The organism is Nonomuraea diastatica, assembly GCF_004349015.1.
Lineage (GTDB): Bacteria > Actinomycetota > Actinomycetes > Streptosporangiales > Streptosporangiaceae > Nonomuraea > Nonomuraea diastatica.
This window is the reverse complement of record NZ_SMKP01000015.1, coordinates 1-54,751: the sequence shown is the minus strand read 5'-3', so window position 1 is coordinate 54,751 and position 54,751 is coordinate 1. Positions and strand designations below refer to the sequence as shown.

General features: G+C 69.8%; 59 protein-coding genes and 1 pseudogene (1 of these 60 cut by a window edge). 38 read left to right on the top strand and 22 right to left on the bottom strand.

The features are described 5' to 3' along the window. Positions 1-757 carry the 5' portion of an ABC transporter substrate-binding protein gene (locus E1294_RS07710; RefSeq protein WP_132506215.1) on the bottom strand. The gene continues 731 nt to the left of window position 1, outside the view, so only the first 757 of its 1,488 coding nucleotides appear in the window; the start codon lies at positions 755-757; the stop codon falls past the left edge of the window. Positions 758-992: 235 nt separating this feature from the next. Between E1294_RS07710 and E1294_RS07705 the strand changes: the two genes are divergently transcribed. Continuing rightward, positions 993-2,009 carry a LacI family DNA-binding transcriptional regulator gene (locus E1294_RS07705; protein ID WP_165977148.1) on the top strand — a complete coding sequence of 339 codons (1,017 nt, stop codon included), beginning with the start codon at positions 993-995 and terminating at the stop codon, positions 2,007-2,009. A gap of 129 nt (positions 2,010-2,138) precedes the next feature. Next, positions 2,139-2,744 carry a cysteine hydrolase family protein gene (locus tag E1294_RS07700; protein WP_132506211.1) on the top strand — a complete coding sequence of 202 codons (606 nt, stop codon included), beginning with the start codon at positions 2,139-2,141 and terminating at the stop codon, positions 2,742-2,744. 18 nt (positions 2,745-2,762) lie between these two features. On the opposite strand, the gene E1294_RS07695 is transcribed toward E1294_RS07700, so the two are convergent. From E1294_RS07695 to E1294_RS07680, 4 genes are all read right to left on the bottom strand, one after another. Then, on the bottom strand, positions 2,763-3,677 hold the full coding sequence (locus E1294_RS07695; RefSeq protein ID WP_132506209.1) for an SDR family NAD(P)-dependent oxidoreductase: 915 nt from the start codon (positions 3,675-3,677) through the stop codon (positions 2,763-2,765). A 27-nt stretch (positions 3,678-3,704) separates the two neighbouring features. Then, positions 3,705-4,850: a PQQ-dependent sugar dehydrogenase gene (locus E1294_RS07690; RefSeq protein ID WP_132506207.1), complete on the bottom strand. Its 1,146-nt coding sequence runs from the start codon at positions 4,848-4,850 to the stop codon at positions 3,705-3,707. 133 nt (positions 4,851-4,983) lie between these two features. Further along, positions 4,984-5,493 (bottom strand): DUF1097 domain-containing protein, encoded by a 510-nt coding sequence (locus tag E1294_RS07685; RefSeq protein WP_132506205.1) that lies wholly within the window; start codon positions 5,491-5,493, stop codon positions 4,984-4,986. 31 nt (positions 5,494-5,524) lie between these two features. Further along, entirely contained in the window at positions 5,525-6,259 is a 735-nt protein-coding gene (locus E1294_RS07680) for an SDR family oxidoreductase (RefSeq protein ID WP_132506203.1), read from the bottom strand. A gap of 118 nt (positions 6,260-6,377) precedes the next feature. Between E1294_RS07680 and E1294_RS07675 the strand changes: the two genes are divergently transcribed. Continuing rightward, positions 6,378-7,076: a TetR/AcrR family transcriptional regulator gene (locus E1294_RS07675; RefSeq protein WP_132506201.1), complete on the top strand. Its 699-nt coding sequence runs from the start codon at positions 6,378-6,380 to the stop codon at positions 7,074-7,076. 60 nt (positions 7,077-7,136) lie between these two features. Here the strand turns inward: E1294_RS07675 and E1294_RS07670 are convergent, their stop codons facing one another. Beyond that, entirely contained in the window at positions 7,137-7,832 is a 696-nt protein-coding gene (locus E1294_RS07670) for an SDR family NAD(P)-dependent oxidoreductase (RefSeq protein WP_132506199.1), read from the bottom strand. A 103-nt stretch (positions 7,833-7,935) separates the two neighbouring features. On the opposite strand from E1294_RS07670, the gene E1294_RS07665 reads away from it, so the two are divergent. Continuing rightward, entirely contained in the window at positions 7,936-8,814 is an 879-nt protein-coding gene (locus E1294_RS07665; protein ID WP_132506197.1) for a helix-turn-helix domain-containing protein, read from the top strand. Between the two features lie 30 nt (positions 8,815-8,844). On the opposite strand, the gene E1294_RS07660 is transcribed toward E1294_RS07665, so the two are convergent. After that, a complete protein-coding gene (locus E1294_RS07660; protein ID WP_132506195.1) occupies positions 8,845-9,456 on the bottom strand; it encodes a TetR/AcrR family transcriptional regulator in 612 nt (203 codons plus the stop codon). A gap of 131 nt (positions 9,457-9,587) precedes the next feature. Here E1294_RS07660 and E1294_RS07655 point away from each other — a divergent pair, with 131 nt between their 5' ends. From E1294_RS07655 to E1294_RS07645, 3 genes are read left to right on the top strand one after another with little or no spacing between them, the layout of a single operon-like run. Continuing rightward, the gene (locus tag E1294_RS07655; RefSeq protein ID WP_132506193.1) at positions 9,588-10,448 is read left to right on the top strand and encodes an SDR family oxidoreductase; all 861 of its coding nucleotides are present in this window, start codon (positions 9,588-9,590) and stop codon (positions 10,446-10,448) included. 55 nt (positions 10,449-10,503) lie between these two features. Continuing rightward, positions 10,504-11,280 carry a MerR family transcriptional regulator gene (locus tag E1294_RS07650; RefSeq protein ID WP_132506191.1) on the top strand — a complete coding sequence of 259 codons (777 nt, stop codon included), beginning with the start codon at positions 10,504-10,506 and terminating at the stop codon, positions 11,278-11,280. Next, positions 11,277-11,798 (top strand): GyrI-like domain-containing protein, encoded by a 522-nt coding sequence (locus tag E1294_RS07645; protein ID WP_132506189.1) that lies wholly within the window; start codon positions 11,277-11,279, stop codon positions 11,796-11,798. The genes E1294_RS07650 and E1294_RS07645 overlap by 4 nt, the downstream gene beginning before the upstream one ends. 391 nt (positions 11,799-12,189) lie before the next feature. On the opposite strand, the gene E1294_RS07640 is transcribed toward E1294_RS07645, so the two are convergent. After that, a complete protein-coding gene (locus E1294_RS07640; protein WP_220447615.1) occupies positions 12,190-12,432 on the bottom strand; it encodes a DJ-1/PfpI family protein in 243 nt (80 codons plus the stop codon). Between the two features lie 228 nt (positions 12,433-12,660). On the opposite strand from E1294_RS07640, the gene E1294_RS52505 reads away from it, so the two are divergent. Next, positions 12,661-13,203, top strand: a complete 543-nt coding sequence (locus tag E1294_RS52505) for an alpha/beta fold hydrolase (RefSeq protein WP_165977147.1) — start codon at positions 12,661-12,663, stop codon at positions 13,201-13,203. Positions 13,204-13,257: 54 nt separating this feature from the next. On the opposite strand, the gene thyX is transcribed toward E1294_RS52505, so the two are convergent. The 3 genes from thyX to E1294_RS07620 form a co-directional block, all read right to left on the bottom strand. Beyond that, the gene (gene thyX / locus E1294_RS07630) at positions 13,258-14,040 is read right to left on the bottom strand and encodes an FAD-dependent thymidylate synthase (RefSeq protein ID WP_132506187.1); all 783 of its coding nucleotides are present in this window, start codon (positions 14,038-14,040) and stop codon (positions 13,258-13,260) included. Between the two features lie 83 nt (positions 14,041-14,123). Continuing rightward, a complete protein-coding gene (locus tag E1294_RS07625; protein WP_132506185.1) occupies positions 14,124-14,438 on the bottom strand; it encodes a DMT family transporter in 315 nt (104 codons plus the stop codon). After that, positions 14,435-15,061, bottom strand: a complete 627-nt coding sequence (locus E1294_RS07620; protein ID WP_132506183.1) for an FMN-dependent NADH-azoreductase — start codon at positions 15,059-15,061, stop codon at positions 14,435-14,437. Before E1294_RS07620 ends, E1294_RS07625 begins: the two co-directional genes overlap by 4 nt. Positions 15,062-15,141: 80 nt before the next feature. Here E1294_RS07620 and E1294_RS07615 point away from each other — a divergent pair, with 80 nt between their 5' ends. From E1294_RS07615 to E1294_RS07605, 3 genes are all read left to right on the top strand, one after another. Further along, on the top strand, positions 15,142-15,696 hold the full coding sequence (locus tag E1294_RS07615; protein WP_132506181.1) for a TetR/AcrR family transcriptional regulator: 555 nt from the start codon (positions 15,142-15,144) through the stop codon (positions 15,694-15,696). A gap of 94 nt (positions 15,697-15,790) precedes the next feature. After that, a complete protein-coding gene (locus E1294_RS07610) occupies positions 15,791-16,975 on the top strand; it encodes a sensor histidine kinase (RefSeq protein WP_132506179.1) in 1,185 nt (394 codons plus the stop codon). Further along, entirely contained in the window at positions 16,972-17,658 is a 687-nt protein-coding gene (locus E1294_RS07605) for a response regulator (protein WP_132506178.1), read from the top strand. Before E1294_RS07610 ends, E1294_RS07605 begins: the two co-directional genes overlap by 4 nt. 21 nt (positions 17,659-17,679) lie before the next feature. On the opposite strand, the gene E1294_RS07600 is transcribed toward E1294_RS07605, so the two are convergent. Then, positions 17,680-18,183, bottom strand: coding sequence for a hypothetical protein (locus E1294_RS07600; protein ID WP_132506177.1), 504 nt, complete (start codon positions 18,181-18,183; stop codon positions 17,680-17,682). A gap of 203 nt (positions 18,184-18,386) precedes the next feature. Between E1294_RS07600 and E1294_RS07595 the strand changes: the two genes are divergently transcribed. The 6 genes from E1294_RS07595 to E1294_RS07570 all read left to right on the top strand — a co-directional run bounded on the left by E1294_RS07595 (position 18,387) and on the right by E1294_RS07570 (position 24,342). Continuing rightward, the gene (locus E1294_RS07595) at positions 18,387-19,082 is read left to right on the top strand and encodes a hypothetical protein (RefSeq protein ID WP_132506176.1); all 696 of its coding nucleotides are present in this window, start codon (positions 18,387-18,389) and stop codon (positions 19,080-19,082) included. Then, complete coding sequence (locus E1294_RS07590) at positions 19,079-19,759, top strand: DUF4166 domain-containing protein (RefSeq protein WP_132506175.1); 681 nt, start codon at positions 19,079-19,081, stop codon at positions 19,757-19,759. Before E1294_RS07595 ends, E1294_RS07590 begins: the two co-directional genes overlap by 4 nt. Beyond that, positions 19,756-20,391, top strand: coding sequence for a TetR family transcriptional regulator (locus E1294_RS07585; RefSeq protein ID WP_132506174.1), 636 nt, complete (start codon positions 19,756-19,758; stop codon positions 20,389-20,391). Before E1294_RS07590 ends, E1294_RS07585 begins: the two co-directional genes overlap by 4 nt. 490 nt (positions 20,392-20,881) lie before the next feature. Continuing rightward, positions 20,882-21,964 (top strand): asparaginase, encoded by a 1,083-nt coding sequence (locus E1294_RS07580; protein WP_132506173.1) that lies wholly within the window; start codon positions 20,882-20,884, stop codon positions 21,962-21,964. A 149-nt stretch (positions 21,965-22,113) separates the two neighbouring features. Next, complete coding sequence (locus E1294_RS07575; RefSeq protein WP_132506172.1) at positions 22,114-22,794, top strand: TetR/AcrR family transcriptional regulator; 681 nt, start codon at positions 22,114-22,116, stop codon at positions 22,792-22,794. 162 nt (positions 22,795-22,956) lie between these two features. After that, entirely contained in the window at positions 22,957-24,342 is a 1,386-nt protein-coding gene (locus tag E1294_RS07570) for a 3-hydroxybutyrate oligomer hydrolase family protein (protein ID WP_132506170.1), read from the top strand. Here E1294_RS07570 and E1294_RS07565 read toward each other — a convergent pair. Further along, positions 24,335-25,243 (bottom strand): LysR family transcriptional regulator, encoded by a 909-nt coding sequence (locus E1294_RS07565; RefSeq protein ID WP_165977146.1) that lies wholly within the window; start codon positions 25,241-25,243, stop codon positions 24,335-24,337. The genes E1294_RS07570 and E1294_RS07565 overlap by 8 nt on opposite strands. A gap of 133 nt (positions 25,244-25,376) precedes the next feature. Here E1294_RS07565 and E1294_RS07560 point away from each other — a divergent pair, with 133 nt between their 5' ends. From E1294_RS07560 to E1294_RS07550, 3 genes are all read left to right on the top strand, one after another. After that, positions 25,377-26,564: a CaiB/BaiF CoA transferase family protein gene (locus E1294_RS07560; RefSeq protein ID WP_132506166.1), complete on the top strand. Its 1,188-nt coding sequence runs from the start codon at positions 25,377-25,379 to the stop codon at positions 26,562-26,564. Between the two features lie 18 nt (positions 26,565-26,582). After that, positions 26,583-27,956, top strand: coding sequence for an SLC13 family permease (locus E1294_RS07555; RefSeq protein ID WP_132506164.1), 1,374 nt, complete (start codon positions 26,583-26,585; stop codon positions 27,954-27,956). A gap of 83 nt (positions 27,957-28,039) precedes the next feature. Next, the gene (locus E1294_RS07550) at positions 28,040-28,684 is read left to right on the top strand and encodes an AraC family transcriptional regulator (protein ID WP_220447610.1); all 645 of its coding nucleotides are present in this window, start codon (positions 28,040-28,042) and stop codon (positions 28,682-28,684) included. 11 nt (positions 28,685-28,695) lie between these two features. On the opposite strand, the gene E1294_RS07545 is transcribed toward E1294_RS07550, so the two are convergent. Next, complete coding sequence (locus E1294_RS07545) at positions 28,696-30,228, bottom strand: pectate lyase family protein (protein ID WP_132506162.1); 1,533 nt, start codon at positions 30,226-30,228, stop codon at positions 28,696-28,698. Positions 30,229-30,624: 396 nt separating this feature from the next. On the opposite strand from E1294_RS07545, the gene E1294_RS07540 reads away from it, so the two are divergent. Then, positions 30,625-31,296, top strand: coding sequence for a GNAT family N-acetyltransferase (locus E1294_RS07540; protein WP_132506279.1), 672 nt, complete (start codon positions 30,625-30,627; stop codon positions 31,294-31,296). 18 nt (positions 31,297-31,314) lie between these two features. Here the strand turns inward: E1294_RS07540 and E1294_RS07535 are convergent, their stop codons facing one another. Beyond that, entirely contained in the window at positions 31,315-31,836 is a 522-nt protein-coding gene (locus E1294_RS07535) for a CGNR zinc finger domain-containing protein (protein ID WP_132506160.1), read from the bottom strand. Positions 31,837-31,919: 83 nt separating this feature from the next. On the opposite strand from E1294_RS07535, the gene E1294_RS07530 reads away from it, so the two are divergent. Continuing rightward, positions 31,920-32,792 carry an alpha/beta fold hydrolase gene (locus E1294_RS07530; RefSeq protein WP_132506158.1) on the top strand — a complete coding sequence of 291 codons (873 nt, stop codon included), beginning with the start codon at positions 31,920-31,922 and terminating at the stop codon, positions 32,790-32,792. A gap of 395 nt (positions 32,793-33,187) precedes the next feature. Here E1294_RS07530 and E1294_RS07525 read toward each other — a convergent pair whose 3' ends face one another. Beyond that, positions 33,188-34,075, bottom strand: a complete 888-nt coding sequence (locus E1294_RS07525) for an NAD(P)-dependent oxidoreductase (protein ID WP_132506156.1) — start codon at positions 34,073-34,075, stop codon at positions 33,188-33,190. A 78-nt stretch (positions 34,076-34,153) separates the two neighbouring features. Between E1294_RS07525 and E1294_RS07520 the strand changes: the two genes are divergently transcribed. The 4 genes from E1294_RS07520 to E1294_RS07500 all read left to right on the top strand — a co-directional run bounded on the left by E1294_RS07520 (position 34,154) and on the right by E1294_RS07500 (position 36,798). Next, the gene (locus tag E1294_RS07520) at positions 34,154-34,477 is read left to right on the top strand and encodes a winged helix-turn-helix transcriptional regulator (RefSeq protein WP_425465195.1); all 324 of its coding nucleotides are present in this window, start codon (positions 34,154-34,156) and stop codon (positions 34,475-34,477) included. Between the two features lie 585 nt (positions 34,478-35,062). Next, entirely contained in the window at positions 35,063-36,034 is a 972-nt protein-coding gene (locus E1294_RS07510) for a LysR family transcriptional regulator (protein ID WP_165977145.1), read from the top strand. A gap of 225 nt (positions 36,035-36,259) precedes the next feature. After that, a complete protein-coding gene (locus E1294_RS07505) occupies positions 36,260-36,460 on the top strand; it encodes a hypothetical protein (RefSeq protein ID WP_132506150.1) in 201 nt (66 codons plus the stop codon). Between the two features lie 41 nt (positions 36,461-36,501). Beyond that, entirely contained in the window at positions 36,502-36,798 is a 297-nt protein-coding gene (locus E1294_RS07500; RefSeq protein ID WP_132506148.1) for a hypothetical protein, read from the top strand. Between the two features lie 264 nt (positions 36,799-37,062). On the opposite strand, the gene E1294_RS52500 is transcribed toward E1294_RS07500, so the two are convergent. Then, positions 37,063-37,236 (bottom strand): hypothetical protein, encoded by a 174-nt coding sequence (locus E1294_RS52500; RefSeq protein WP_165977144.1) that lies wholly within the window; start codon positions 37,234-37,236, stop codon positions 37,063-37,065. Positions 37,237-37,578: 342 nt separating this feature from the next. Between E1294_RS52500 and E1294_RS07495 the strand changes: the two genes are divergently transcribed. Both E1294_RS07495 and E1294_RS07490 read left to right on the top strand, forming a co-directional pair. Beyond that, positions 37,579-38,163: a DUF5994 family protein gene (locus E1294_RS07495; RefSeq protein WP_132506146.1), complete on the top strand. Its 585-nt coding sequence runs from the start codon at positions 37,579-37,581 to the stop codon at positions 38,161-38,163. Between the two features lie 307 nt (positions 38,164-38,470). Next, positions 38,471-39,112, top strand: coding sequence for a class I SAM-dependent methyltransferase (locus E1294_RS07490; RefSeq protein ID WP_246082871.1), 642 nt, complete (start codon positions 38,471-38,473; stop codon positions 39,110-39,112). Here the strand turns inward: E1294_RS07490 and E1294_RS07485 are convergent. Then, positions 39,093-39,311 (bottom strand): hypothetical protein, encoded by a 219-nt coding sequence (locus E1294_RS07485; protein ID WP_132506144.1) that lies wholly within the window; start codon positions 39,309-39,311, stop codon positions 39,093-39,095. The genes E1294_RS07490 and E1294_RS07485 overlap by 20 nt on opposite strands. Positions 39,312-39,878: 567 nt before the next feature. On the opposite strand from E1294_RS07485, the gene E1294_RS07480 reads away from it, so the two are divergent. From E1294_RS07480 to E1294_RS07440, 9 genes are all read left to right on the top strand, one after another. Further along, on the top strand, positions 39,879-40,514 hold the full coding sequence (locus E1294_RS07480) for a response regulator transcription factor (RefSeq protein ID WP_132506142.1): 636 nt from the start codon (positions 39,879-39,881) through the stop codon (positions 40,512-40,514). A gap of 145 nt (positions 40,515-40,659) precedes the next feature. Then, positions 40,660-41,529 (top strand): MTAP family purine nucleoside phosphorylase, encoded by an 870-nt coding sequence (locus E1294_RS07475; RefSeq protein WP_246082874.1) that lies wholly within the window; start codon positions 40,660-40,662, stop codon positions 41,527-41,529. A 25-nt stretch (positions 41,530-41,554) separates the two neighbouring features. Then, positions 41,555-41,893 (top strand): hypothetical protein, encoded by a 339-nt coding sequence (locus tag E1294_RS07470; protein WP_132506138.1) that lies wholly within the window; start codon positions 41,555-41,557, stop codon positions 41,891-41,893. Positions 41,894-41,897: 4 nt separating this feature from the next. Continuing rightward, entirely contained in the window at positions 41,898-42,839 is a 942-nt protein-coding gene (locus E1294_RS07465; protein WP_132506136.1) for a histidinol-phosphatase, read from the top strand. Continuing rightward, positions 42,836-43,744 carry an NAD-dependent epimerase/dehydratase family protein gene (locus E1294_RS07460; protein WP_132506134.1) on the top strand — a complete coding sequence of 303 codons (909 nt, stop codon included), beginning with the start codon at positions 42,836-42,838 and terminating at the stop codon, positions 43,742-43,744. The genes E1294_RS07465 and E1294_RS07460 overlap by 4 nt, the downstream gene beginning before the upstream one ends. A gap of 62 nt (positions 43,745-43,806) precedes the next feature. After that, positions 43,807-45,036: a DegT/DnrJ/EryC1/StrS family aminotransferase gene (locus tag E1294_RS07455; RefSeq protein WP_165977142.1), complete on the top strand. Its 1,230-nt coding sequence runs from the start codon at positions 43,807-43,809 to the stop codon at positions 45,034-45,036. Next, positions 45,023-45,937 carry a hypothetical protein gene (locus E1294_RS07450; protein WP_132506130.1) on the top strand — a complete coding sequence of 305 codons (915 nt, stop codon included), beginning with the start codon at positions 45,023-45,025 and terminating at the stop codon, positions 45,935-45,937. Before E1294_RS07455 ends, E1294_RS07450 begins: the two co-directional genes overlap by 14 nt. After that, entirely contained in the window at positions 45,915-46,835 is a 921-nt protein-coding gene (locus tag E1294_RS07445; protein ID WP_246082869.1) for a fructosamine kinase family protein, read from the top strand. The genes E1294_RS07450 and E1294_RS07445 overlap by 23 nt, the downstream gene beginning before the upstream one ends. Positions 46,836-46,839: 4 nt before the next feature. Further along, the gene (locus tag E1294_RS07440; RefSeq protein ID WP_132506126.1) at positions 46,840-47,967 is read left to right on the top strand and encodes a Gfo/Idh/MocA family protein; all 1,128 of its coding nucleotides are present in this window, start codon (positions 46,840-46,842) and stop codon (positions 47,965-47,967) included. On the opposite strand, the gene E1294_RS07435 is transcribed toward E1294_RS07440, so the two are convergent. The 4 genes from E1294_RS07435 to E1294_RS07420 all read right to left on the bottom strand — a co-directional run bounded on the left by E1294_RS07435 (position 47,907) and on the right by E1294_RS07420 (position 54,311). Then, positions 47,907-49,121 carry a hypothetical protein gene (locus E1294_RS07435; protein ID WP_132506124.1) on the bottom strand — a complete coding sequence of 405 codons (1,215 nt, stop codon included), beginning with the start codon at positions 49,119-49,121 and terminating at the stop codon, positions 47,907-47,909. The two genes, E1294_RS07440 and E1294_RS07435, sit on opposite strands and share 61 nt — an antisense overlap. Positions 49,122-49,224: 103 nt before the next feature. Continuing rightward, positions 49,225-50,409, bottom strand: coding sequence for a glycosyltransferase family 4 protein (locus tag E1294_RS07430; RefSeq protein WP_132506122.1), 1,185 nt, complete (start codon positions 50,407-50,409; stop codon positions 49,225-49,227). 186 nt (positions 50,410-50,595) lie between these two features. Then, positions 50,596-52,377: an ABC transporter ATP-binding protein gene (locus E1294_RS07425; RefSeq protein WP_132506120.1), complete on the bottom strand. Its 1,782-nt coding sequence runs from the start codon at positions 52,375-52,377 to the stop codon at positions 50,596-50,598. After that, positions 52,374-54,311, bottom strand: coding sequence for an ABC transporter ATP-binding protein (locus E1294_RS07420; protein ID WP_132506118.1), 1,938 nt, complete (start codon positions 54,309-54,311; stop codon positions 52,374-52,376). Before E1294_RS07420 ends, E1294_RS07425 begins: the two co-directional genes overlap by 4 nt. Before the next feature lie 298 nt (positions 54,312-54,609). On the opposite strand from E1294_RS07420, the pseudogene E1294_RS55580 reads away from it, so the two are divergent. After that, positions 54,610-54,751, top strand: a pseudogene (locus tag E1294_RS55580) (inositol-3-phosphate synthase); the annotation flags it as partial.

Sequence of the window (54,751 nt, the reverse complement as noted above, 5' to 3'; positions counted from 1 at the left end):
GGTCGCCCGCGTAGGCGTAGTCGCCGGTCCGCGGGTCCACCAGGCCCATCTCGCTCGCCCCCGGGGTCATGGCGAGCGGGGCGCCGGCGGACATCGCCAGCTCGATCACGTGGCTCTGCAGCCGTTCCTGGAACTGCAGGCCCTGGATCCAGCCGTACGCCTGCCCGCCGCCGTCCTTGGTGATCCGCGCGGCGAGGGAGCGGAACTCGTCCCAGGTCGCCGGGCCGTTGTCGGGATCGCCGCCGGACTTCTCGACCAGCTCGCGGTTGAACCAGTTGAGCGTGGCGTACTGCCGGGCGCTGAAGAGGGGGAAGGTGTGGAGCTTGCCGTCGAAGACGTGCAGCCCTTCGAGCAGGGTGTCGGCGGGGAGCTTCGCGCGGGCGGCGTCCTGTCCCGCCAGCGGCGCGAACCAGCCGCTCGCGACCAGGGACGCCTCGGACGATCCGAGGCCGGCGATCGTGTGCACGTCGGCGATCTGGTTGCTCTTGAACGCCAGCTGCAGCGCCTGGCCCATCTCGTTCGGGTTGTACACCTCGTGCTCCACCCGGATGCCCGGGTTGGCCTTGCCGTACTCGGCGAAGATGCGCTCGTTCAGCGGTTTCAGCGGCTGGAAGTGATCCCACCAGCGCAGTACGTCGCCTCCGGCCGCGGTGGCGGCCTCCTGCTCCGAGCTGCGGGTGCATCCGGCGACCCCGAGGGCGCCCGCGAGAGCGGCACCGGACAGCCCGAGGAATCGCCGACGGCCGTACGTCGTCATGGAGGTCCTCTCCTTCCCGCCGGGACCGATGCGGGAGCGATGAACAAACGGGGCAAGCGCGTTCTATCCCATAGGCGAACGTTCGCCTATGCTGTGTCACCCCACCTGTCTCCGTCAACCCCCCAACGCCGGCCGTCGGGGAGCCGTCCCCGACCGGGCGATGTGGCAGAATCGTGCTGTCCGGCAGTGGTGCCGTGCCGCCACCTGCGAACGTTCGCCTTCCGGAGGTGACCCCGTGGCCTCGCTCAGGGACGTCGCCGCGCGTGCCAACGTGAGCTTCCAGACGGTGAGCAAGGTGCTCAACGGCAAGGGCGCCGTCGCCCCGGCCACCCGGCAACGCATCATCGAGGCCGCCGAGGACATCGGCTACATCCCCAACGCGCTGGCCCGCAGCCTGCAGTCACGCAGCTCCCTGACCCTCGGAGTGATCACCGTCGACTTCAGCAACGCGACGCCGGCGTTGTCCCTCGTCGGCATCGAGCGCGAAGCACGGCAGCACGGCCTCAGCGTGATCCTCAGCAGCCTTGAGCCGGACGGCTCCGACTGCGTGCGTTACCTGCGCGTGCTGATGGAGCGCCGGGTCGACGGGATCATCATGAACGCTCCGGCCGCCGAGGAGGACGAGGAGGTCGGGCGGCTGCTGCGTGCCGGGCCTCCCGCCGTCAGCCTGCACGACATCGCCGGCGGCGGCGTCCCGCTCGTCACCGCCGAGCCCGAGGCAACCGCCGCGCTCCCGATCCGCCACCTGATCGCGCTCGGCCACCGCCGGATAGGCGTGGTGACCGGCCTCCAGCAGCGGCACAGCGCGCAGCACCGCACCGCCGTCTACCGCGAGGTGCTGGCCGAGCACGGCCTGCCCTACGATCCGCTCCTCGTCGAGGACGGCTCATGGGAGGTCGAGGGCGGTTACGCCGCCACCCACCGGCTGCTCGACCGGGCCTCCGGCATCACCGCGATCTACGTCCAGAACGACCTCATGGCGGTCGGCGTGCTCAACGCGCTGCACGAGCGCGGGCTTTCCGTCCCCGGCGACTGCTCGGTCGTCGGCTGTGACGACCACCCGGTCGCCGCCAGGACCATCCCGCCGCTGACGACCGTCCGGATGCCGTTCGCCGACGCGGGGGCGGCCGCCGTCCGCCTCCTCCTCGAACGCATCGCGTCCACATCCCCGAAGGACGTCGTTCTCCCCGTGTCGATGGTCTACCGCGCGTCCACCGCCTCCGCGCCCGCGAGCCGGGCCGCCCGGAATTAGGTGAGGACGCGCGGAAGGCGCGGCGGCGTCCGCACATCGGTGGGAGGCCGACGGGTGCGGGCATCCCTTACCGCGAACCCGAATGCTGGGAACCGCCCGTTCCGGCCGGTTCCGGGGCAGAATCTGATCATGTCTCTCTTGCTTGGCAGCACCGCTGTCCTGGCCCTGCACTGGCAGGTCAACGTGATCAAACCGGACGGGTTCTTCGGCGGGATGCTCGCCGAACCCGTCGAGCGCAGCGGCGTCGTCGGCCGGGCCGCGGCGTTCCATGACGCGGTCATGGAACGCGGTGTGCCGGTCGTCTTCACCCGCTTCACGGTGCCCGACGGCGGGGGCGCCCTCGTCCGCAACACCCCCTTCATGCGGTCGGTCGGCGACGCGCAGACCGCGTTCCGGCCCGGCGCCGAGGGAACGCGGATCATCCCGGAGATGGCCGCGCAGGCCGGCCAGGGCACCGTCGTGGACAATCAGCGGCTTTCCGGGCTGGCGGGCAACGGCCTGCCCGAGTTGCTGACCGCACGGGGCATCACCACACTCCTGGTCACCGGAGTGGCCACCAACCTCACCGTCGAGCAGACCGCCCGGCACGGCACCGACCTCGGCTTCACCGTGCACACGATCACCGACTGCGTCGCCGCGGCCGACGACGACGCCCATCGTGCCTCCCTGGCCAACCTGGCCCTCGCCACCGCGGGCGGCCTGGCCGGCGAAGAGGCCCTCGCCCAGCTCAGCTGACGCTTGACCTCAGCCGGCTCATGCGGATTCGGTGTCGGCGCTCCGCTGTTGCCGCGGGGTCAGCAACTCGCCGAACCCCATGCGGTGGACGAAGCCCTCGCGCGTGCCGCGAGCGACCTCGTTGACCGCGTCGACGCCGGATGCGGTGTAGTCGACGACACTGCGGAACGGCTTGGCGCCGTGCGGAAGGGCCAGGATCCGGGTGATCTCCTCGGCGACCCCGACCGGGCTCGGGTCGACTCCGGGCACGAAGAGCGCGGAGGTCACCTCCTCGTTGCGCGCGACCATCGGGTCGAGGTCGGCGTAGGCGGCCGCGACGGACGAGTCGCCGGCTCGGGTGGCGTTGGGGAAGTGCTGGGTGCCCTTGGTGATCGCTCCTGGCATGACGATGCAGGTCTCGATGCCGAACGGGTTCGCCTCGTACGACGTGGCCACCGCCAGGGTGTCGAACGCCGCCTTGGACGCCGCGTACGGGCCGAGGAAGGGCGGCGTGGTGACGATGATGGTGCTGCCGACGTACAGCAGGCTGCCGCCGCCGCGGCCGCGCAGATGGGGCAGGGCCGCCCGGTTCACCCGGTGGGCGCCGATGACGTTGATGTTGAAGAGGCGGGTGACGTCCTCGGCGGTGAACGCCTCGGTGTATCCGACGTACAGGTGCCCCGCGTTCTGTATCACGACGTCGAAGTCGCCGCCGTTCCGCAGGACGGTGGCGACCGCCGCGTCGGCCGACTCCTGCGAGGTGACGTCGAGTTCGATGACGCGCAGCGCCCCGTCGCACTCGGCGGTGACGTCGAGCAGTTCGCGGCGGTGCACGTCGTTCCGCCCGTACGGATCGAGCATGCTGGCCCACACGGTGTGCCCGGCCCGGGTGAGCGCCTGGGCGGTGAGGTTGCCGATGCCGGTGGCGGCCCCGGTGATGAGGACGGTGGACATGGTGGGTTCTCCGTTCGTGATGAGGGGTCAGGAGGTGGGGCGGACCAGTTCGACGCGCAGGATACGATCGTCGCCCGGCCGGGGGTCGGTGCCGCCCCACGTTGCTTCGTCGGTGTTGGAGGTCGTGATCCACAAGGAGCCGTCGGGCGCCGGCTCCACCGTGCGGATCCGTCCGTAACGCTGGACGAAGGAGGCGACCGGGTCGCCGTCCGCCCGGGGTCCGTCCACGGGCAGGCGCCAGAGCCGCTGCCCGCCGAGCGCGCCCATCCACACGGCTCCGCCCGCGATGGCGATGCCGGACGGTGAGGCGTCGTCGGGGTGAACGGTGAAGATCGGGCGTTCGCCGTGCGAGCCGTTCCGCCCTTCCGACTCGGGCCACCCGTAGTCGCGTCCCGGGCGCAGCACGTTCAACTCGTCCCAGGTCCTGTGACCGAGTTCGGACGCGTACGCGGTGCCGTCGGGGCCGAACGCGATGCCCTGCACGTTGCGGTGGCCGCTGGAGTAGATGGCGGTTCCCGAGGGATTGTCCGGCGGTATGGACCCGTCGGGGCGGATCCGCAGGATCTTGCCGTTCAGCGACCCGTCGTCGGCCGCGTTCTCGGGTGAGAAGGCGTCGCCGGTGCCGATCCAGAGGTTGCCGTCGGGCCCGAAGCGCAGGCGCCCGCCGTGATGGCGGTCGGCGGTCTCGATGCCTTCGAGGATCACCCGCTCCTGGCGCAGGGAGCGCAGGTCGGGGGCGAGGCGCAGGGCCACGACCCGGTTGGTGGGCGAGGCGGACACGTAGGCGTAGACGGTGTGGTCCCTGTCGAAGGCCGGCGAGACGGCCAGTCCGAGGAGGCCGCCCTCGGAGCTCACCTCGACGCCGGGGACCGTGCCGATCGGCGTGGGGTTCCGGCCCTGCCGGAGGTGCAGGATCCGGGCCGAGGCCCGCTCGGACACCAGGGCGGAGCCGTCCGGGAGGAACGCCAGCCCCCAGGGCATGGCCAGGCCGCGGGCGATCTCGGTGACCTCTCCGGGGACCAGCCCGCGCGTGACCGAAGCGGTGCCGCTCGCTGACGCGCCGGGCTCCGGCGTGCTGTCCTGGGCTGTGTTGTTCTGTCCTGCGCTGTTCTGCGCGGTGCTGTCCTGCGCGGCGCCGGGCTCCGGTGCGGTGCAGCCGGGCAGCACGGTCATGACGCAGAGGACAGCGGTGGCGGCTCTGAGGCGCCCGCCGGTAGGTGGTGGGATGAGGAGCATGGCTGATCTGTCCTTCATGTCGGTCAGGCACGGCGAGCCGGGGACGGCACGCCGCCCCCGGCTCCGGCCGCTACGTGGCGAACCGGTGTTGCAACTGCTGGCAGGTGAAGCCGGCAACGGCCCCCAGTGCGGTGCCGGCGATCAGGGTGAGCAGCCCGGGGATCATGTGCTCGGGCTCCGCGGCGAAGAAGGTGACCAGGCCCACGAACCAGGCGAGCATGTTGTTGACGACGGGGGTCGTACGCAGGCCGACCGCGACGGAGGCCAGGACCAAGACCCCGAGTGGCAGCGCCGCGGCGCCTGCGAAAGGCGCGGCCAGTCCGACGATCGTGTGCCCCAGCACGGCGAGCGCCATGCCGAGCCACAGGCAGATGATGGCGTGGATGCCGAGGCGGACGGAGGTCGGCCGGGTGAACCACGCCACCCAGCCCGCGAACATGACCCAGGCATCCAGGCCCAGGGCCGTGCTGGTGTAGGCGGCTGCCGCCGCCACCACGGCCGCGATGGCGGTGTAGGTGACGAACCGGCCGGTGTGGGGCCGGTCCACGGTGTGCTGCGCTGTGGTGGTGTGCGTCTCCATGAGCGTCCCTTCTGGATGGCTGGGTGTGGAGTCAGGCTGCGCCGCCGTTGGCGAACACGATCTGGCCGTTGATCCAGCGGCCAGGGCCGGCGAGGAAGGCGACGAGTTCCGCGACGTCCTCAGGGGTGCCGAGCCGGTTCATCGGGCTCAGGCCGGCGATCCGGTCGATGACCTGCTGCGACTTGCCTTCGAAGAACAGCTCCGTGGCCGTGGGGCCCGGCGCCACCGCGTTGACCGTGACGTCCCGGTCGCCCATCTCCTTGGCGAGGATCGGGATGAGGGCCTCCACCGCACCCTTGGTCGCGGCGTATGCGCCGTAGGCCGGGAGGTGCAGGCGGGTGACGCTGGTGGAGAAGGCGACGAAGGCGCCGCCGGGACGGATCCGGCGGGCGGCCTCCTTGGCCGTGACGAACGTGCCCCGCACGTTGGTGCGCAGCTGCCGGTCCAGCTGGGCCAGGTCGAGCTCCCGGATCGGCTGCAGCGCCATGATCCCCGCTGCGTTGACGACGACGTCGATGGGGCCGAGGCGCTGCTCGACGGTGTCGAAGGCGCCGGCGATCGTGTCCTCGTCGGCCACGTCGGCCTGGAGCGCGATCCCGCGGGCGCCGGCCGCCTCGATCTCGCCGACGGCGGCGTCCGCCTCCTTGGCGTTGGAGGAGTAGACCACGGCGACGTCCTGGCCTGCCGCGGCGAGCCTGACGGCGACGGCGCGGCCGATCCCTCGTGAGCCCCCGGTGACGATGGCGGTACGTGATGCGGTATCCATGAACATTCCCCTTGCTCAACTGCTAACAGCATCAAGTTAGCACTGTTGTGAAGTCGATAACAAGATGCTGTTAGCGGTTGATTTATCGCTAGGGGCGAATGACTGTTAGCATCGTTACATGGCTAGCTCGAACAAGCGGGACGCGATCCTCGACGCCGCAGCGGACCTGCTGGCGCGTGAAGGCAGGGACGCCGTCTCGACCAGGGCTGTCTGCAAGGCCGCAGGTGTGCAGGCGCCCATCCTCTACCGGTTGTTCGGAGACAAGCAGGGTCTGCTGGACGCCGTGGCCAGCCGAGGGCTCACGTCGTACATCGCCGAGAAGCGCCGCATCACGCCCAGCGAAGATCCCCTGGACGACCTGCGGCGCGGCTGGGACGCGCACGTCGGTTTCGGTCTCGCCGAGCCCGCTCTCTACTCCCTGATCTACGGCAGCCCGCGACCGGGCGCCGAGCCCGAGGGGGCCAAGCAGGCCGCGGAGATCCTCGCCGGTCTGGTGCACCGTGTCGCCCTGGCCGGGCGGCTCCGCGTCCCGGAGGAGCGGGCGGCGCGCGTGGTCCACGCGGCCGGTCGTGGCACCACGCTGGCCCTGATCGCCACGTCCGAGGCCGAACGCGACATGGAGGCCGCCCGGATCGTCCGCGAAGCCGTCATCCACGCGATCAGCGAGCCCGCCCCGGCCGCCGCCTCCACGCGGGCGGGTGACGACGTCGTGGCCGGGGCTATCACCCTGAAGGCCGCCCTCGGGGACCTGAAGGTCCTCAGCCCTTCCGAGAGCCGGCTGCTGGGCGACTGGCTCGATCGGATCATCGAAGGCTAGGCGCCGGGGCCACCTGACGACTCCGGCGCGTGGCGAGCGCGGCCGGAGCTCGGCGGCGCATCACCAGGCCATCGCACCGTGACGGTCGCGGAAGGCCCCGGTCGGCCCGTCCGGCCCGATGGTGGCGAGTTCGACGATCGCGTCGGTCCCCTCGGTGACGGTCTGCGGGCCGCTGTGCTCGTTGAAGTCGGTCGCCGTATAGCCCGGATCGGCCGCGTTCACCTTCACGTCCGTCCAGGACTTGGCGAGCTGCGTGGTCAGCATGGTCACGGCCGCCTTCGACGACGTGTAGAGCGGTGTGACGACCGTCGACTCGACGCGCCCGGCGTCGTGGGTCACGGCGAACGACCCCATGCCGCTCGACACGTTGACGATGACCGGGTTCGCGGACCTGCGCAGCAGAGGCAGGAAGGCGTGCGTCACGCGCACGATCCCCACGACGTTGACCTCGAACACCTCCCTGGCGTCGGCGGCCGTGATCTGGTCGGCGGGGTTGTGTGTTCCGTGGATCCCGGCGTTGTTGACGAGGACGTCGATGAACCCCTCGTGAGCTTCGACATCGGCCACGGCCGCTGCCACGGACGCGTCGTCGGTCACGTCGATCTGGACGAAACGAGCGCCGAGCGCGTCGGCCGCCGCCTGGCCGCGCCCCGGATCGCGAGCGCCGATGAGGACGGTGTGGCCGGCCTCGACCAACCGGCGAGCGGTCTCGTACCCGAGGGATCTGTTGGCCCCTGTGATGAACGTTGTGGTCATGCCCTCACTCTCTGCCCGGTGACGAGAGCGGAACCAGTGCCCTCCGCGACGGTGGGACGGCCAGTACCAGGAAGAACGGCACATCTGCGGGCATGATGGTCGTGTGGAGGAGACCCTGGGAAAGGCATTGCGCCGCTGGCGCGACCGGCTCTCTCCCGTCGACATCGGGCGGACGGCGGCGCGCGGGCGCCGGGCGGCGGGGTTGCGCCGCGAGGAACTCGCCGACCTCGCCGGGTTGTCGGTCGACTACGTGGTACGTCTGGAGCAAGGGCGCGCCACGAGCCCTTCCGCGCAGGTCGTCGCCAGCCTGGCCAGGGCACTGCAACTGGATCCCGCGGAGCGCGATCACGCGTACCGGCTGGCCGGGCTGCTCCCGCCGCGTGAGGGGACGATCTCCACGCACGTTCCGGCAGGAGTACAGCGGATGCTGGCTCGCCTCGGGGAATTCCCCGTGGGCGTGTTCAGCGCCGACTGGACCTTGTTGTCCTGGACGCCCGCATGGGCGGCGCTGCTGGGCGACCCCAGCGCGCGGACGCGGGCCGAGCGGAACCTGGTGCGGGCGGTCTTCGCCACCGGGCCCAGCGGGCTCGCCGCCTGGCCCGTGCTCCACGACGGCGACGCACTCAACCGCGCCCTCGTCGCCGACCTGCGTACGGCTCTCGTCGACCACCCCCGCGACCGTGGACTGCTCGCTCTTGTCGCGGACCTGCGCTCCACCAGCGCGGAGTTCACCCGGCTGTGGGACGAGGGAGCGGTCGGCCGGCACGTCTCGGCCCGCAAGACCATCGTCCACCCTCAGGTCGGCGAGGTGACGTGCGACTGCGATGTGCTCACCGTCCCGGGCTGCGACGTCCGGCTCGTCGTCTACACGGTGGCCGCGGGCTCCGCCGACGCGGAGAAGCTGGAGTTCCTGCGGGTCACGAACGGAGTGCCCGCCGCCGGCTCCCCGCCGCCTGTGCCCGGCCCGTCCTCCGCACCGTAACGACCTGGCCGGTCCCTCCGGGCGTCCTCCTCAGCGACGCGGGCGCAGCCCGTTGAGTGCGGTCTCGACGACGCTGTCGGCATAGCCGGGGGTGAGCCCTCCAGCGCGCCGGAGCCATCGGTTGAGCAGCGGTCCCCAGATCAGGTCGACGGCCACGTCGAGATCGAGGTCCTCGGCCAGGTGCCCGGCCCGCTGGGCGCTGCGCAGCCGCCCCTTCTTCAGCTCTCTCATCGGGCCGTCCAGTCGTTCCGCGTAGAGGGCGGCGAGCGCGGGATCGTGCGTGATCTCCGTGTTCAGGGCGCGCATCGGCTCGTCGTAGCGCGGATCGTTGAGCTCTTCGACCGTGGCCCGGAGCACCGCCTTCAGGTCCGCCTCCAGATCGCCGGTGTCGGGCAGGGCACTTTCTCCGCCGTCCGGCTGTTCGCTGAGCATGAGGAAGGCGTCGAAGAGGACCGCTCCCTTGGAAGGCCACCAGCGGTAGATCGTCTGCTTGCCGACACCTGCCCGCGCCGCGATGCCCTCGATGCTCAGCTTGGCGTATCCCACCTCCTGCACCAGCTCGAAGGCCGCGGTGAGGATGGCCCGCCGGGAGGCCTCGTTCCGGCGGGGCGCGTTGGAGGGCGACTTGCGCTGTGTCGTCATGCCGTCAACCTAACAAAACTGATACGAGACGGTCCGTCTTGACGAAGCGAAGGCGGGCCGGTACTGTCTCCTTTCGAGACGAGACGGATCGTCTCGCCTTCAACCGCACGCAACCGATCGGAGTTCCGCGCATGCGCACCCCGGAAACCGTCTCTCCCCGCACCTGGTTCATCACGGGAGCCGGCCGCGGCCTGGGCCGTGCGTTCACCCTCGCCGCGCTGGAGCGCGGCGATCGAGTGGCCGCCGCCGCCCGGACCATCACGCGACACGACTTCGACGACCGGTACGGAGATCGGCTCCTCGCCCTGCCCCTGGACGTGACCGACCGCGACGCGGTGTTCGCCGCCGTCGGCACCGCCGTCGAGCACTTCGGCCGGCTCGACATCGTGGTGAACAATGCCGGGACCATGTCCTCGGGCATGATCGAGGAGTTCACCGAGGCCGAGGCACGCGCCCAGCTGGAGGTCAATCTCTTCGGGGCGATGTGGGTCTGCCAGGCGGTCCTGCCGCACCTGCGGGCCCAGGCATCAGGTCACATCGTGCAGATCTCCAGCATCGGCGCCCTGGGCGGCTTCCCGAGCACGGGGATGTACAGCGCGAGCAAATTCGCGCTGGAGGGCATGAGCGAGGCGCTGGCGCTGGAGGCCGCACCGTTCGGCGTCAAGCTCAGCATCGTCCAGCCCGGCGGCTACTGGACCGGCCTCTACACCAGCATGACGACGACGTCGCCCGCGCCGGAGTACGGCCCGTTGCGCGCCGAGCTGGAGAAACACTGGGCCGAGGGCTCGATCGACAGCGAACCGCGGCTGGCCGCCGAGGCGCTGCTGAAGCTGGTCGACAGCGAGGACCCGCCGCTGCGGCTGCTGCTCGGCAGCATGGTCTACGACCTGGCCTTCGACATCTCCCGGCGGCGGATGGAGACCTGGGCCGCCTGGGAGCAGGTCAGCCGCGCCGCCGAACACGCCGTCCCCGCCCCCGGAACCGCCGGTTGACCACCCGCCACGCCCGGGTGGACCCTCCCACAGGGGGAGACGCCATGCTGGGGGCATGGACGAGGAACTGCTGCCGATCGGGCAGTTCGCCAGGCTCAGCCGGCTGAGCGTCAAACAACTGCGGCACTACGCCCAGCTCGGACTGCTGGTGCCCGCGTACGTGGACGAGCACACCGGCTATCGCTACTTCCGGCACGAGCAGGCGCGTGACGCGCTGTCGATCGGGCTGCTGCGCTCGCTCGACGTCCCGCTCGCCGTCATCGCGCAGGTGTTGTCCGGGACGTCCGGCGTCCTGGAGGAGGTGCACGAGCGGCTGGAAGCCGAGCTGGCCAGGCGCCGATCGACGCTGGCCGCCCTGGAGCGCGTCATGGCGGAGGGCCTGCCGTCCACTCCTGTCACGGTGGTCACGGAACCGGCGCGGCGCGTGGCGGTCGTCACGACGGCGGCGGCAGATCCGTCAGAGATCGGCGTGGTCACCTCGGCCGCCATCGCCGGCCTGCTGCGGGCCGGGCCGCCGGACGCCCCTCCCGAGCTCATCGGCCTGTTCCCGCTCGACTTCGGCGAGCCCGTCACCATCTCCGTCGCCCTGGTCAGCGAGGAGCGGGTGGCGGGGGCCGAGCTCGACGTGCTGCCGGGTGGCCGGTTCGCCCGCGCCACGCACGTCGGCCCCTACGACCAGATCGGGCTGACCGCGTACGCGCTGCTGTCCTGGTGCGCCGAGCGGCTCTGCCCCGTCCGCGGCCCGATCCGCGAGGTGTACGCGTCCGACCCGGCGACCACCCCGCCCGATCGGCTGATCACCCACCTGATGATTCCTCTGGAGGAGTCGTGACACCGAAAGTGGTCCACCGCGGCCCCGTCATCTGCCTGAACGTCACCGGCGTGGGAGAGCCGGGCGGCGCTGAGCACGTCTCGGCCATCGGCGCCCTGTACGCCGTGGCCTCCGCCATGGGCGGCCCGGCGGGGCCGCTGGAGGGCCGTTGGTGGGTGGAGGACACCTCCCGGCCGCCACTGGAGGTGCCGCGCGACCAGTGGCGGTGGCATCTGCTGCTGGCGCTGCCCGGCATGCCCGAGCCGGGGACGGCCGAGACGGCGCGCGAGCAGGCACGGGCGTCCGGCGCGGCCGTCGACCGCGTGCAGGTCGTCACCTTCACCGAGGGCGAGTGCGTGGAGTTGCTCCACGAGGGGCCCTACAGCGAGGAGAAGGCGTCCCTCGACGTGATGGAAGCGTTCATGGCCGAGCATGATCTGGTGCCCAACGGGCTGCACCACGAGATCTACCTGACCGATTTCACCGATCCTCAGCCCAGGACGATGCTCAGGCAACCGGTGGCACCCCTCGTTGGGTGAGGTGCCTGTCGCTACCCCTTGGGGGATTATGCGGGAAGCTGCCAGCCAGGTCAGTTCATCCCAATCCCGCGCCTGGGGTGATCCGGCTTGCGAATACTGATCGCCCGACGACGGTTACCCCAGCATCCCTTTTCTGTTCAACTCGCGCTGGAACCCTGGCAAGGCCCGGCCGTGACCGATCCCGCCGCCGCTCTGCGCAACCGTCGCGCCGCCCTCACCCGCACGCTCGACCTCCTGCCCGCCGGCGGCTGACTTTTCCGTCCGATCAGGGGGAAGATCTTTTGGGAACCCCCACGGGCCGGGCGCCGCACTGCGTGCCTGCGGCCCGCTGGACCCGCCGTAGACGGGCTGACGGTGGGTGAGGGGGCCGTCCCCTGTCCCCGCCGCACAGTCAGGAGCGTCGCCAGACCACGCCGCGCTGTTCGTACTCCATCGCGGCTTCGACCTGGATGCTGATGTCGGCGCCCACTTCGCGGGTGACCAGCCAGAGCCCCAGATCGAGACCGGAGGTGATCCCGCCGGAGGTGATGAGGTCGCCGTCGTCGACGACGTGGGCGTTGATGACCTTCCCGCCCTGGGCGGCGAGGTCGGCCTTGGAGGCGCTGTGGGTCGTGCACTGCGTTCCATTCGCCAGCCTTTCGAAGTCGCGTTCCCGGCCTACGCATCGCGCTCCCCGCGCTGTTCGAGCGTTTTCCCGATCTCGTCCTGGCCGCCGAGCCCGGCGAGTTGCCGCCGCTGGAGTCGTTCGTCTCGAACGGATACCGCGCCCTGCCCGTCAGGCTCGCGCCCTGACCCCGTGCCCGCTTCCCGGCATCCAGCCTCTGCGAACCGCCCATCGCCCTCCAGCTATCAGGGAGCATCCATGCCCGCCACCTCCACGCTGGTGTTCGTTCACGGTTTCTGGCACGGATCCTGGTGCTGGAGCGAAGTCGTCCCCCACGTGGTGGCCGCCGACCGCCTGGCCGTCGCGGTGGACATGGCGGGGCACGGGCTGTACGCCCGCCGGCCCCGCTGGTTCACCGAACAGCCGTACGACCCCGAGGCCGTCGGCACGGAGGTCTCGCCCGTGGCGAACGTGACCCGACGACGCGGCCGAGTTGTTGACTTCGCAGATCAAGCGGATCGGCGACGGGGCCTGCTGCTCGCGGGCGACCGAGGCGAGGCCGAGCGGCCCGTCCGGAGCCTCGAGGACCTCGAAGCCGTCCGCCTCCAGATAGCCGCGGAGCGTCATCCGGATCTTGGGCTCGTCGTCAACGACCAGAATGCGCTGTGTACTCATGCTCGTCTCTGCCATCGGTCAGCGGAAGGACCTGCGCCCTTGGGGGCCGCGCGCACCACACCCGTGTTGTCCATACCCCGGACAGCGAACCGGAGCATCATGTGGCGCGTACGCGCCGGACCGTGAAGCTTTCGTGAAGCCGGTGGAACCTCCGCCGCCCCCACCGGCCGGAGGGGCCGGTCAGACCTTGCGCCAGCCCGGCACCCACGCTCCGTCCTCCACCACGTAGTCGCCGAAGAGGGCGGGCGCCTCCTCGCGCATGAGCTCACCGATGCGCTGGAACAGCAGGCGGATCTCCTCCTCCGCGCCGGCGGCGGTGCGGGCCTCGATCGTGTGCCGCAGTGTGCGCACGTTGGCGGTCCACACCAGCCCGGTCGCCAGGCCCTCGGGGGCGAACCTGCGCATGAACGACGTGCGGTGCTTCTTCTCCGAGAACGGCACACCTTCCTCGTCGAGCCCGAAGTGGCCGGCCATCCACCGCTGGAACTGCTCCAGCTGCTCCAGCACGGCCGTGGCCCGCTTCATCAGCTCGTCGTCCGCCTGCGCCCATTCCGGGAACCAGAACGGCAGCTCGTCCAGGCGCACGAACCGCAGCGACTCCTGGGAGATCGCCACGCCGGGACGATGCCTGACCAGCTCATGGGTGAGGACGCGGCTCACGTTGTGCAACACGAAGCTGAAGTTCATGTGCTCCAGGACCGAGCCGTGCGCGCTGGCCAGGATGTTACGCAGGTAGTCTTCCTGGTCTTTCCTGATCCGGACCACGTTGGGGTTGAGCCCCGGCTCGAAGGAGCGGTAGCAGAGCCGGCCGGCGAACTCGGCGAGGTTCTGGGCGTCGAGATCACCGCGGTCCAGCCGCTCCAGCCAGCTCTCCCCGCCGACCTCCGCCAGGTAGCGGGCGAGTTCGTCGTAGTCGAGCGCCGGACGGGCGACGACGAAGACCTGGGGTTCGACAGTGCGCATGGAAATCCCCCGTTTGGAGCGACCGCGTTGTGACGGCCCCAAGTCAACCAGCTCCTGGCTCGGAGCGAGCACCTGCCCCGGCTTCACGTGGTGACCCTGGCCAACACTATCCCGCCGACTATCAGGGCGAGCGCCGCCATCCTCCCCACCGACACGGGGTCGTCGTTGACGACGATGCCCAAGGTGATCGCGCCCACGGCGCCGATGCCGGTGAAGACGGCGTACGCGGTGCCGACCGGCAGCGTGTTCATGGCCTGGGACAGCAGCCAGACGGCGGCGGCCATCAGGACCAGGCAGATGAGTGTGGGCAGCGGCCGGGTGAAGTTGTGCGTCGGCTTGATGCTCTGTGACCAGGCCACCTCGATCAGCCCGGCCAGCAGCAGAATCAGCCAGTTCATCGGGCCGCCTCCTTGAGCGCCGCGGCCAGTGACGTCTCGTGCTGCTCGCGCAGGTGCGCCAGCGCCGGGTCGAGGCGGGCGTTGACCAGCTCCGCGTGGATGAAGGTCACGTCCTGGACCCGGAAGTGACCGTTGAAGAAGTCGCGCAGGTAGCGCTCCTGGTGATCGTACGGCTCGCGGGGTGTGCCGGGGCCGTACGCGCCGCCGCGCGCGCTCGTCACCACGAAGGAGCGGCCTTCGAGCGACATCCTGGGAAAGGTGATCTGGTCGAGCCAGGCTTTCAGCGCCGAGGGGATCGAGTAGTTGTACATCGGCGTGCCGATGAGGATGACCTCGGCCGCGACCACCTCGTCGAGCAGCGGCTCCACGACGGCCCACGCCTGGTGCTGGGCGGGGCTGCGGACGGCCTCCCGATAGCGCGTGATGTCGGTGATCTCGTGTCTCAGGATGTGGTCGCACAGCTCCGTCCACGCCTCGCCGATGTGCGGCACGGGGTGCGTGGCCAGGTCGCGGTGGACGTACGCGGCCTGGGGGTGCGCCGCTCGCCAGGTCTCGGCGTACAGGCGGGAAAGTCTCCGCGAGAACGACGCCCGGCGGGCACTGGCGTCCAGGTGCAGCAGCATGATCTCTCCTCGTGGGCGATATGTGGACACGGTGTCCGCTTGAGTATAAGCGGACATTGTGTCCACATACAATCGGAGGCATGGAGAGAGCCGACGCCGCTCGCAACCGAGCGCGGATCCTTGAGGCGGCCGCGCTGCTGTTCGCGGAGCGGTCCCCGGAGGACGTGACGATGGACGACATCGCCAGGAAGGCCGGGGTGGGCCGGGGCACGCTCTATCGCCGCTACCCCGACCGGGCCTCGATCGCCGTCGCCCTGCTCGACGAGCACGAGCGGGATCTGCAAGAACGCCTGCTGCGCGGCGAGCCGCCGCTGGGCCCGGGAGTGCCGCCCGCCGAGCGGCTGGCCGCCTTCTACGCCGCCATGGTGGACCTGCTGGAGGACCACTCTCACCTGGTGCTCGGCTCGGAGGTGGGCCGCTCCCGCTTCGAGACGGGCGCGTACGGCTTCTGGCGCGCCCACGTGCGCGCCCTCATGGCCGCCGCCGGCACGCCCGGCCTGGACGCGCTGGTCGACGTCCTGCTCGCCCCCCTGGCCCCCGAGGTGTACGGCTACCAGCGCACGGTGCTGGGCCTCACGCCGGAGCAGATCACCGAGGCGCTGACCAGGCTCACGAAGATCCTCGACCCGCCGTGAGCCGTTCGGGGTCCGAGCCGCGCGGATGCCCGTCCTCGCCCGCGGGCGCGGCGGCCGGGTGCCCGGGCGAGGTGTCCGCCATTAGTCTTGCCGGATGTTCGCGAACGTCCCGAACACCGTCCGCTCCTGGCCGGACTCCTGGCGTGCTCGCTCCACGTTCGCCAAGGACGGCACCCTCGCGGCGCTGCTCACGCTGCTGGCGTTCGTACCGACTCTGTCCGTCATCTCGGCGCAGCTCGGTGACCTGCCGAATGCCCCGGCAGACGCGCTGGCCGTGGCGCTGGGCCTGGCACAGTCCGCACCGCTGGCCGTGCGCCGCCGATGGCCCGCGGCCTGTCTGGCGGTCGTCGGCACCGCCTTCGCCGTGCACCAGACGCTGGCCTACCCGCCGACATTCGCCAGCATCGGGCTCTATCTGGCGGTGTACGCGGCCGGAGCCCATCAAGCCCGGTTCCGTCTCGGCCTCGCCGCGGCGGCCAGCGCCGGCTATGCCACGCTGGCGGTCGTCCTGAACAGCCTCGGATCACCCAATCGTGTCCAGGACTTCCTCGCGTTCTACCTGGCACTGGTGGTGGTCTGGATGGCCGGCGTGGGGATGCGCCGCCGCCAGGCGGAGGAGGCCGAGCGCCGGCGGCTCACCGCGGACGTGGCCAAGGCCGCCGAGCGGGCACGCATCGCCCGCGAGTTGCACGACGTGGTCACGCATCATGTGACCGCCATGGTGGTCCAGGCCGACGCGGCCCAGTACGTGGTCGGCGCGGCGCCCGATCGAGCGGAGGCCGGGCTCGCCGCCATCAGCGACACCGGGCGGCGGGCTCTCACGGAGTTGCGGCACCTGCTCGGCGTGCTGGAGGCGACCGGCGAGCAGGCTGCCACGGATGACCGTACGCCGGCGCTGGGTAGGATCGGCGACCTCGTCGAGCGGGCCCGCGCGTCCGGCCAGCCCGTCGAGCTGGCCGAGCACGGCGAGCCGCGGCCGCAGGCCGTGGACGTGGAGCTGGCCGCCTACCGGGTGGTGCAGGAGGCCCTCACCAACGCGATGAAATACGCGACAGGACGGCCCACCCGGGTCACGGTGCACCACGAGCCGGACCGCATCGCCATCGAGGTGACCAGCGACGGGCCCGCCGGCGCGGCACCCGCCGTGCCCTCGGGCGGGCGCGGTCTGGACGGGCTGCGCCAGAGGCTGCGCATGCTGGAGGGCGACCTGGTCGCCGCGGGCGGGCCCGACGGAGGATTCAACGTCCGCGCCTTCATCCCCGTCAGGATCCAGGCATGACCGACACCCCGATCAAGGTGCTCATCTGCGAGGACCAGGAACTCGTGCGGGCCGGCTACGTCACCATCTTCTCCGCCCAGCCCGACATGGAGGTGGTCGGGGAGGCCGCCGACGGCCGCGCCGCGGTGGAGGCGGCGCGGCGGCTGCGCCCGGACATCGTCGTGATGGACATCCGGATGCCCGTGCTCGACGGCATCGAGGCCACCAGGCAGCTGGCGGGACCCGGCGTGGCCACTCCGGTGAAAGTGCTGGTCGTCACCACGTTCAACGTCGACGAGTACGTCTACGAAGCGCTCAGGGCCGGGGCCGGCGGGTTCCTGCTCAAAGACGCCGGACCGACGGAGCTGGTCAACGGCGTGCGTACGATCGTCCGCGGCGAAGCCCTGCTGGCGCCCGCCGTCACCCGCACCCTCATCGGCCACTTCGCCGGCCGCCTCCGCCCCGCCGACACCGCAAACCCGGCCAGGCAGGAGGTCGTGCGGGCGCTGACCCCCCGTGAGCTCGAGGTGCTCGAACAGCTCGCCGCCGGCCTGTCGAACGCGGAGATCGCCGCTGAACTGGTCATCACCGTCGAGACCGTGAAGACCTACGTGTCACGGATCCTGATGAAGCTGGAGTTGCGCGACCGCGTGCAGGCGGTCGTCCTCGCTTACCGGGTCGGGCTCGTCTCCGCCGCCGACTGAGCCACGACCCGCGCCGCGCCGTCAGCCGCAGTTGCCCCACTCGTCGCGGGAGCCCGAGGCGAGGGGGCCGCCGTGGCCGCCACTGCTGATCGCGCCGTAGAAGCGCACGCAGTGCCCCGCGGTCTTCTGGGTGGTCGCGGCGTAGTGGCCGTACTGGCCCTCGTCCTGCACGACGCCTTCGGCGCCGCTACCCGAGCTGCGGTAGTAGAGCTGGGCGATGGTCCAGGTGGCGGTGCCGTGCCAGCTCTCCTTGCGGGTCACCACGCAGTTCTCCCCGTACGAGCCGCTCCACAGCAGGTACACCGTGCCGTACCTGGAGCCGTTTCTGTTGACGGCGGAACGGGAGTCCTGGGTGGTGTAGGTCCCCGATGACCAGCCGCATCCCTCCGACGAGCGCACGATGTCGGACAGGGAGTGTGCTGAGGCCGGTCCGGGCGCCAAGCCGATCACCGCCGCGGAGAACACGAGAGTGGCTGCGCCTGTGCCGGCGAACCGTCGCAGCGGGCGGCGCGGGATTGCGAACATGACCTGCTCCTCGATGTGCCGAATCGTCGATCTCTCGTGAGACCGGCCTCCACGTTAGATCGGTAGTTAACGGAAATACGCGGTCATATCGGGACACGTACCGAGCGGAAAAGGTCATGCGCTTGCGGTGCACCCCTTGTTGAGCGGGCGCTCAAATCGTAGACTTCAGGTCTTGAGCGATCGCTCAAAACGGGGGGACGGCAATGCAGCTGTACGTGGAGGCACGCATCCGAGCCGAGCTGGATCTGCTCTGGCACCGCACCCAGGACCCGGCACACCACCGGCGCTGGGACCTGCGCTTCACCCACATCGACCACCTGGCCCGCGCGGAGGGCGAGCCGCAGCGGTTCAGGTACGGAGTCCGCCTCCTGCCGGGTCTCCTCGTCTCGGGAACGGGCATCGCCGCAGGCGAGAAGCGGCGCCCCGACGGTACTCGCACCTCGGCTCTCCGCTTCGCCTCCCCGCATCCCCTCTCGCTGATCGCGGAAGGCCGCGGCTACTGGCGCTACATCCCCGGTGGCGACGGCATCCGCTTCCTCACCGGCTACGACTACGAGCCGCGCTGGGGGCGCCCCGGCCGGATCGCCGACCGCTTCGTCCTGCGCCCGCTCATGGGATGGGCCACCGCCTGGTCGTTCGACCGGCTGCGGTTGTGGTGCGAGCGTGGCGTCACGCCCGAACGGTCACTGCGGCACGCGCTCGCCGACGTGGCGGCACGCGCGCTGGCCATCGCGGTGGCCGCGGCGGTGGCGCCGCCGGCCGCCCTACCGGTGGCGATCGCCGCGGTCTGGCTGCCGCCCTCGCGTGACACGCCGGCGGCCCGGCGCTGCCTGCGCCGCCCGCCCGAACGCGGAGCCGCCACCCCGCCCGCCCTCCTGAACTCCTTGAGGTGGTCATGACCTCGATCTTCCATCGGGCCCTCGGTGCCGGCTTCGACCGGCTCCACCCGCGCATCCAGCGGCGCTTCTCCGTCGGCCTCGGCAGCGGCGAGGCCTGCGTCGGCCGCGGCGTGATGGATCACGTCTGGCACGGAAGCGGCTGGACCCGGCCCTTCCTGGCCCTGGGCGGCAGACGGCACATCCTCGTGCCGCGCAGCGGCCACGACATCCCCTTCACCATCGAGAACGTCCCCTACCGGGACTCCTTCGGCCGCGAGACGGTCACCTTCGTCAGAACCTTCGCCTTCCCGGGCCGTCCTCAACGGTTCGACGCCACGATGGTCTTCAGCCCCGAACGCGGCTGCATCGTCGACTACCTCGGCACCCACCAGCACCTCGCCACCGACCTGCACGTCCAGGCCGACCGGAGCGGAGCCCTGGTCATCCGCTCCGGCGAGCAGCGTTTCCGCGAGGGCCCGGTGGACACCCGTGTGCCCGCCCTGATCAGGGGCGACGCCGTGGTCAGGGAATCGTACGACGACGAGGCGGGGCGCTTCCGCATCCGGGTCACCGTCTCCAACCGCTACTTCGGACCGCTCTTCGGCTACGAGGGCTCCTTCACGGCCGACCACATCGACGTGGGCGCCCATGGCGTACGCACCGACCTGCGGCCGGTCCGTGAGGAAGCGCGGGCATGAGCAAGGACACGCGGGCGAAACTGCTCGAAGGCGCACTCACGACGCTCACCGAGCAGGGCATCGCGAGGACCTCCGCGCGTGCCGTCGCCGCCGCGGCGGGGGTCAACCAGGCACTGGTCTTCTACCATTTCGGCAGCGTCGACGAGTTGCTGGCCGCCGCCTGCCGCCACGGCGCCGAGCAGCGGGTCGCCGTCCACCGCGAGCGCCTGAACGCCGTGCGCACCCTCGGCGAGCTCCTGGCACTGGGCCGGGACCTGCACGCCGCAGAGCGAGACGGCGGCCATGTCGCCGTCCTGGCCCAACTGCTGGCCGGCGCGCAGACGCAGCCACGGCTGGCACCCGCCACCGCCGCCGGGCTCGCGCTGTGGACCGAGGAGATCGAGCGGGTGCTCGGACGCGTGCTGGCCGGCAGCCTGCTCTCGGGACTCGTCGACGTCGCCGGGCTGGCCAAGGCGGCCTCCGCCGCGTTCGTCGGGCTGGAACTGTTCGAAGGCGTCGACCCGGGCGGCGCCGAACACGCCTTCGCCACACTCGATCAGATCGCCGACCTGGTCACAGCGCTGGAAGAACTCGGGCGGCTCACGCAGACGCCCTCCGCACCCGACCACGACGCTCCACCGACCGCCGGCTAGCGACCGACGCCCAAGCGCATCGGGCTGGCGGTGGGCCAGTTCGCGGCGGCCAGGAGCCGGCGGGTCTCCGCATCGAGGGCGGCGACGGCTTCGTCGCCGCCGAGCAGCTCGCGCCGCGCAGATTCACCAGCCGTGTGTATTTCGAGAGATTGCGGCATTTCCTGATCTCCGGCCGAATCTCCGTGATCCGGTCGTGCGTGACGGGCCAGGAAGGTGTGTTCGTGAACTCCGGCGGCGACATCTGGGTCTGTGCCCATCGCGGGGACACGTCGTGGGGGAACATCAGGGACGTGTCACCGCCGGAGCTCCTAGCCGGCAAGGCCGCACTGCTCGCGCGCCGCCCGGCCGGTCCGTGCGCGAGCACGGGATGCCTTTCGCTCACCTGATCGCGGTAGGGCGTACCCCACCTTCACGTCACCGGTGCGCGTGACTGTCCTGACCGCCTGAAATGTGAAGAATCAGGGTCGACCCGATACAGAGGAGCCCCCTGATGATGAAGCGCATCCTTGCCGCCGCCGCAGCCGCCGTCGTGATCGCCGCTGGTACGGCGCCCGCGATGGCCGCGGCAAGCGCCACGAGCACGACGAAGCCGACGGTCGTCGTGATCGGAACCGGCGGAACGATCGCCGGAGAGGCGCGGAGCCGGGTGAGCTTCGAGAGCTACAAGCCTGGCCGGCTGCCGACGTCCGACCTGGTGAAATCCCTGCAGCCCGAGGTCGGCGAGGTCGCCGAGGTGTCGGTGCGGGACTTCGGCGGCAAGGGCTCCAGCGGCTACAGTCTGGCCGAGTATCACGACCTGTCCCGCCTGATCGACCGGCAACTGGCCACCGCTGACGCAGTGGTGGTGGCCACCGGCACCCAGACCATGGAGGAACTGGCCTACTGGCTCGACCTCACCGTTCGCAGCCCCAAGCCGGTCGTGATCACTGGTGCCATGCGTCCGTGGTCCGCGATCAGCAGCGACGGGCCGGCCAACCTCTACAACGCGATCCGCCTGGCGGCGAGCCGTCGTACGCACTGCTTCGGCACCGTGGTCACCCTGAACGACGAGATCTTCGCAGCCAGGGAGGTCACCAAGACCAGCACCCAGCGGCTGAACACCTTCGCCGCCCCCGAGACCGGCCCGCTCGGCGCCATCGGCGACCAGGGGGTCACACTCCTGCGCGCACCTGCGCGGACCTGCGCGAAGACCCCGTTCGACCTGTCGAAGATCTCGCGCGGCAAGCTGCCGAAGACCGAGATCGTCTACACCTACGCGCAGGCCGGCGGGGAATCGGTGAAGGCGTTCACCGATGCGGGGGCCAAGGGGCTGGTCTTCGCGGGCACGCCCTCGCCGCAGCAGTTCCAGCAGGCGCAGGCCGCGGCCAAGCGCGGCGTGGCGCTCGTCGCGGCCAACCGCAACTCCTCCGGTGCCGTCCACGCGGACGTGCCTGGAGTGATCGCTGCCCAGGATCTGCTCCCCCAGAAGGCGCGGCTCCTGCTGACGTTGTCCCTCGCGACCGCCCGTGACTCCGCCCAGGTGCCCGAGTTGTTCGCGAAGTACGGCCGGCCGCAGACGAAGGAACTCTCCTGAGGGCCACTGGTCAGGCGAACGGCCAAGCCCATGGTCACTCGTAGAATGCTCGTGCCGGTGCTCGTGGCGGGGCAAGGCCCGCATGTCAGGCGGGCGCCGCGGGCGGCATCGAAACCATGAATTCGGAGTCGAAGGGGCAAGGGTCGCGGATGGCCAGACGGCAGGCCCGGTTCACCACACAGGACGTGGCGGACGATCCCCGGCTGCGCGACCATTCCCCCGAACTGTGGAGAGAGGACCTGGGTGAGGTGCAGCGCCGCCTGTTGTCGTCGGCGGTGCGCTGCTTCGCCACGAACGGGTTCCACGCCACGACCACGCGCGACATCGCCGACGGCGTCGGGCTCAGCCCGGCTGCCCTCTACGTCCACTTCCCCTCGAAGGAACTGGTCCTGTTCGAGATCATCCGGGTCGGCCACGAGCGGGTCCTGGCGCGCGTACGCGACCCGTCCATCCTGGCGTTGGAGAGTTCGGCGGACCGGCTGCGCGCCATCGTCTCGGCGTACACCGTGTGGCATGCCCGCCACCACGTGACCGCGCGGGTCTGCCAGATGGAGCTGAACGCCCTCACGGCCGAGCACTACGGCGAGATCGTGGAGCTGCGCCACCAGACCAACGGATACTTCCGGGAGGCGGTCGCGCGCGGCGTCGCCGACGGGGCGTTCGCGCAGGTCGACGTCAAGCGGGTCACGCGCGCGATGTTGTCGCTCAGCATCGACCTGGTCCGCTGGTACCGGCTCGATGGCCCCGACTCGCCGGAGCAACTGGGTGAGTTCTACGCCGGCCTCGCGCTGCAGCTGGTCACCCCGTCCCACGACGCTGCCGGCGAGTGAGCCCGCGCCCTGCGGCCGCCTCACCTGTTGACAAGCGGCCCGTCCGCACCTGACTATGCGCTTAGTAACCTTCGTGATCGAGATCGAACCAGAGATGAACGCCCACATAGCGCCTTGAGCCAGGCCGGCCGGCTCAGCGGACCGGGCCCCAGGGAGTCGCACATGCCCCTTCTCCTCCGCAGATCTGCTGTCTTCTCGGCCCTGCTGGCGTCGCTCGTGGCGATTCCTCTGGTGCCGGCGGCGTCGCCCGCGCTGGCGGACACCCGCTGCTCCCGCATGGGCAAGGCCCACGTACCGGGCGCGCGGCATCAGGTCGCCGCCTGCCTGGACGACCTGACCACCGCCGGTACGGTCGCCTCGGGGCACACCGATGCCGCCGACTGGGCGGGGCTGCATTCGGCGGCCACCCGCAACCCGAGCGGAGTGCCGGGGATCCAGATCGACGGCTATTTCCCGGACACCTCCACGTCCAACCCCACCCACGGCTGGAACCACGACTCCCAGTTCGTGATCCGGCTCCCGAAGAAGTGGAACGGCGGGCTGGTGGTCGCGGGCGCGCCGGGAAACCGCCGCCAGTACGCCAACGATTTCACGATCTCCGACTGGGTGCTGGCCAAGGGCTATGCCTACGCCTCGATCGACAAGGGCAACGGCGGACTGGAGTTCTTCAAGGACGGAAAGCGGCCGGGCGACGCCATCCTCGAGTGGTACCACCGGATGACCCAGGTCACGATCGCCGCCAAGGCGACCGTCGCCCGCCACTACGGCAGATCGATCAGCAGGACTTACGCGGCGGGCATTTCCAACGGCGGCCAGCTGGTGCGCTGGGCGCTGGAGAACCACCCCGAGCTGTACGACGGCGGCGTCGACGCCGAAGGCACGCTCTGGCCGCCGGACGACGGCTCGAACGCGCTGGTCTACCTGCCGGTGGCGCTGCGCAACTACCCCAAGTACGCGCAGACCGGCGACCCCGAAGCGCACGCCGCGATGTTGCGGGCCGGTTTCGCGCCGGGCTCGGAGTTCCTGTGGGACTTCAACTACCGCTCCATCTGGGACGGCACACAGCGCAGATACCGCGAGGAAATCGACCCGGACTACGACGGTGACCTGGAAGCGGGCATCCCGTTCTGCGAGAGCGGCACGCCCAACTGCGACACCGACTACGACTACTACGCGCGCCCGAAGAGCGTGCACGAGGCGGTGCGGCGGGCGTCGATGAGCGGCCGCATCGGCAAGCCGCTGATCACCGTGCAAGGGACGCTGGACACCCTGCTGCCGATCAAGGTCCACGGCGACCCGTACGCCGCGCTGGTGCGTTCGCAGGGGAAGGCCGGGCAGCACCGCTACTACAGGATAGAAGGCGCCTCCCACCTGGACAGCGAGTACGACATGTTCCCGGACAGGATGCGCCCCCTGCTTCCCTGCATGCGGACGGCGTTCGAGGCCCTCGAACGCTGGACGGCCCTCCGCGGCCACAAGCCCCCGCCCAGTGCCACCATTCCCCGGCAGACCTCCGGAGACGTGGTCAACACCTGCGCCATCAGCTGACCGGACCGCCTGAGGCCGTGCCGCCGGCCAGCTCGTCGGCCCTGGCGCGGATGAGCCGCTGGACGATGAGGGCCGACGGCGAGGGCCTGCTGTCCTGACGCTGGGTCAGGCACAGGTGGACGGGCTGCGCGTCGGAGAGGGGAAGCCAGACCAGGTCGGTGATGTCGGCCGAGGTGTCGAACCCGGCGAGGACGCCGAGCCCGACGCCCTGGCCGACCATCACCTTGACGGTCCGCGCCGACATGGCCTGCACGACGACATCCGGGGCCGCCACGTGCCGGTGCAACGTCTCCCACATCACGGTGCCCGCCCGCATGGTGACGATGGGCCACGCCTCGAGATCACGCCAGTGGATGTGCTCGCGCCCGGCCAGCGGATGGTCGGTGCGCGCGTAGGCCCCGAGGGGCGCGGAGATGAGCGGTATCCGGCGCAGCCCCGGCGCCGCAGGGGTCAGCGGCGTGGTGATCACCCCGAAGTCCAGCGCGCCGTCCAGCACGGCGGTCTCGACGGCGGCCGAGGCTCCCTCGCGGACGGCGAAGCGCAGCCCGGGATGATGTCGGCGCAACCGGCCCACGACCGGCGCGATGATGGTCTCGACCGTCACCGTGACGCCGCCGATCTGGACCCGGCCGCGGTATGCGCCGCTCGACCGCATCGCCGACTCGCGCACCGCCAGCTCGGCCTCCACCAGCCGGCGCAGCGCTTCGATCAGGGCCTGACCGGCCGGTGTCGGGCGCACGCCGTGCCGGCTGCGGGTGAGCATGACGACGTCGAGATCCTCCTCCAGCAACGCGATCTGCTGCCCGACCGTGGGCTGGCTGACGCCGCACCGGGCGGCCGCCGCACGCAACGATCCCGTCTCGACGGCGGCCAGGAAGTAACGCGCCCGTTCCACCCGCACCGCGCCACCATAAAGGCAGAACCTTCCACCTGTGAACTCCTTCCATGTCTTCCCCGCACGCCGATGGCACGGCATGGTGACGGCAGTCACACCGATCCCGCAACCGATGTTCCCGAGGTGAAAGGAATATCCAGTGGCCAACGGTCCGCTCAGCGGAGTGCGCGTCCTGGACGTGTCGACGATCCTGGCCGGCCCCCTGGCGTCCTCGCTGCTCGGCGAGTTCGGCGCCGAGGTGATCAAGGTCGAGCATCCCGCCACGGGCGACCCGGCGCGCCACTACCCGCCGCTGGAGGACGGCGAGTCGGCCGCCTGGGCGATGCTCGGCCGCGGCAAGCGGAGCGTCACGATCGACCTGCACCACGCCGAGGCGGCCGGCCTGGTCGGCCGGCTGGCCGCGGCCGTGGACATCGTGGTGACCAACTTCCGCCCGGCGACGCTGCGCCGGTTCAGCATCGACTTCGACGACCTCAGGGCGTACCGGCCGGATCTGGTGATGGTCCAGGTGAGCGCGTTCGGCCGCACCGGCCCGTACGCCGACCGGCCCGGCTTCGCCCGCGTCGCGGAGGCGTTCGCGGGTCTGACCTACCGCACGGGCGCCCCGGAACGGCCGCCGCTCTTCGCCGGCTATCCCGTGGCCGACGGCGTCACCGGCATCTACGCCGCGTTCGCCGCCATGCTCGCGCTGCGCCAGCGAGACCTCACCGGGCAGGCCCAGCTGGCCGACATCCCCCTCTACGAGCCGCTGCTGCGGATGATGGAGGACTTCATCGTCGAGTACGGCGCGACCGGCGAGAACCGCGAGCGCCAGGGCAACCAGAACCCGCACATCAGCCCCAACGATCTCTACCGCACCCGTGACGGCCGCTGGCTGGCCCTGCCCGCCTCGACCGAGCAGATGTGGCGCCGGCTGGTCAAGGTCATGGACGCCGCGGACCTCGCCGTACACGACTCCATGACCGCCCGGCTTGAGCACCGCGAGCAGATAGAGGCGCGGGTCGCCGCCTTCGTCGCGGCGCACGACCTCGAACCGCTGATGTCGCTGCTCGTCGACGCCGGCGTGGCCGCCGGGCCGGTGAACTCGGCGGCGGACATCTGCGCCGACCCGCACATCCGCGCCCGCGGCTCGGTGGTGGAAGTGCCGGACGACAGGACGGGCCGCCCACGGCTCATGCAGGCGCCTGCCGGACGCTTCTCCGGGTTCGACGCCACGATCGGCCACACCGCGCCGGCCCTCGGCGAGCACACCACCGAAGTCCTGCGCGACCTCGCCGGGATCGAGGAGCAAGAGATCCATGACCTGCGCCACCGAGGAGTGGTCTGACCGAGAGAGAGCCTGCTCATGACCCTGGCGACTCTGTCCATCATCGTGCTGGCCGCCCTGCTCGCGGCGACCCTGATACCCGGCTTCGACCTCGGGCTGGGCGCCCTCGCGGCGGCGTTCCTCCTTGGGCTCGCCGCCGGTGTGGCGGCGAACGACGTGACGGCGTTCTTCCCGGCCGATTTCTTCGTGCTCATCGTCGGGGTGACGGCCCTGTTCGCCGTCGCCCAGCGCAACGGGACCCTCGACTGGTTACTCGATCTGCTGCTACGGCTGGCAGGCGGCCGGCTGGTGCTGATCTCCCTGGTTCCCTTCGCCATCGGCGCCGTGCTCACCGCAGCCGGCACCCTCCCCGCGGCCGCGACCGCCATCGTCTCCCCGATCGCCCTCGGCTTCGCCGCGCGGTACCGGACCTCGCCGCTGATCGCCGCCGTCCTGGGCATCACCGGAATCATCAGCGGGCTGCTCTCGCCGCTCGCCGTCTACGGCGTCACCGCACGCGAGCTGAGCACCAAGCTCGGCATCGGCCTCCCCGGCTCAGCGCCGGTGGCCTTCCTGAGCGGCGGGCTGCTCGCCGGTCTGGCCGTGTGCGCGGCCTTGCTGGTCATCGGCATGTGGAACGGCGGCATCCCCCGCGGCCGGGCCCCGGTCTCGGGGGATGTGCCCGGCGCCGCCGCGCCAGAGCCCGCGTCCGGCGCCACCGGATCGGAACCGGCGTCCGGCGTCACCGCGCCGGAACCGGCGTCCGGCGCAGGCGGCGGCACCGGGACGGCGACGGTCGCCGCGCCCGCGCCCGCGGCACCGCAGAGGCGACCCGGAGCACGTGCTTTCACCCTGCTGTGCATGCTCGCCGTCGTCGCCCTGTCCGTCGGCTTCGACATGAACGTCGGCTATCTCGGCCTGACCGCGGCGCTGGTCCTGCAGCTGGTGTTCCGGCTGCCGGTCGACGCGATCGTGTCCAGGATCCCGTGGAACGTGGTCCTGCTGATCGGCGGCCTGCTGACCTACGTGGGCCTGATGCAGCACCTGGGAGCGTTCAAGCAGATCAGCGACCTGCTCACGATAGAAGGATCGCCGCTCCTCAGCCTGCTGGTGCTCTGCTACATCGCCGGCGTCACGTCCTTCGCCGCCAGCTCCATCGCGGTGTTCGCGACCGTGATGCCGCTGCTGCCCCCGTTGGTGGCCGCCGGCGTCTCCCCGGTCGGCGGCGTGCTCGCCCTCGCTCTGGCGTCGGTGCTGGTCGACATCAACCCGCTCGGCATCACCGGCGGTCTCATCCTCGGCGCCGCCGAGCCCTCGGTCAGGCCCCGCCTGTTCCGCCAGCTGCTCACCTACGGTCTCATCTCGATCGTCGTCGCACCCCTCCTGGCCTGGCTCGCCTTCGGCTGGTGGTGACGCAGGCGCCACCGGACACAGCTCGCCGGCCGACGAGGTGACCGCGGGGTCACCGCTGCCTGGCGTCGGTGCAGTAGACGTCCTTGCCGTTCACGCAACGGGTTGCGGGGACAGGACCGCGAGTCCTGCCTGATCCCGACGAGACGGACGCGCTCTGCGGCAAGTACCGGCTCGACGGCAGCCGCCTGCACCCGCTCATGGCCGAGCTGCCCCAGGTCGTCCACCTTCCCCACCGAGTGGGCAGCCACCTGGAACTCCGCGCTGCGATCGACCTGCTCGCCGGCGAGCTCGACGAGAGCGGGCCCGGCTCCTCCATCGCGCTCCCGAGCCTGTTCGACCTCCTCCTCGTCGACATCGTCCGCTCCTGGATGACCGAGGCCACCTGCGAAACCTGGCCCCGCGCACTGGGCGACCCGGTGACGGCCGCCGCCCTGCGGGCGCTGCACGCCAACCCGGCCGCCCCGTGGAGCAACGACCGCCTGGCCGCGGAGGCGGGCGTCTCCCGTCCCACCCTCGCGCGCCGGTTCACCACCCTGGTCGGCCGCCCTCCGATGGCGTACCTCACGTGGTGGCGCCTGACCCTTGCCGCCATCTCGCTCCGCGACACCCCGGACACCCTGGCCACCATCGCCGGACGGGTCGGCTACGGCAGCCCGTACGCACTCTCACACGCCTTCGAGAGGGAGTTCGGCACCACACCGGGGCGGTATCGAGCGAAGAGGGCGTAGATCCGGGGCCGCTATCCGGCGTAGGTCTCGAACTCGGCGACCCTCGGCGTGCTGGTCGCGCCGGTGATTCGGAAGGTGATCTTGCTCAGCGAGGTCGGGGTGAAGGTGATGGTGCCCGCCCCGCTGCCGGATTTCAGGACGGCCCCGGTGCCGTGGTTGACGAGCTGCCAGGATCCGATGGCGCCCGCGGAGCCCGACGCCTCACGGATGACGACCCTGGAGACCGTCGTAGGGGAACTCCACTTGACCGAGATGTCACCGGTCGAGCCGGTCGGCGACCAGTAGGTGCTCATGTTGCCGTCCCGCACGTTGCCGTAGCTGGTGCCGCCGGCCTTGCTGGAGCCGTCGGAGCCGGCCCCGATGCTGAGATTAGTGCCGCTGGGCGGCGTGGTCGGCGGGTCGGTGGGCGTGGTCGGGGGCGTCGTGGGTTCCTGCGGTGCGGAGCAGTTGCCTGACGACTCCAGCAGTCCCTTGTTGGCACCCGCCGTCTGCCGGACGATGTCCGGCACACAACTGGCTCCGTCGAGGGCGTAGGAGTAGGGGATGCTGACGGAGGTGTTGGACTGCGGGTCGGGGCCGGCGGGGTTGTTCTCGTCGCCAGGGCTCGACCAGGTCACGTTGTCGAAGATGTTGCCGCCGACCTGCCAGTATCCTGCCTCGTCGGTGTAGAAGGTGCCGAGGACGTCTTTGGAGTCCTCGAAGTAGTTGTTGTCCACCTTGGCGCGGCCCCCGGCCCGGGAGTTGATGCCGGACTCGTGAAGGTCCACGTAGTGGTTGTTGTAGATGTGGGCGATGCCGCCACGCAGCAGGGGTGTGCGGGAGTCGATGTTCTCGTACCGGTTGTGGTGGAAGGTGACGTAGCCGTTCGAGCGGTCGCTCTCGCTGGACCCGATGAGCCCGCCGCGGCCGGAGTTGCGCAGGATGCTGTAGGACAGGGTCACGTACTGGGTGTCGTTCTTCATGTCGAAGAGGCCGTCGAAGCCCTCCGACTCCCCGCCCGAGGCCTCCAGGGTGACGTGGTCGACCCAGACGTTGCGGACGTTGCTCTCCATGCCGATGGCGTCGCCGCCGTTGGACGTGGGCGAGCCCGACTTCTTGACGTTGCGGACGGTCACGTTCCTGATGATGATGTTGCGGGCCTCACGGATGTGGATGCCCAGCTGGTCGAAGACGGCCCCGTTGCCGACCCCGATGATCGTGACGTTGCTGATCTGCTTGAGTTCGATCACGCTGTCGGCGGTGTTGCAGCTGTCGCCCGACACCTTGCTGGTGTTGCCGTGATTGATGGTCCCCTCGACCTCGATGGTGATCGGGGTGCTGCTGCTGGCCCGGCCGCACAGGGCCGCGTGGATCGCGGTGCCGGTGGTGGCTCTCACCGTCTGCCCGCCCGCACCGCCGGTGGTCCCGCCGTTGCCGGTCGCGTAGCCGGTGGCGGTGCCGGCCGCCGCCGACGCCTGGGTGATCGGTAACGCCACACCGACCGCGGCCGCAGTGGCCAGCGCGGCCAGGGCCGCATGGAATCGCAACGCGACTGCTCGTCTCATTCTCGTCCCACCTTCGTCGTCGCGGACGACCACACCGTAGGAAAGCGCTTTCCCTCTGTCAATCAAGGGTGAAACTTTCACGTCGTCACCCGGCGGCGAGGGGCCGTGCCGGCTGAGAGCTTGGCCGTGACCAGGCAGATGGCCGATGCCTCTGACGGCGAAGGCCGGCGCAGAGACGCCGATGACATCGCCCCCGGGATCGGTCGTGGCATCGTGCAGGAAGGTGTAGAAACGTTCGTCGAAATGCTCAGGAGCCCCGCGCCGGACAGCGGAGTGCTCAGCGGCGGATACGACTCGCGCCCGCGAAGGGAAGCCGGCCAGGGTCTCGTCGTCCGGCGCCGCCCGCCGCGAAAATGCAGATGCGGCATCGACATCCGTCGTGGGACGGTGCGTTGCATGGCAGACCCGCCACTGGCCGGCGACGTCCGGTTCACCACGCGCCTGCGGCTCGAACCGGCCGGTCCCGCTCACGCTCCTGACCTCTGGCTTGTGCACGGCGACGAAAAGGTGTGGCCGTGGTACGGCGGCGGCAAGCCGAGCTTCGAGCGGGCGCAGGAATCGGCGGCGTTCATGGGCGACTCGTGGCGCCTCCACGGTGTGCACAAATGGATCGCCTACGACCGCATGAGCGGCCAGGTCGTCGGTCGCGGCGGATTGTCACGCACGCCGGTCGACGACGACTGGGGTCAGATCTACGCGTTCCTTCCGGCAGAGCCGTGGGTGCGCGTCGCGCATGAGGCCCGCCGCCCGTTCGTGGCGCACGCGAACTGGCTCGAGATCGGATGGGCGCTGCGGCGGGAATTCTGGGGGCGCGGGTACGCCTGCGAAATCGGCCGTGCCGGGCTGGCGTTCGCCTTCGACGTCCTCGGGGCGCGAGCCGTGGTGTCGTGCACGGCCCGTCACAATGTGCGTTCACGTGCGGTGATGGAGCGCATCGGCATGCGGTACGCGGGCGAGATCCGGACCTGCGGCACGGCCGAAGGGATGGAAGGAGAGCAGGACGACGCGCCGTACGCGGTGTGCGTGCGGCTACGAGAAGATGGGTCCTCTGCGGCTCGAAGCGGGTGAGGCCGCTGTGGGCCCGTTTCAGCCGGCCGGCGGCTGGTGCGTGCGCTGATAGTGCCGCCGGGCCTTCATCCGGTTGCCGCACACGGCCATCGAGCACCAGCGAGCCCTGTTGGTCTTGCTGCGATCGAGGAGGAACAGCCTGCACTCGCTGTTCGCGCAGGGCCTCAGCCGCCCGGGCCGCGTCCGCTCCAGCGCGTCCCAGGTCAGAATCACCCTGACGCTCATCGCCCGCCCGGGTGGTGCGTCGAGTGACCATTCCACGCCCTGCTCCGACATGGCCGGGCGGTAGGTGGCGCCGTCGAGGAAAGGCCCCAGCGCGCTCCCCGGCCGGTCGCCGTGGAGGATCCCCTGCAAGGTGTCCCTGACCTGCCGGACGGCGTCGCGTTCCTGAGGTGACCCGTCGCCTCCCCGTTGCCGCAACCAGGCGCGCGCCTCGGCCGGATCGGCGAGGAGGTCCTGGCGGGCCCCGTCGACGACCGGAGTGCTGTTGAGCAGGTCCAACAGCACGTCTTCGTCCGCCCATGTCACCGTCTCGAACATCCCCTAACCCCTATTCGGTACTTGACAGGTTAGAATCTCATTTGCTTCAGTCTAACCATTCAATCAGATCAAAGGGGTTAGCCATGGTGAACGTCCACCACCGTTACGCGACCGTGCAAGGCCGGCGGCTGTTCTACCGCGAAGCCGGATCCCCGGACGCGCCCACCCTCGTCCTGCTGCACGGCTACCCGACCAGCTCGTTCATGTTCCGCGAGCTCATCCCGGCACTGGCCGACCGCTATCACGTCATCGCTCCCGACCACCTGGGGTTCGGGCTGTCCGACGCGCCGCCCGTCGAAGACTTCGACTACACCTTCGACGCTCTCACCGGGCTGACGGCGGGCCTGCTGGACCAGCTCGGAGTCTCCCGCTACGCCATCTACGTGCAGGACTACGGCGCCCCGATCGGCTGGCGGCTCGTCCTGGACAACCCGGACGCCATCACGGCGATCATGACCCAGAACGGCAACGCCTACCAAGCCGGCTTCGTGCCCGGCTTCTGGACGGACGTCTGGGACTACCACCGCGAGCAGACCCCCCAGACCGAAAAGGCCGTCCGGCAGGCGCTCACCATCGATGCGATCAGATGGCAGTACGTCACCGGCGTGCCCGACGAGACCCTCGTCAGCCCCGACACCTGGCACCACGATTTCGCCCTGGTCTCCCGCCCCGGCAACGACCGTGTCCAACTGGCCCTGTTCCTGGACTACGCCACCAACCCGCCGCTCTACCCCCGCCTGCACGAAGTCCTCCGCGAACGCCGGCCACCGCTGCTCGCCGTCTGGGGCAAGGGCGATGAGATCTTCGGCCCCGACGGCGCCCGCGCCTTCGCCGCCGACGTGCCCGAGGCCGAGATCCACCTCCTCGAAGGCGGTCACTTCCTCCTGGAGAGCGCTCTCGACGAGGTGACCCGGCTGATCAGAGATTTCCTCGGCCGGGCGGCGCTTCCCGCCTGAGACCCCCGCCGGCACACCGGACACGGGCGACACCGCGAGCCGGACGGCCGCATGCTCGACCCCGTCCACGGCTGTCCGGTGCGGCTGACGCACCGAACCGGCCGGGCGGGTTGCCACGGTGGGGGTCGTACGAGTCGTAAGGCGGGCCTTGGCCGCGCCGCACGCGTCGAGACGATGACGGAGCCAGACCAGGCCGTTCTCCCGAAAGACCTTCTCGTGTGGTCGTCTTCACATGCGCAACGCGGTCCGGGGCCATGACGTCCACGGCTGCGCTGCCGGCGGCCGGGCGACCTGGTCACAGGCCGCCCGGGCATCGCTGCCGATGGGTTCCCACCCGATCGGGGCCGCCCTCGAACCGTCATCCGGAGCGGTTCAGGACGGTGTCCCGGTGCACCTCACAGAGGGTTGAGGAGATCGGTGATCCGGTGGAACCCGTCGGTGCCGAGACCCCGTCCGATGGCGCGGCGCGCCAGTCCTTCGGCCGCGCGCATCACGCCCGCCTCGATGCCATGGGCCTCGGAGAGGTGGACGATATGGGCCATGGACGACACCGCCGAGGTGATCGGGTTGATGTCGTCGGAGAACCTGCCGTCGTCGACATCCTTCGCAACCTCGTCGAAGATCGGCGGAAGGATCGTGCCGATGCCCTTGGCGAACGGCGCCAGCTCCCGCGCGGTGATCCCCTCGGCTCGGGCCACCGCCAGCGCATGTGCGTAACCTGCCATCGCGGTCCAGAAGATGTCGAGCAAGGCGATGTCGTACGCGGCCGCCCTGCCGACGTCCTCGCCGAGGTGGGTGTGGGTGCCGCCCAAGGTGTCCAGCATCGGCCGGTGCTCGAGGTAGAGCTTCTCGGGACCGCTGTGGAGGAACACCCCGGCCGGCGTTCCGATGGTCGTGGTCGGCGTCATGATCGCACCGTCCAGATATCCGATGCCGTGCTCGGCCGCCCAGGACGCGGTGTCCCGGGCCCGGTCGGGGGTGTCGGCGGTCAGGTTCACGAGAGTGCGCCCGTGGAGCGTGTCGGCGACCACGTCACGCCGCACGATGGCGTTCACCGCGTCGTAGTTCAGCACGCAGACCACGGTCGCACCGCTCGCACCGACCGCCTCCTCGGGCGATCGAGCGCTGATCGCGCCCCGCTCGACCAAGTCCTGCTCCTTGCCCGGCGTCCGGTTCCAGACCGTGGTCCGTAGGCCGGCCTCCAGGAAGGCGCCGGCCAGGGCCCGGCCCATCGGCCCCAGACCGAGCACGGTGACGGCAGACTGTTCAGCGTGTGAGGTCATGCCTCAACTCCTCGACAATGAGTGAACGGTGATGAATGGGGGATGGCGATGACGCGCAGCCGCGCTCAGGATGTGAACGTGTGCGGAGTGACCGCGGCGATCGCGGTTATCGACGGCAAGTGGAAGACGGCGTTGCTCTGGCTCCTGGAGTCCCGCCCGCACCGCCCCGGCGAGCTACGCAGGCGGCTGCCGGGACTCACCGAGAAGGTGCTGACTCAGACGTTGCGGGAGATGGAGACCGACGGACTGGTCCACCGGGAGGTCTACGACGTACGGCCGCTGAAGACGGTGTACTCGCTGACCTCCTTCGGCCGTGAGCTCTCCGAAGCGCTGGCACCACTTTCCGATTGGGGCCATCGCCGCCTGGAGAAGCTGGCCGAGTCGTCCCAAGCGGTTTCCTGAAACATCGCCGGCCTCCCCGTCTTATCCGGATGTGAGGGCCCTTCGGCCCGCACGACCAAGCTTCAGGCCGCCCCGGCCCGGTCGACAAGTACCCACAAAAAAGTGGCCACGGCGGGCGGCGCTCACACGGTCCGTTCGTGTACGTGACACCAGCGCCAGGTCGTCTCCGGCTCCAGTGGCGTGACCACCGGATGGTCGGTCTCCCGGTAATGCTGCGGGCGTGGGTGCGTGGCGAATCGTCGGAACAGGCCACTCAGCCGCACGTCAGGCACGCCACCAGGCGAGTCCAGATCAGGCCGAGGACCAGGCATTCTTCGCACTGCGGCAATCCCTGCTTTCCGGTTTCGTTGCCGGCCATGGCGGCGCACCAGTGTCGCGGTGGTCATGATCGACCTGGTGGCCGGGCGAGGCCGTCGGCGTCGCGGTGCGCTCGTCCCGCGTGGCCTGTTCATCCTGCGGGAATGTACGCGAAGATCGCTTGCAGGGAACTCCGATCCAACGAGCCTCTCGCCACACTTCACGAAGCACCTAGATTGGGGGAGACGGCCCGTTTCGGCGCCGCCCAGGCAGGCAGGGGTGGTGGGCATGGAGTTACGTCAGCTGCGCTATTTCGTGGCGCTGGCCGAGGAGTTGCACTTCGGCCGGGCGGCCGCCCGCGAGCACATCGTGCAGTCCGCGCTGAGCCAGCAGATCCAGCGGCTGGAGCGCGAGGTGGGGGTACGACTGCTGGACCGTACCACCCATCACGTCGATCTGACTTCGGCGGGCGCAGCCTTCCTCATCGAGGCGCGTCAGATCCTCGACCACGTGGGCCGGGACGGGCAGGCCGCGCGCAACGCCGTCGCCTCAGCGCCGACGCTGCGTGTCGGCATCATCGACGCCGGCTACGACACCATGCCGCAGATCCTTCGCGAGCTCCAGAGCAACCACCCCGATATCACCATCCATCAGGTCGAAGCGGGCTCCACCGAGCAGTACCGGCAACTGGCCGACGGCCGCCTGGACATCGCCATCGGATCTGCTACCCGGCTTCCGGCCGAGGTGACCTCCAAACTCATAAGACTCGATCCGCTCGGCGTGCTGGTGCCCGACGACCACCCCTTCGCCGACCTCGACGACGTACCCGTCGCCGCTCTCGCCGACGAAGTCCTGCTGCTCGGCGAAGAAGCACAGTCACCGGAGCTCAACCAGTTCGTCATCACACTGTGCCGCGAAGCTGGATTCACGCCCACCATCTACGAGGGCACCGTGCAGAGCAGCCGCGCCGCCGCCGACCTCGTACTCCAGCACCGCTGCGTCTACTGCGTCCCCTCCTCCTTCCGCACCTCCAGCCGGCCGGGCACCACCTGGCGGCCTCTGACCGAACCTGCCATGCACCACCCCTGGTCGCTGCTCTGGCACGACGCCAATCCCTCTCCTCACATCGCCACCGTCATCAACAGCGCCCGGAGGCTGGCCGAGCGGCTCGATTGGCTGGAACCCGCCGGTCCAGCCACCGGGTCATCGCCCGGCGAAGGTGCTCCGAGTGCCACCGGCCACAGCGATGAGGTTGTCTGAGGCGCGGGGACTGGACGCTGCGCACCACGAAAGCCTGGTGATCGGTTCTGGAGATGGATCCTTTTCGAATCGCCTGTTTCGGCGCGGACCGCGTGGGTGTCAGCTGGAGGAGAACAAGCTTGACCGTCGGCAGCGGTGATCATGCGGCCGCCGGCCCGCTGCTTCGACCGGTCAGGGAAGACTGATCACGTGCAGACATCGATGCACCGCCAGAGGAGCGCGGCCATGGGTACCATCGCTTGGATCATCCCGGGACCGGTCTCCGGAGCGTTGGCCAGAATGCCGGCCCCGTCGCACGTCGCCGGCGTCCAAGGGTTCTTCGACCTGTCCACCTGGCGGTGCGCCGCCGTCAGCGCGGCAGTCCTGCTGCTCGCCCGCAACCTCATCCCCGTCCAATGCTCGAACCAGCGGACCGGTCGTCGATGAGAGCGTCAGGCGCTCTCCGAAGCTCACGCCCCGGCCGCTGGATGGCCATCGCCGGAGCCATCGCGGTCATCGGCTTCGGCGCCATCCTCACCTTTGCCCTGGCCGGGGGGTCGGTAAGCGGAATCGACCTGCGCGTCCCGGGCGTTATCCTGATGCTCTGTGGCGCCCTCGGGTTGTTGCTGCCCCTGCTCCACGTCAGGTCACGCTGGAGCCAGTCGACCGCCCGCAGCCGTCAGGACGCCATCGACGATCTGCCACCGCTCAACCCGGCTGCTCCGTCCGGCCGCGATGCCAGGCGCCGCCGCGACCGCGAGCCTCCCGGCAACCGCTTGACCTGATCACCACCAGAGGCGCGGCCGCCGCCCGGTGAGCCGGCGGACCGGAGCCACCGGGCTCACTGCGGGCCCGCTGATCTTCCTGATCACCAACCCGGTCGGATTGTCCGGCGCCGCGTTCCTGCTACCGGTCGCGCGGAGTACTTGCGGGCGGGCCGCAGAATCTGGCGCCACAGCTCTTTGCTGATCGCTCGAAGCGGCAATATGCCGGCCCGCGGGCCGGCATATCTATCGTTTTCCGTCGAGGTTGTTGACGGGGGTCGGCGGTCAGCGTCTGAACATGTCTTTGATCTGCTTGCCGCGCCGCCTGAGAGTTTTCTCCGGCCTGCTTGCCGCGCCTTTCGACTCCAAGTGCTGGTTTCCGGTGGCGCGGCCGAAGTGGAGCATGATCCAGCCTTGGATGGCCCACGTCTTTGACTTGATCTTCCCGGTCAGGCTCACAGTGCTTCCCTTCGGCAGCCCTCGGGGTTCGCCTCGAAGGCCCGTGGATCCGTCGTCGCCGGGGGACCATGTCCGGCCGGCGTTCAAGGCCGCAACGCGGCCTGATTCGAGGATGCTCTTCCGGACCGAGAACGGAAACAAGAAATTACCGACCTGGTTATCTCCGCATTCGATAACAGCACCGATTTTGCCGATGGCGACTCAATGTCTCTCCCGTGCGTCGCAGAAAGAGGTACAACAAAAATACCGAGGACATTCCGTGCGTTGGCATTCGGGTTGGCGTCGCCCGCGGCGATAGACCACTTCGGCCTTCGATGAGGGCCTGGCAGGCCAGGCAACAAGATGACAGCACTCGTCTCCCCGCCCACACCGTCGAACCCGGGCACCGCTGCGGTCGCCACGGCCCGTTCCGCGATCAGGCTCAGGCTGAATCCCGTCCTTGACCGGAGGGGCACCGTCGACGGAGCGTGGTGGCCCCGCTCCAGCGACGCCGCCGCCGAACTCCCCGACCTCATCTCCGCCATCGAGCAGCGGCTCGGCAGAGCCGTCCTGCGCGTGGGCCTGTATCACGACGTGTGGGATCACATCCCGCGCCGCGTCACCGCCCGCGGGCGGCAGGTCAAAGTGGGCTCATTCCGCAGTGCCGACCCGCATCTGATCACCCTGTCCATCGAGGGAACCGCGCCCATCAGTGTGCTGGTCATCCCACCTGGCACCGCGAACGATCCGGCCATGGCAGCCCTCACGTCCGCCGCCGCGGGCACGGTCGGCGTCGGTCCTGCTGACATCCTCCACCCCACCGGCCAGGACGAGGAGATGCGAGGTCACGACAGCTCAGCCGCGTGGGAGAACGAGGGCGGCCGCGTCGCCGATCTCGAGCCCGCATGGCCCGCCGATCGAGGGTTGAGGACGTGGTTCCTGGCGTAGGTACCGCTGGCTGGTGCCTCCATCGCTGTCCGGTCATTCGTCCGGCCAGTCGTCCCTCGAACTTGTACCGCGTCTCCTCCGCCACGACCAGATAGCCGTTTCGCGTCGCGAAGGCCCAGGCTGCGCCCCCGTGGCGCGGGCGCGACGCGCCTGGCCAGGCGCGTCGGAAGCCTGCTGCCGGTGGTGGCGCGAGCGTCCGACACGCCAACCGGTGATCGTTCCCGATCGCCAGGCTGGACAACCGCCGAGCTGGAATGTATATCTAGATGCGATCTCTAGTAATCAACTCTAGTAAGGGGAGGCGGCAGTGGATCTGGAGCGCGCGGCGTGGCTGCACTTCAGCCAGGGAAGGGACGACGACGAGGGCCAGGAGGTCGCCGTCAAGGAAATGCTGCTGGCCTACTACACGTCCGGCAGGCCACCGTGGGACAACGGTGTTCCGGCTCCCGAACTGGCTGACACGGTGGAGGGGCCGGATGCGTTGCCGCCCGGGCGGGCACTCGACCTGGGCTGCGGCACCGGCACGAACGCCGTCTACCTCGCCCGCCACGGCTGGGACGTGGTGGGCGTGGACCTGATCGACCGCGCCATCGAGCAGGCCAGGACCAAGGCCGACGCCGCCGGCCAACGGGCGAAGCTGCTCTGCGGCGACGTGACCCGGCTAAACGAACTTGCCGTCGGTGACGGGTTCAGCCTGTTCTTCGACCTGAGTTGCTACTGCGGCATCCCCCGCCACCGCCGGGATGCCTACGCCGCCGGGGTCACCCGCCGTGCCGTGCCAGGAGCGCGGCTGCTGATGTTCGGGTACGGCCCGGAAGGCTTCGATGACGGCTGGAGCGGTGTCACCGCCGATGAGATGCGTACGCGTTTCACCGGCTGGGACCTCACCGATGTCACGCCCGGGACCAACACCGTGCCGACGTACTGGTTCACCCTGCACCGCCGTTGACCGACCTGGCGGCACCCTCGGCCACCCAGCCCAAGGATAAGCCGCGCTCCACGCTGCCCCGGGTGGAGGACTTCACCCAGGGCAGGTCCGCCAGGTCGGCGTGGCCGAGGAGGTCAGGAAATTTCGGGCGGGTCGTCAGCGCAGCTGGGAGGCCCGTCGACGTGGACGACAACGCCCGAGGATCCCAGACCGGGCGCATCCCTTTCCAGCAGCTCCTTGGAGCCGATCACGCGACCTTGGCGTCGGAGCCTTCCAGGTGTTGCAGCCCTTGCGGCCGCCCGCCTTGTGCCCCTGCCCGAACCAGTAGCGTTCGTTTCCCTTGAGCGAGGAGTTCGTCGCCGGACGCCACATCACGACCACGGACTCTGCGCATCCAACCTGTGTGGAGCAGGAACGTGGTCACTGCCGCGGTGTGGCGGCAGGCGTTTGACGATCCGGGCGAGTCCGGGCGGGTTCGCGACGACGACGTTGGCCAGGGCCCCGGCGGAGCAGGGGCCGGTGTAGCCGGTGCATACCGAAAACATACCGGGGGTTGCTTCAATGAAAGGAGAACGCCAAAGGCCGAGCCCGTTCTCGGCCCACCGCAGAAAGGTCCTCGATTGCGGGTCGCCCTTCCATGAACGCGGGCACGCGGGCTGCGTCTCGCCGGCCATGATGCAAGCGCCGGTGCGATGAGCACCACCCCGGCAGACTCCCCGACCCTCATATAGACGACGAACGTCCCTTCGGCCGGCACCCCTCTCTCATCCGACTTTCCTGCCGGGAAATGCCCGGAGGCACCGATGACGGTTCGCTCGATGGGGGTTTTATGATCAGAGTTGGAATTCTGGATACCTCACCGATCTTCCTCGCCGGTCTCGTCGAGGTCCTCACCGACGCGGGCATCAAGGTTCTCGACGCGGGCACATCGCCCACCACCCGCATGCCGTTGCTGGCGGACGCCTACCTCCTCGACCCGGAGGCCCTGCCTTCGGGAGAGGTGCTCTCCCACATCGCGTTGCTCGCCAGGCATATGCCAGTCATCGTGATGCAGTCAGGGGAGGCGCGAGACCACGCGTCGTTCACCGAGGCGGGGGTGAGTCTGATCATCAGCAGATCAGCGTCCAAGGAGGTCTTCATCGAAGCGATACGCCAAGCGGTGGCGGGCACCGTCCCCCATGGTGACGGCAGCACGCCCGCGGACCTTTCCACCGCGACGAGCCCGTCGTTATCCGGGCGCGAGAAGCAGGTACTGCGCCAGATCTCGCGAGGGCTGACCCACGGCCAGATCGCCACCCGGCTGGGTATCAGCCAGCACACCGTCGACACCTACGTCAAACGCATCCGTGCCAAGCTCGGCGCGGGCAACAAGGCCGAGCTCACCAAGGCGGCGCTGCTCGGTCAGGTGGTGGGGGGCGAATGACGTCCGTCCCGAAGCTCATGCCCCTTCGAGCGCAGCCGGCTGGAAGCCAAACCGATGTCTCATCCCCGTCGTCGCGGCCGGTCACGTCACGGCGCACCGCCGTGGCGCGGCCAGTCACCTGTTTACGTGACATGTCTTGCCGACGGTGACCGTCAACCATGGCCTGGTGAGTCATAACGCCACGCACGACGGCTTGGGAGGACCGGTGGGCAGCGCCGACCTTATGAACGCGAGTCTGGCCATCATTGGCGGAACCGGCCTTTACCATCTTCTTCAGAACGCGGAGGAAGTCCGCCCGGAAACGCCCTACGGTTTTCCCGGCGCGGCCATCCAGGTCGGCGAACTCGGCGGCAGGCGAGTCGCCTTTCTCCCACGTCACGGCGTCGACCACACGCTCTTGCCCGCGGAGATTCCCTTCCGCGCGAACCTCTGGGCGCTGCACGCCCTGGGCGCCCGCCAGGTGGTGGCGGTCAACGCCGTCGGCAGCCTGAGAACGCCCCTCAGGCGTGGAGACATGGTCCTCGTGGATCAGTTCGTCGACCGCACCTGGGGGCGGCCCGACACTTTTTCCGGCGACGGTGAGGTCGTCTACATCAGCGCGGCGGATCCGTTCTGCGAGCGGATGCGCCGTACGGCCCACGGGAGACTGCTCGACCTGCAGGAGCGAGTCCACGCTGACGGAACGGTGGTGGTGATCCAAGGCCCGAGATTCTCCTCCCGGGCGGAGAGCACCTGGTTCTCGAAGCAGGGCTGGGACCTGGTGAACATGACCATCTACCCGGAGGTCGTGCTGGCGCGTGAGCTGCAGATGTGTTACGTCAGCCTCTGCTACGTCACCGACCACGACGCTTGCGTCGGCGACTCGGCCACCGAGCCCGTGTCGCATCACGCGGTCGCCGCGGAGTTCGGCCGCGGGCTCGACCGCATCCGCCATGCCCTGAAGGTTCTCGCGCCCGGCCTCGCCGACGATCCCTCCTGCGGCTGCCGATCGGCCGTCTCCTCCGCGACCGCGTAAGCCGCCATCCTCCGGGAGGTGTCCCATGTCATCGGCTGCCGTTCCGCCATCGTCGAACAGCGTCAACGCTCTGCAAGCCGCGGTGCAGGCTCTCAGGGAGCGGCACGGAATCCAGGTTCCCGCCAGTGCCGCCCTGCTGGACGCCTGCGCCGAACTGGGTGAGCTGGCAGGCGCCTACCTGAAACATCACGACTACCGGCTGGACACGTCTGCCGGGCCGCACGACGAGCTGCCCGTCGACGTCCGCGCGGAGTATGGGGACGTGCTCTTCGCCGTCCTGAGCTTCGCCGCGGCGGCCGGCATCGACGCCGAGCGAGAGCTCCTGCAGACCTTGTCCCACTACGAGATCCGGTTCGGTAGCTGACCCGATGGGGGTTGCCTTGGGGGATTACCACGTTCACCTTCATCCACACGTACCGCGGCCAGGAAGCCCCCCTCCTGGGGTCTATCCCAAAGAGCACGTCGAGGCGTACGTTGAGCAAGCGCTCGCCCGTGGCGCCACCGAGGTGGGTTTCACCGAGCACCTGCACCGGTTCGCCGACTTCGAGCCGGCCATAGCGGACTTCTGGGAGACCGGCGAGTCCGGGGATCTGGTGGCGCACTCGCGGCAGTACTACTACGACGATCTCAACCTCCGCCTCGATCGCTACGTGAGTGCCGTGACCGCCGCCCGCGAGCGAGGCCTGCCCGTGCTGCTGGGGCTGGAGGTCGACTTCCTCCCGGCCTATCAGGACGTGATCGCCGAGGTGCTGCGGCGACATCCCTTCGACTTCCTCATCGGATCGGTGCACTGGATCGGCGCCTGGTCGGTCGATCACCCGGCGGTCGCTCACGAGTTCGAGCGGCGGGGCGTCCGACGAGCCTACGAGGACTACTTCGGCCTGGTCACCGAACTGGCGGAGTCACGTTCGGTGGACGTGCTCGCGCATCCCGATGTCGTCAAGAAGTTCGGGCATCGATGCGTGGAGGAACCTCTCGACCTCTATGAGCGGCTCGTCCGGGCGGCGAGCCGGAACGAGATCGCGATGGAGGTGTCCAGCGCGGGACTGCGCTACGAGGTCGCGGAGCCTTATCCGGCGCCGTCCCTGCTGCGGATGGCCCACGCGGCCGGCGTGCCGATCACCCTGGCGAGTGACGCGCACTACCCGGACCAGGCGGCGGACCGGTACAGAGAACTCGTCCGGTATGCCTGGGACGCCGGATACCGCCACCGGGTCGCCTTCAGGACGGGCGGCGTGCGGGAGGCCGTCGCGCTGCCCGACCCGTACGAGGACGAGCACTGGCCGCTGGAACGGGATGACGGCGTATGAACCGCTCCGGAATAGCGATCACAGGAGGCGGTGGCCGCCTGGGCGGCGAACTGGGCAGAAGACTGAGCGCGGCCGGGTACGCGGTGACACTGATCGACACCCGCTTCCCCGCGTGGTTGCACGGCCCGTCGCCCGGGATCCGGCTGGTCGAGCTGGATCTGCTGTCCACCCGAGCGCAGAGCGTCCTGCGCCGCGCCCTGGAGGGGAGCCGGGTGGTCCTGCACCTGGCGGGACTGCACGGACTGCACCTGCGGCAGGGCATGCGGATTCCCGACATCTGGCGCTCGAACGTGGAAGGGACCTGGCAGGTCTGCGCCGCGTCCATGGCGGTAGGAGCCGAGCGGGTGGTGCTGGCCAGCACGACCGCACTGTACGGCCCCGGCAGCCCGCCCGGCGATGACGCCATGATCCTGAACGAGCAGCGGGCTCCCATGCCGGACAACCCGTATGCCACGGCGAAGCTCGCGGCCGAATCGATCGTGGCCTCCACCGTGGGTTCGGCGGCGGAAGGCGTGTCCCTGCGTCTGGGACGCTTCTACCGCGAAGACGAGAGCTCCTATCAGCTGCGGAAACTGTCCACCGGGCTCGATCTCGAAGACGCCGCCGACGCGTTCGTCGCTGTCTGCGAGGCGCCCCGGCTGCCCTGCGGCGTTTACTGCGTGGCCAGCGATCTGCCACTGCCCACTGAAGCGAGGCTCGCGTTGGGGAAGGACTGCAGGGGAGTCCTCAAGCAACATCTGCCGGGGTTCGTGGACGAGGTCGCCCGGCGGGGGTGGTCGTTGCCGCCGCGGGTCGGACGATCGGTGGATTCCAGCAAGTTGCAGTCCATGACCCGATACAGGCCGCGCAGGAGCCTGGCCACGCTGGCCACGAAGTGGCGTGCCGAGATGAGGAGCGTGAGGTGAGCCCGTTGAACCCGGACGAGCCGAAGACAACAGAGAAACCAGCGGTTTTCGGCGGAGAGCCCGTGATCGCACCGCCGCACCGTTTCACCTGGCCCCGGCTGTCGGACGCCGACAAGGCGGCGGTGCTGGCGTTGCTGGAGAAGGGAGAGACCTCCTACTACGGCCGGGAAGGGGTGCTGACCAGGCTGGAGGATTTCTGGTCCGGCCGGTTACAGGGGCGGCGCGCGCTGGGCATGTCCTCCGGCACGGCGGCCCTGCACTCCGCGTTCTTCGCGCTGGGCACGGGACCAGGTGACGAGGTGCTCTGCCCCACCAATACCTTCCTGGCGACGGTCATGCCGCTGGTCCAGCTAGGGGCGACACCGGTCCTCTGCGACGCGGAACCCGACACGGGGAACATCGATCCCGCCGCGCTCGCCGCCGCGATCACACCACGGACGGCCGGGATCGTCGTGACCCACCTCTGGGGCCATCCCTGCGACATGACGCCGATCCTGGAGCTGGCCCGCCGGCACGGTCTGTGGGTGGTGGAGGACTGCTCCCACGCGCACGGCGCCACCTACCACGGGCACGAGGTCGGCACGTTCGGCGACGCGGCGGCCTTCAGCTTCCAGGGCGCGAAAATCGTGTACGCGGGCCAGGGCGGCCTGCTGGCGTCAAAGGACCAGGAGACACACGAACGCGCGTGTCTGCTCGGCCACTTCCGCGTGCGATGCGAGCAGGACATCGAAAGCTCGCTCGGCCGTTTTTCCGGCACGGGCTTCGGGCTGAACTATCGTATGCATCCGTTCGCCGCCGCGCTGGCGATGGAGAGCTCCCTGGCCATGGAGATGCGCATCGCCGACCGTGCCCGGCTGCTCGGCAGGCTCGCCGCCGGCCTCGCCTCCATTCCGGGGCTCATCCCGCCTGCCACGCGGCCCGGCTGCGATCGGGGGGCGTACTACGGGTTCAAGCTCCGGCTGTCCGGGCAATGGCTGGAGGCCGGAGCGGAGAAGGTGGCCAGAGCGCTGGCCTGCGAAGGGCTCGACGTGCATCCTCCCGGCTCACGGCCGCTGCATCTGCTGCCGTTCTTCACCGACGGCAGCGTGCCGCTCCGCCGTGCGGCTCCGCCGATCCGGGTGCCGGAGTATAAACGTGGTGACTTCCCGGTGGCCGAGGAGTTGTGGCGTACCTCGCTCAGCCTGCCGACCTTCACCTTCTCCGACGAGGAGCAGCTGGTGGAGGGGTACTGCGAGGCGTTCGAGAAGGTCGCTCGGCACCTGCCGAGGATCGCGTCCTGTGCAGAGATCTGACATGGACCCCTTTCCCGATGACGGGTTCCTGCCGCTCGATCTCCTTGTCTCCCACTGGCGCCTCGACGCCCACGCCCTGGTGGAGTCGTTACGTCCGAGCCTCGGCGGCACGCGCGTGTTCTACGGCGGTGGGCTCGCCGACGACCTGGGCCGTGCCGACGGGCCGGTGGAACTGGTGGCCCTCGCCGAGCGGGCGGAGGAGCCGGCCGAGCCGGCCATCGAACCTCATGGCCTGATCCACCCTCCGGTCCAGTTGTCCGTCCTGGTCATGCCCACGCGGCTGTTGCGAGCCTGGGAGGAGCCACTCAGGAGCCTGCTCACCCACCCGGGCGGGCCGTTGCCGCCGGTGTCGCCCGAGATCGCCAAGGGAATGCACGCCCTGCATGGCCAACGCGACCTCCAGCCCGGATCCCAACTGTTCGCGCAGGAGATGGAGGAGGCGCACATCGAGTTGTGGCCGCTGTTCACGGCGGCTCGTGCGGTACAGGAGCTGGGCGGGGCGAACGGCCGTCCGGCGGTCCGTGAGCGCCTGTCCTTGCTGGTGCGCGCTCTGCTGAGCGCATGGGACTGCTGCAACCCTCAGCCGGAATTGCAGGCTCCCCTCTTCGAGAGGGCGGCGGCTCGACGTGGGATATCGCCCGGCGTGCGGGCGGCGGTGCGGCAGGCGTTGACCGGCCGCTCGCCGGATCGCGACGTACGTTCCGCCCTGCGCGCCCTGGAGGAGATCGGCGCTGCCGATCCCGTGCTCGGACTCACCGGATATGCGCGGGATGAGGTGTCCGCTGCGCCGCAGGAAACCCGGGCCGCCCTTTCCTCGGTACGGCCCACCTCTCAGCAGACAGCCTGGCACGTGCCGGAGGAAAGCCGATCGCCCATCCGTGGCAACGTCAGAGAGAGCTGATCGAATGGGTTCTACAGGCGATATGAAGCTCCTTTCCGGCAGATTGCGCCAAGCCGGATTCGACGTCGATTCCCTGGAGGTCGCGGCGGGCGGAGTGGTCGCCGTCGCGGGAATGGCCGAGTTGCAGGATGATGTCCGGATATTCGCCAAAACGCTGCGGGGTGACGGATCCGACGTCTTCCAAGTGGAGTCGGAGGGCCTGCGGGCGCTCGGGGAGCTCGGCGGGGTGCCCACTCCCGGAGTCGTCAAGGTCACGCCGCACCTTCTCGTGCTCGAACCGATGCACCCGCGACGCGATGGCGAGCTGTTCTGGGAACAGCTCGCGCATACGATGGCCAGGCTGCATCGCTCGACGGCAGGCACCCGGTTCGGCTGGCACCGCGACGGCTGGCTGGGCAGGATGCGTCAGGAAAACGCATGGGATGAGGACGGACATTCCTTCTTCGCTCAGCGGCGCATTCTCCGCTGGCTTCCCGAGCCGTTGGCGGAGAAGGCCTTCGACCGTGACGACCGCCGGGCGATCGAGCGTCTTTGCGCCGCGTTGCCGGAGCTGATCCCGCCGCAACCGCCGTCGCTCAACCACGGCGACCTGTGGCGGGAGAACATCCTCGCCGATCCGTACGGAAACCCGGTCCTGATCGATCCGGCAGTGTCCTACACCTGGCCGGAGTCCGATCTCAGCATGCTCTGGTGCTCTCCGCGCCCGCCCGAATCGGAGCGGTTCTTCGCCGTGTACGCCGAGGAGGCGGAACTGGCCGGCGGTTGGCGCGACCGCATGCCGGTGCTGCACCTACGAGAACTCCTGAGCGTCGTCGCCCACGGAGACGACGACTGGGGCGCGGTCGCGGAGATCAGGAAGATCGTCGCTCCTTTCGCTCGCAACACGAAGAAAGGTTGAGCCGATGTCCACGCAGACCGCCACGCAGGTGGCGTTGATCGGGTGCGGGTTCGCCGCCGACTACTACGTGACCACGATGGCGAATCATCCCGAGCTGTCCATCGGCGGGGTGTGCGATCGCGATGGGGAACGCGCGAAGGTCTTCAGCTCCCACCACGGGTTGCCTCTCTACAGGTGCGTCGAGGAGTTGCTGGCGCAGGACGACATCAAGGTCGTGGTGAACCTCACGAGCCCGGAGAGTCACTTCGACGTCAGCAGGACCGCGATGCTGGCCGGCAAGCACGTCTACTCGGAGAAGCCGCTTGCCATGACCGCCGCGGAAGGAGCCGAGCTGGTCCGGCTGTCGGAGGAGCGCGAGCTCGTGCTGAGCGTGGCACCCTGCAACCTGCTCGGAGAGACGGCGCAGACGGTCTGGCGGGCCGTGCGGCGAGGCGACATCGGCCGGCCGCAACTGGTGTACGCGTCCATGGACGATGGGGCGATCCACCGCATGCGCTTCCGGACGTGGCGCAGCCCGTCCGGCGCGCCGTGGCCCTACCGCAGTGAGTTCAGCACGGGCTGCGTGCTCGAACACTCCGGCTACCACCTGAACCTGCTCATCGCCATGTTCGGCCAGGTGACACGGGTCAGCTCGTTCGCGACGAACGTCGTGCGGAACGTGCCGCAGGTCGACTCGGCCGCTCCGGACTTCGTCAGCGGGTGCCTGCATTTCGACAGCGGCGTGGTCGCCCGCCTCACGTGCAGCATCGTCGCGCCCGCCGACCACTCGCTGCTCGTGGTCGGCGACGAAGGCGCGCTGACGACCCGGGACGCGTGGGATTTCGGCTCACCCGTGCACCTCCGCCGTGACGTCCTCCCGGAGCGGCGCCGACTGTCGGAGCCCGTACCGTATCCGCTGGTCCGGGAGTGCGATTTCGCCCATCGTTACCGTGGTTCCCACGTCATGGACTTCTCGCGCGGCGTCGCGGAGGTCGCGCATGCCGCTGCCGAGGGACGTCCGTCCCGGCTGCCGGCCCGGCACGCGTTGCACGCGCTGGAGGTGATGCTCGCCATGATGGACGGCGGAGAGCGTCAGTTCGCCGGGATCGGGCTCGATGCGATAGAGCCGATGCCCTGGGCGATGGAGGAGTAGCCGGGCACCGGGCCGCATGACGAGGCGAGCGTGCCGCCGAACCGGAGTGCGCCCCTCGTCAACGCGGCGAGAGCCGGTTCAAGCCCGGGCATGTGCTGCGGCGGGACGAACCTGCGCAGGGCGCCCGTGCCCATCGTCTCGACGGCGCGTCGAGCGGCTCTGGAAGGTGGCGGGAACGTCGTCGTCCCCGTCAGCTCGGCGATGCGGAGACCGTGCGCCACTCCGGTCAGCCACAGTTGGTGGAGAAGGATGGGACTGATGCGCTCGCGAAGCAGTTCCTCGGCCTCCAGGCCCGCCATCGTCTCGCCGAAAGCCCCGGCAAGGCGATCGCGGTGCACCCCCCGCGCCGTGAACACGCGCAAGGCCGGCACCCGGTGCCACTCGGCGGCACCCGCGGGGGCGCGGACACAGAAGTGCGCGCTGCCCTCGGTCCAGGAGAAGTAGGGGATGAAGTCGATGTCGCTCACCGAATCGCCCTGAGCGAGGAGGGCCAGTTCCGCGGGGTCGGGTCCGTCGGGAAAGGAGCAGACCGAGGAGCGCACACCCATCTCGTTGTTTCCCACCAGGCTGGGCACGTCCTGGTGCTCCAGCAGATTGGGCACGCACGCGTGACAGTCGATCCCGGCCTTGTGGAGATAGGCGAGCAGCGCGATGTCGTCGGGCTCGCCGTCGGCTTCCGCACGCGCCAGGTGGGCGTCCGCCGACCGTGCCACCTCGGCGGGGAGGACGAGCCCCTGGGAGGGCACATAGGTGTCGGTCACCTGCGCCCAGGCGCGACCCGTGAGCGCGGCGATCCGCAGGCCGTGGGAGGTTCGCGACCCCCATTCGGCGAACAGGCTGATGGCGTCGCGCGGACGGGCGGAGATCACGCCGCGCAGGGCGGAGGTGAATCCGCGGCACAGCTCGACGTCGTCCTGCACCACCAGATGATGTGTGGCGGCCGGCAAGACGGCCGACCAGGCGGCCCGCGCGGTACGAAAAGAGCCAGGAGGGCCGTCCGGCCGCGGATCGAGCACGATCCTCATGCCGAGCTCGGGATGCGCGCCGGCGAGCCGCTCGGCCAGCGGAAGGCGGTCCCGGTGGGTCATGACGACCACCGACAGGCGGATGCCGTCGCCATCGGCTCTCGTACCGGATCTCGTTGTCCCGTTCATGTTCAACCCTCGCGGACTCGATAAAGCATGGACACGACCTTCCGCCGAGGCGCGGTCGGCACGACGGCGAGAAGCCGTCACACGCCAGGCCGGGCAGGAACCGTCAGCCTCGGCCGGCCGTCAGCTCCTCGTAGACGGCCGCGGTGCGCCTGGCGCAGTTGTCGACGCTGTTCCGGCACCTGACGATCTCGCGCAGCCGAGCCGACTCGGCCGCGTACGCCGCCTGATCCGCCAGCACCTCGCGGATTTTCGTCGCCAGGCCGGCCCCCGTCGCGTCGGGTGCCAGGAGCGGCGAGTGGCGGCCGAAGATCTCCTGGAAGCCCTCGTTCGGCGCGGCGATGGTGACGCAGCCGGCGAGTATCGCCTCCAGTGCCGCGAGGCCGAATCCTTCGTACTCGGCCGGCTGCACCACGAGATGGCTGCGCGCCACGATCCTCCTGCGGCCCGCGTCGTCGACGTCCTGCAGCACCGTGACGTGGTCGTTGAGCTCCGCTTTCGCTATCGCGTTCACGACCGTGTCGTAGTAGTCCTTCGAGGACGCGTCGTACCGCCCGACCAGGGCACATCGCACCTGCAGACCTTCCTCGCGCAACCTCCGCACGGCTTCGACCAGGGCCAGCTGGTTCTTCCTCGGCTTGAACCTGCCCACCGAGACGATCCGGAGGGGAGCGTCGGGAAGGCGCGTGGCCGCTGGTTCCTGGTGGTCGGCGTCGAGCCCGTAGGGGACGAAGCTGATCCTGTCGCGCTCGACTCCCGAGGCCAGCGCCTGGCGCAGGAAGAACTCGCTGCCGACGATCACCTTGGCGATCTCCGGGAACGTGTGCAGAACCTGTGACCTGGACCTGCCGAGCCTGTCGTCGAAGGGCAACGTCTCATGCGAGGTGACCACCAGCGGCACCGACAACTCTCTGGCGAGCACCGCACCGGGCAGATAGGCGCCCTGCCCCTGGGCGTGCACGACGTCCGCGTCCCCATGACCGTGTGCGCGAAGGCGCTCGAGACACCGCCCGACGTCGTCGAGCAACTCGTACAAGCCGACCTCCCAGCGCACGACCTCCCGGGACGCCGGGTCCTTGAGACCGAACGCCGTGGTGCGAGCGATCATCACCTCGTTGTGGATCTGGAAGGGCGCCTGACCGGCGTGTCCACGGTCGGTGATCACCCCCACGTCGTGCCCCAGACGCGCGAGCCCTTCGGCCAGAGACCTCGTGTGCGTTTCTGCTCCCCCCACGTACGGGTGGTAGAGCGGAGACACCATCAGGACCTTCACGAAGCCGATCCACCTCATCACTGTTGCTCCGCAGGGACGCTCCACCGCGACGACCGCGATCTCCGGAGGGTGCGCAGGACGTCATGTCTCTACCTCTAAGGCGGACGGATCGGCCCAGGACAGTCCCTGGTTTACGTGACATGCCGCGGCACGCCCCGAACGCCGACAATCTTCGGGCGAGGAGAACGGCGTTGGGCCGCACGCTCACCGGTAGGACCGTGCCTGCATGCCGTACAGCTCCGCGTACAGACCGCCCTTGCGCATGAGGGTGGCGTGGTCACCGCTTTCGGCGATGCGCCCGCCGGAGACCACGACGATGAGATCGGCCACCCGCACGGTGGAGAGCCGGTGCGAGACCAGCACGGTGATCCCGCCGTCGGCGGCGGTGCGCGCCGCCTGAGCGGCGTAGCACTCGAACAGGGCGTGCTCGGCTTCAGGGTCCAACGCCGAGGTGGGTTCGTCGAGGACCAGCAGCAAGGGACGTTCGCGCATGAAGGCGCGCCCCAGGGCCAGCTTCTGCCACTGGCCGCCGGAGAGCTCGATGCCGTCGGCGTGGCTTTTGCCGAGCCGTGTGCCCAGCCCGCCGGGGAGTTGAGGGATCACGTCGCCGACGCGGGCACGAGCGAGCGCGGCCAGCACCGCCTCTTCCGAGTCCATACGGGGCAGATCGCCCACGCCAACCGACTGGTGGGCCGTGAACTCGTACCGGACGAAGTCCTGGAACCCGACGGCTATCCGGGCGCGCCAGGCGTCCAGCGCGATGCGGTCCAGAGGGGTGCCGTCAATCAGGATCTGTCCTTCGGCCGGCGGGTGGAGCCCGCACAACAACGAGATGATGCTGGTCTTGCCCGCGCCGTTCTCGCCGACGATGGCGACCGTGGCGGAGGCCGGGAGATGGAGATCCACCTCGCGTAACGCCAAGGTGCCCTGATAGGAGAGGGACACCCCACGCAAAGTGATACCGCGCGTCAACCGTTGCGGCGGGGGAGCGGGGGCGAACCGGCCGATCTCCGGGGTGGGAACGATCGCCTGACGCAGTTCGGCCAGCCGGCGGTCCACCCCGGTCAGCCGCTGGATATCGGGCGCCAGCGCGACGACCTGCGCCACCTGGCTGTTCACCTGGGCGGCCAGCATGACCACCAGGGCCACGTCGCCGACCGTGCTCCGTCCGGCGGCGGCCTCGCGGACGACCAGCACCACGGCCGCCACGTATCCGGCGGCGAACACCAGTTGACCGGCGGCCCGCAGCAGGGCGCCGCGCCAGTGTGCCTGCCACAGGCGGGCGGTCGTCCCGGCCCACAAGTGCGCGTGGCGGCGCCGGATCTCGCTGCGCAGCCGGAGAACGCTCAACTCCTTGGCCGAGCCGGCGTTCGTGGCGAGGCGGAACAGGTTCAGCGCGAGCCGGGTCGGTGCCGCGCCGGCCTTGCGTGCCCGATCCATCCGCTGCTCGGCACGGCGGCCGGCCAACAGCGGCGGTATGGAGACCAGGGGCAGCAGGAGCAGCAGCGGATGCAGCGCCACCAGCAGGACGGTGGTGAGCGTCATGCCCGTGGCGAGCCCGGCCAGGGACATCAGGGCCTGCAACGCGTTGCGGGTCTGCTGGACCTCCTGCTCCACGATGGTGAACCGGTCAGCGTGCGCGGGGTCCTCGTGTGCCTGCAAGCCGGGGGATCCGTTGACGAGATTGATCAACTCTTCGTCGTAACGCAGCAGATTCAGCTCGGCGAGTTCGAAGTACGCGAGATGGGCGAAGTGCGCCAAGGTGAGAGCCGCGATGAGCAGCACCGCGATCAACAGGCCCGCGACCACCGCCTCGGTGACCCGGCCGAGTTGTGCCGAGTCGATCAGCCGGCGCAGGCAGGCCGCGGCGAGTGGCATGGCGGCACCGCTGACCAGCATCAAACCCGTCGCCGTGGCGGTTCTGCTGCGGCTCTGCCGCCACGACAGGCCGAGCAACCGGATCGCGGCCATCGGCAGATCCCTCACGTCGGCACCCCCGAACCGTCGAACGGCCTGCGGGCGGGACCGCCGGTGTACCGGGCCGCCTGCAGCCGGAAGAGACCGGCGTACCGGCCACCCCGGCGGAGCAGCTCCCGGTGGGAGCCCTCTTCGCTCACCCGGCCGTTCTCCAGCACCACGATGTGATCGGCACGCCGGACCGTGGAGAACCGGTGTGAGATCATGATGGTCGTCGCGCCGCCGGTGAGCCGGACGAACTCGTCGAAGAAGCGTGCCTCGGCGCGCACGTCGAGGCTCGCCGTCGGCTCGTCGAGCACCAGCACTCCGCCGCCATGCCGCAGGCCGAAGAGCGCGCGGGCCAGCGCCACCCGTTGCCACTGCCCGCCGGACAGATCGGTGCCGCCGACGATGTGCGGGGTGAGCGGGGTGTCGAGCCCGCCCGGCAGCGCATCGAGCGTGCCGAGGATGCCGGCCTCCCCGGCGGCGTCGCGTACGTCTTCGCGGGCGCCGGCGTGCCGCACGGAGCCGAAACCGATGTTCTCGGCGGCGGTGGCCTCGTACCGGATGTAGTCCTGGAAGACGACCGAGATCCGGGCTCGCCAGGCCTCCACGGGAAAGCGCCGGACGTCGACGCCGTCGACCGTGATCACGCCTCCGTCCGGTTCGTACAGCCGGGTGAGCAGCTTGACCAGCGTGGTCTTCCCCGCGCCGTTCAACCCGACGATCGCGGTGCACTGCCCCGAGCGAATGCGCAGGTCGAGATCCCGGAAGACCGGCCGCTCACTGCCTCTGTACCGGAAGGACACCCCGGAGAAACGGATGTCCTCCCGCGGAGCGGGCGGGTCGGCGATCTCGTCATGCGGGTTCGTCCGCTCGTCGACGTCGTACGCGGCGGCCCCTCGCTCGTAGGCCCGCACCGCTTCGTGGGTGCGCGCCCCGCCGATCGTCTGCATGTCGGCCTCGGGGGAGAACTCTCCGAGGCGCAGCCCGGTGAGCACCGCCTGGACGATCAGCACCAGGGTCGCCACGGTCAGCCCCTGGGCACCGGCCACGGCCGCCGAGACCACGACCGCCGCGGTGATGAGCAGGCATAACACCGTGTAGCGCAGATACGGCCAGAGCAGGGATCGGCGCCGCTCCCGCCACACGGGCCTCAGCCAGGCGAGATATGCCCGGCGATAGCGATCCCGCAACCATTCCAGCAGGCCGAACACCCGGATCTCCTTGGCGGCGGTGGCCCGCATGGCCAGATCGCGCAGGTAACGGCTTTCGCGCCGCACGGCCGCTTGTGCCAGCAGCGTGCCGGTGAACGAGCGCAGCCCGCTCAGCAGGGCGTGCCGGAAGACCAGAACGGTGACCAGCACTCCTGCGGCGGTCACCCACGAGTAGACCACGCCGATGACGATGACGAATCCGGCCAGCTGCACGTTCCGGCCGGCCAGGTGCACCATTCCCGCGGCCGCCCGGCCGGGAGTGTGCACCCCTTGTTCCAGCTCGTACCCGGCCACGTTCAGGTGTTCCAGCAGCCGCTGGTCCTCCAGCGGACCGATCCCGCGGCTGTGCAGGGAAGCGGCGATCAGCCGGTCGAACGCCTCGCCGTCGATCCGGCGGGCGACGAGCTCCGACAGCGCGTTCTGCGCCGGTGCGAGAGCCTGCTGTACGGTGAACGCGGCGGACGCCAGCAGGAAGGCGGCGACCACCGACGGCCACCGGGCCGGATCCACCCGGGCCTCCGCCACCCCGCCCAGCAAGAGGCTGCCGGCCAGGACGAAGACCACCGGCAGGATGCCGAGGAGCACGGCGCACGAGGCCGTCGCCAGCACCGCGGCCCATCCCGCCTGGGGAAGCAGCCGCACGATCCGCCAGCGCGCGGCGGCGATGGCACGGGCGGCGGGAAGGACGCCGCCGTGCGCGCGCGAGGTCGACAAGCCGGGCCTCGGGCCGTGCGACGACCGCCCCATGTGTCTTGTCCTTTCCCGAGGAGCAGGATGTGGTGGGTCCCGGCCCGTCAGCCGCCCGGTCGGTCCGGACGCTGCTCCGGCGGGCGCGAAAGGTGTGCAGTCTTTCTCTCCGGCAGTCGTGCGCATTTCCTGCCGCCGGCACGTCAACCCTCTCCGGATATTGATGGATCTTATTGAGAGATACCTGACCGGAGAACACCCAAGGTGGCAAATGTCGGATACCCGACACGCTGGTGGCTATTCTCCTTTGCGCTGCACTTGGATGGTGGCCATTCCGTTCATTGATGGGAGGAACCGCATGGGTTCGGTTCGTGTGGCCATTGTCGGTGTCGGCAACTGCGCGTCGTCGCTGGTCCAGGGCGTTCACTATTACAAGGACGCCGACCCGGACGTTCGGGTCCCGGGCCTGATGCACGTGAAGTTCGGCGACTACCACGTCG

Bases quoted from the DNA above. Each gene is read 5' to 3' on its own strand.
- E1294_RS07700 (WP_132506211.1), top strand. From the start codon at position 2,139: ATGTCTCTCTTGCTTGGCAGCACCGCTGTCCTGGCCCTGCACTGGCAG.
- E1294_RS07695 (WP_132506209.1), bottom strand. From the start codon at position 3,677: ATGTCCACCGTCCTCATCACCGGGGCCGCCACCGGCATCGGCAACCTC.
- E1294_RS07690 (WP_132506207.1), bottom strand. From the start codon at position 4,850: ATGACCGTGCTGCCCGGCTGCACCGCACCGGAGCCCGGCGCCGCGCAG.
- E1294_RS07685 (WP_132506205.1), bottom strand. From the start codon at position 5,493: ATGGAGACGCACACCACCACAGCGCAGCACACCGTGGACCGGCCCCAC.
- E1294_RS07680 (WP_132506203.1), bottom strand. From the start codon at position 6,259: ATGGATACCGCATCACGTACCGCCATCGTCACCGGGGGCTCACGAGGG.
- E1294_RS07675 (WP_132506201.1), top strand. From the start codon at position 6,378: ATGGCTAGCTCGAACAAGCGGGACGCGATCCTCGACGCCGCAGCGGAC.
- E1294_RS07670 (WP_132506199.1), bottom strand. From the start codon at position 7,832: ATGACCACAACGTTCATCACAGGGGCCAACAGATCCCTCGGGTACGAG.
- E1294_RS07660 (WP_132506195.1), bottom strand. From the start codon at position 9,456: ATGACGACACAGCGCAAGTCGCCCTCCAACGCGCCCCGCCGGAACGAG.
- E1294_RS07655 (WP_132506193.1), top strand. From the start codon at position 9,588: ATGCGCACCCCGGAAACCGTCTCTCCCCGCACCTGGTTCATCACGGGA.
- E1294_RS07650 (WP_132506191.1), top strand. From the start codon at position 10,504: ATGGACGAGGAACTGCTGCCGATCGGGCAGTTCGCCAGGCTCAGCCGG.
- E1294_RS52505 (WP_165977147.1), top strand. From the start codon at position 12,661: ATGCCCGCCACCTCCACGCTGGTGTTCGTTCACGGTTTCTGGCACGGA.
- thyX (WP_132506187.1), bottom strand. From the start codon at position 14,040: ATGCGCACTGTCGAACCCCAGGTCTTCGTCGTCGCCCGTCCGGCGCTC.
- E1294_RS07625 (WP_132506185.1), bottom strand. From the start codon at position 14,438: ATGAACTGGCTGATTCTGCTGCTGGCCGGGCTGATCGAGGTGGCCTGG.
- E1294_RS07620 (WP_132506183.1), bottom strand. From the start codon at position 15,061: ATGCTGCTGCACCTGGACGCCAGTGCCCGCCGGGCGTCGTTCTCGCGG.
- E1294_RS07615 (WP_132506181.1), top strand. From the start codon at position 15,142: ATGGAGAGAGCCGACGCCGCTCGCAACCGAGCGCGGATCCTTGAGGCG.
- E1294_RS07610 (WP_132506179.1), top strand. From the start codon at position 15,791: ATGTTCGCGAACGTCCCGAACACCGTCCGCTCCTGGCCGGACTCCTGG.
- E1294_RS07605 (WP_132506178.1), top strand. From the start codon at position 16,972: ATGACCGACACCCCGATCAAGGTGCTCATCTGCGAGGACCAGGAACTC.
- E1294_RS07600 (WP_132506177.1), bottom strand. From the start codon at position 18,183: ATGTTCGCAATCCCGCGCCGCCCGCTGCGACGGTTCGCCGGCACAGGC.
- E1294_RS07595 (WP_132506176.1), top strand. From the start codon at position 18,387: ATGCAGCTGTACGTGGAGGCACGCATCCGAGCCGAGCTGGATCTGCTC.
- E1294_RS07590 (WP_132506175.1), top strand. From the start codon at position 19,079: ATGACCTCGATCTTCCATCGGGCCCTCGGTGCCGGCTTCGACCGGCTC.
- E1294_RS07585 (WP_132506174.1), top strand. From the start codon at position 19,756: ATGAGCAAGGACACGCGGGCGAAACTGCTCGAAGGCGCACTCACGACG.
- E1294_RS07580 (WP_132506173.1), top strand. From the start codon at position 20,882: ATGATGAAGCGCATCCTTGCCGCCGCCGCAGCCGCCGTCGTGATCGCC.
- E1294_RS07575 (WP_132506172.1), top strand. From the start codon at position 22,114: ATGGCCAGACGGCAGGCCCGGTTCACCACACAGGACGTGGCGGACGAT.
- E1294_RS07570 (WP_132506170.1), top strand. From the start codon at position 22,957: ATGCCCCTTCTCCTCCGCAGATCTGCTGTCTTCTCGGCCCTGCTGGCG.
- E1294_RS07555 (WP_132506164.1), top strand. From the start codon at position 26,583: ATGACCCTGGCGACTCTGTCCATCATCGTGCTGGCCGCCCTGCTCGCG.
- E1294_RS07545 (WP_132506162.1), bottom strand. From the start codon at position 30,228: ATGAGACGAGCAGTCGCGTTGCGATTCCATGCGGCCCTGGCCGCGCTG.
- E1294_RS07540 (WP_132506279.1), top strand. From the start codon at position 30,625: ATGGCAGACCCGCCACTGGCCGGCGACGTCCGGTTCACCACGCGCCTG.
- E1294_RS07535 (WP_132506160.1), bottom strand. From the start codon at position 31,836: ATGTTCGAGACGGTGACATGGGCGGACGAAGACGTGCTGTTGGACCTG.
- E1294_RS07530 (WP_132506158.1), top strand. From the start codon at position 31,920: ATGGTGAACGTCCACCACCGTTACGCGACCGTGCAAGGCCGGCGGCTG.
- E1294_RS07525 (WP_132506156.1), bottom strand. From the start codon at position 34,075: ATGACCTCACACGCTGAACAGTCTGCCGTCACCGTGCTCGGTCTGGGG.
- E1294_RS07510 (WP_165977145.1), top strand. From the start codon at position 35,063: ATGGAGTTACGTCAGCTGCGCTATTTCGTGGCGCTGGCCGAGGAGTTG.
- E1294_RS07505 (WP_132506150.1), top strand. From the start codon at position 36,260: ATGGGTACCATCGCTTGGATCATCCCGGGACCGGTCTCCGGAGCGTTG.
- E1294_RS07500 (WP_132506148.1), top strand. From the start codon at position 36,502: ATGGCCATCGCCGGAGCCATCGCGGTCATCGGCTTCGGCGCCATCCTC.
- E1294_RS07495 (WP_132506146.1), top strand. From the start codon at position 37,579: ATGACAGCACTCGTCTCCCCGCCCACACCGTCGAACCCGGGCACCGCT.
- E1294_RS07485 (WP_132506144.1), bottom strand. From the start codon at position 39,311: ATGCGCCCGGTCTGGGATCCTCGGGCGTTGTCGTCCACGTCGACGGGC.
- E1294_RS07480 (WP_132506142.1), top strand. From the start codon at position 39,879: ATGCCCGGAGGCACCGATGACGGTTCGCTCGATGGGGGTTTTATGATC.
- E1294_RS07470 (WP_132506138.1), top strand. From the start codon at position 41,555: ATGTCATCGGCTGCCGTTCCGCCATCGTCGAACAGCGTCAACGCTCTG.
- E1294_RS07465 (WP_132506136.1), top strand. From the start codon at position 41,898: ATGGGGGTTGCCTTGGGGGATTACCACGTTCACCTTCATCCACACGTA.
- E1294_RS07460 (WP_132506134.1), top strand. From the start codon at position 42,836: ATGAACCGCTCCGGAATAGCGATCACAGGAGGCGGTGGCCGCCTGGGC.
- E1294_RS07440 (WP_132506126.1), top strand. From the start codon at position 46,840: ATGTCCACGCAGACCGCCACGCAGGTGGCGTTGATCGGGTGCGGGTTC.
- E1294_RS07435 (WP_132506124.1), bottom strand. From the start codon at position 49,121: ATGAACGGGACAACGAGATCCGGTACGAGAGCCGATGGCGACGGCATC.
- E1294_RS07430 (WP_132506122.1), bottom strand. From the start codon at position 50,409: ATGAGGTGGATCGGCTTCGTGAAGGTCCTGATGGTGTCTCCGCTCTAC.
- E1294_RS07420 (WP_132506118.1), bottom strand. From the start codon at position 54,311: ATGGGGCGGTCGTCGCACGGCCCGAGGCCCGGCTTGTCGACCTCGCGC.